Genomic DNA, 57,470 nt, shown 5'->3' on the forward strand with positions numbered 1-57,470 from the left:
TCACCCCCCGGTTGGCCCCCCCGCGGCCACCAGCCAGCGGCTGGCCCGCCCACTCCATTGGGATTGACATTGGCGGGACATCCATCAAAGGCGGAAGGGTCAACACGGAAAATGGCCAGCTGACCACCGCGCTGACTGCCGTTCCCACACCGCAGCCTGCCACGCCGTTGGCAGTCACCAACGCCATCCACCAATTGCTGCAGGACTTGGATCCTTCCCAGACAGCTTTGGGGAGCCGACTCCCATTGGGTGTGGCCGCGCCTGCCATCATGCAGCAGGGCATCGCACGGTCCGCCGCCAATATCAGTGATTCCTGGATTGGGATGGATGTAAACCAGTTCATGACTGAACAGCTCGGTCGCCCTGTCAGCGCCATAAACGACGCCGATGCCGCAGGCCTTGCTGAAGTCCAGTTTGGAGCCGGAAAACTCAGCAAAGGGCTCGTCGTCGTCATCACACTGGGAACTGGCATAGGGTCCGCACTGGTGATGGACGGAACCCTTGTACCCAATACCGAGTTCGGCCACTTGGAAATCGACGGACAGGACGCCGAGGTCACCACCTCGGCAGTAGCCAGGGAACGCAACGCAATGGGATGGCCAGACTACGCCCGCCACCTCAACCGCTACCTCTCCCACCTGGAGTTCCTGCTCAGCCCCGAGCTGATCATTATTGGCGGTGGCATCTCGGCCAGATCGGCAGATTTTCTTCCCCTGCTTAAACTGAAAACAAAAGTGATTCCCGCAAAGTTGCAAAATGCTGCAGGCACCATAGGGGCAGCAACCCATATGTTGACCCCTGACCGTCCGGATGTCGGCGTGCGCCGTTGACTTGACCGACGGCGGCCGGCAAAGCCGATCTCATGTTGGTTGCCTGCCCTTCGCTGCCGCCGGCGGTTTCATGGTTTTCCCCAAAAAACGGGTTCAGTTCAGGTCCGGCGGGAAAACGGAATGAACTGCTTCCCCATTCAAGTAACATCCGGCGCCGCAGCAGGCTCGCTCCGGTACTGTTGCTGACGTTGGTGAACCGGGATGGCAATGGGGGTGGATGTGGTCAACGCGTTCCAGGTGGCGGACTATTTTTCGCAGGTCCTTAGGCGCGGGCAGCTGGAGAAGGTGACCTTCCAGGACGATTCACCCTTTGTGTCCACACCCAGCACGCAGCTTGCCACCGGCGTTTTGACGGCCGCGGACGCGGCCAAATTGTTTGCCCACCATGACAAAAACACCGGCAACAGGAGCGCTGCACCGAAGGACCCGCCCAACGCTGCCCGCCCCTCGACGCCGGCGCGGGATGAGGACAAACCAATTTCGGTGGTGGTGTCCCTGGTATCACTGAATCAACACACCGTCAGGAACGGAGTTGCCCAGCACGGTCTGCTGCTCCTGGCCGCAAAGCTGTTCCGGGACGGTCATTTGGAACCGGAACTGGCTGCTGCATCTTCGCCCTGGATACCCTCTGAGCGGCTGCACTCCCCCTCCGTCAGCGGCAGCAGCGTCATGGCCGGTACCTTGAGCGGCTTTTGGCAGTACTCACGTTCCGAGCTCAGTGCCGAGGTGTCCCAATCGGAGTCCTTTGCCGACGCCATGGAAGTGGCCACCGGACTATTCGAGAGGGTGGCAGGAGACACCCTGGACGGGTACGCGGCGCAGCAAAGCCAGCGCGGCCACCACATTGAACACCAGCTGTGCTACATCCAGGAACACGACCGGATCAATGCTGTGGCCGGGCTTTTGGAAGTCTACGATTTCCTGGGCCGGCAAAAGGTCCTGCCCGCAACCGTGACCCGCTTATGCGGTGGATGGCGCGGGGAAAGGTCCCCCGAGGCTGAAATCCATGAAGGCCGCGGGCTGTACCAGGCGGCAAAGAAGTCGTGCGGCTCCATGAGCGATAGATTTTGTCTGACGGATTCGCAGCGCCGCGCGGTCCACGCCTTCCTGGACGGTTCCGGCAGTGAGATCACGGCAGTCAGCGGCCCTCCCGGCACGGGCAAGACGACCATGCTGCAGGCGGTCGTGGCCAATTTGTTGACCCGGCACGCGCTGGAGGAAAAGGGCCCGCCCGTCATTGTGGGCACCTCCACCAACAATCAGGCGGTCACCAACATCATTTCCTCGTTCTCCTCCGTGACCAAGGACGAGCCCGGAACGCTGGACCTGCGCTGGCTGCCGCAGGAGCGCGACGGCAAGGCATCCACCGGCGAAGCCCTGCGCTCACTGGCCGTTTATTGCCCCGCCAAGGCAAAGCTTGAGGGCTCAAAGCTGAAGTACCTGGTGGAGCAAACAGACAAGGGGCAGACATACGCCGCATACAGCGCCGAAGCGTACCTTGCGGGGGCAAAGGACCACTTTGTTCTCAGCGCCCAGGCTTACTTTGGCCTGGTCACTGACATTCCGGACCTTCTCGAATACATTCACGCCGCCCTGACCGAGGTGGACCAGTACCGGACCGCCTTGATTGAGGTCATGATGCGGCAAGGCCCATCTGAAGCCTTTGTTGCGTTATGCCACAAGGTGGCGGCCTCCGCCTACTTGGCATCCTTCAGCGCGGTTGCGGCATTGAAGGACTGCCGGACGCTGGCAGAGCTTGATGAGAAGCTGGACGTGACGCTGCGCTATGTGGAGTTTTGGCTTGCAGTGCATTATTTTGAGGCGCAATGGCTGCTCACCGACGACTTCATTGAACCGGAAAATCGTTGGAAGACCACCCAGGACGTCATGGAACGTTACTGGTGGCAGGCGGCGGCCCTGACACCTTGTTTTGTGATGACCGTTTATCAAGTGCCCAGGTATTTCAAGCTCTATGCCAAAGCTGGCGAACCGGGCAAGTTCGACGCCGGCCGCATCGACCTGCTGATTGTGGACGAGGCTGGACAGGTGGATACGCCCTTGGCTCTGCCCAGCTTTGCACTGGCCGCCCGCGTGCTGGTGGTGGGGGATGAAAAGCAGCTGGCACCGGTGTGGTCCATTGACGAGCAGACAGACTCCGAAGTGGCACACAGCGCCGGCATCCCCTTTAAGCAGTGGTCGGAGGACTTGCAGGAACGCGGTGTGGCGTGCTCCGCGCAGTCAAGCCTGATGCGCGCGGCGGCTCATGCCTCAAGTTGGAGCTATGGCGGCGGGAAACCGGGACTTTTTCTTGCCGAGCATTTCCGGTGCCACCCGGACATCATTGAATTCTGCAACACGCTCCTGTACGAAGGCCTGTTGAAAGCCACCCGTAGCACCGACTCGTTAAGGCTCCACGGCGTCTTCGGCCCTTTTCTGTGGGTGGATGTGCCCGGCTCCAATGATTCCCGGCAGGGTTCCAGCCGCAGGAACCAGCAGGAGGCGGAGGCCATTGCCGCCTGGATTGTGCAGAATTACGCCCACTTTTTTGATGTTTACCATTCCCAGGAACCTGACCTTAATAAGCGGGTTGCCCACGACGCCTTGATCGGCGTCGTCACCCCGTTCAGCGCCCAAGCTGCGTTGATCAGCCGGGAGCTGGAAAAGGCTGTGCGTGCAGCGGATCCCGCAGCAGGCCTCCCGGACCGCCTGTGGGAAAAGGTCACGGTGGGAACGGCGCACCGTTTGCAGGGGGCTGAGCGTCCCATTGTCCTGTTCTCTGCCGCATACGGGCAGAACAGCCCGCAGGCGGGATTCATCGATGCGAACCCCGAGCTGATGAACGTGGCGGTTTCGCGGGCCAAGGACTTGTTCATTGTCTTCGCCGCGGCGAACCGCTGGAACAACGGCCACGTCTTTTCCATCATGTCCGGGTTCGCGCAGCGCTCCGATGCAGTATTCACCTCCCGCGGGGATGCATGTGCCGGCACGGAAGAACTTGAGTCCGTGCTGCTGGCCGCTGCGCCCGCGGCCGGACACACCGCTTCGGCGGAACTGGTTGAAATGCCGGGCCCGGGGTGCGGTGCAGTGTCTTTGAGCGCGGTTTTGAAAAGCTGGCGCGCCTCAGGTGACCTTCGTGCCGAGGACGTCGAGCTCAACGCCCGGGTTTTCAATGAACGGCTGGGTGCGGTTGGGGTATTGGCCGGCGAGCCGGGCAAATGGGTGCCATCAAAGTTAGCCCAGGTTTTGGGCGTTGTGGTGGAACGGCGGCACAACGCCCAGGGCGAGCCGTACGAATCCATCGAGTACCTGCCCGAGATGCAGGCGCTGCTGCTCAGGTTGTACCTCAACGGGAAGCTTTGAACACCTTGCGCCACCGGCTTGGTGCCCATCGTGGAGGCGGCTTGTCACACCGCCCGCGAAACGCAATCCACCTCCACGGAACGCCCACCTGTTGCGCCGGGAACAACGTTCACCAGTCCATGGGAGTGGCGGTGGTCTGCGGGTTCAGTCCGTCGCCGAGTCCGCCTTGTCCACCCGCGGACCAAGCCGTAAGAATAAAACGAACTTTCCCAGACCCCCTGCCACAACGCACAGGGCAAACTGATCGTTCCAATAATCACGGGAACGGCAATTGTGACTGGCGGCTTCGCCAGATGGTGGACGCCGAAGCCGCCGCCCGCCCTCTCGAACTATGAGGGTGGGCGGCGGCCGTTATGGGACGCTACTCGCTTAAGAGGCCGGTGACCTTCTCATTCACTTCAGTGAGTGAGGAAGGTTCGGTGGAAAATGACATGACCTTGTCCATGGCGTTGGTCATGACGGCGTTGATTTCGACGGCGTTCTGGGACAACGGGAAAAGAACGGTTGTTCCGTCATCCACATGTGTGGTGAAGGCGTCAATGTTGAAACCGGTCTCAGCAAAGCGGTCAGATGCTGTGTCCCCCACTGCGGAGAGCGAGGGGAAGACAACTCCCGCGTCAGCGACCGTTGACTGGCATTCCGGCGAGGAAAGGTATTGGACCCATTTCCAGGCCGCGCCCTTTTTCTTTGATGATGAAGAGATCGAATCCGCCAATGAGTTGAAGGTGCTGGCCCGCTTGCCATTTACACCGACGGGGGTGGGGGCGGTGTTCACCTTCACTCCCTGGAGTTTGGCGAAGGTATTGATGTTCCACGCGCCATCCGTGACCATCGCGTATGACCCGGCCTGAATTTTCGATGACAATGCCGTGCCAACGGTCTGCGACAGCGGCGGCATGTAACCCTTGTCGATAAGGCCCCGCCACCACGCAATGGTGCTCTGGAATCGTTCGTCATCGTAGTTGAAGTCGCTGCCCCAGGTGGGTTCGTTCATGTACGTCCAGCCGGTGGTTGCTGCGAGCATCGACCATGTCACCTGGCCGTAGCCTCCGCCTGAGTCATCCAAACCAAGCCCGTAGGTGGCCACGCGGGTTTTGTCGAAGCCCGCTTCGTCCCCGCGCACCCCATTTTTGTCAACGGTAAGGTGTGCGATCACGTCCTCGTAACTGCCGCCGTCGTCAGGGTTCCACGTCATTGTTCCAAGGTCCTGGGCCGAGATGCCGGCCTGATCGGTGAGTTCCTCGTTGTAGTAGATCGCGACAGTGTCCCAGTCCTTGGGCATTCCGTACTGGTGGCCATCGGCTGCGCGCCAAAGGTCGATGGTGCCGTCGACGTATTGGCTCAGGTCAATATTGTTCTCCTTGACAAGTTCGTCGAGGTTCTCAATCAGTCCCCGCGCCGCGTAGTCGCCGTACTTTGAGCTGTGGTCGACAAAGACGTCCGGTGCGGAGTCGGCTACAAACGACGTCATGAGCTTGTTCCAGTAGTCGTCGTAACCGTACTGCTCAATGGTGATGGTGATGTCGGGATTCTTCGCTTCGAACGCGCTTGCGCAGGCTTGATATGCCGGCACCTGGTTCGAGTCCCACATCCAATAGCTGAGGTTGCCGGTGTCCTCCCACGCACCCTTGGACATGGTTCCCTGGGTGCAACCGGAAAGGCTGACAGCGGCAATGATGGCGAGCGCGGACGCAGTGACCCGGTGAAAGGGACGACGTCGGCTGGTCTGTGAAGGTGTGAATGTCATTTGATGCCCGAGAATCCGATTGAATTGACGATCTTACGGCTGAAGATCACGAAGAGTATGAGGATTGGCAGCGCCGCAAGAAGGGCGGCGGCCATGAGGCCTGCCCAGTCCGGCGCACCCTGCGGCGTCTGGGACCGGAACACTCCGAGCGCGACGGTGAGCACCCGCACACTGTTGTCGCTACCGACAAGCAGTGGCCAGAAATACTCATTCCAGGCCTGGATGTACTGCAGGATTGCGAGGGTGGCGAGCGGCCCGGTGCTCATTGGCAGAATGATCCGGAAGAAGATGCGCAGGTTGCTTGCGCCGTCCAAACGGGCCGCTTCTTCGATCTCACTACTGATGCCGAGGAAAAACTGCCGAAGGAAGAATATGGCGAACGGGGTCATAAAGAAGAACGGCAGGATGATTCCGGCATAGGTGTTCACCAAACCCAGGTCACGCATGAGCAGAAAGTTTGGCAGCTGGGTGAAAATCGGTGGAACCATCAGCGCGATCAGGAACAAAAAGAAGACGCCGTTGCGTCCCGGCCACTGCATCCGTGCGAAGGCATACGCCGCGAGCGCGCCGAAAAACACCTGCCCAAGGGTGATGCTTGTTGCCACGATCACAGAGTTGAGCAGGTAGCCCCAAAAGTCCAGGCTTGCCCCTGAGCCTCCCTCGGCTTGTGCCTCACCGGTTGTGGCGATCCCGAGCACACGCTCAAACGCACCCCAAGTGAAGCCCACGGGAAGCAGTGAGCCCGGATCCGAGGCCAGTGCCGCCCCGTTCGAAAAGGCGGTGCGCAGCATCCAGAAGAACGGGAAGAGGGTAACCAGGATGAATCCGATCAGGGCGGTCCAGGCGAGGACTTTGCCTATGGGCGGGCGGGCACGCCGCCGTGTTGCAAGTGTTGTTGTCATGGCGGGGCTCCTAGTTGAGATCCGACTCGTTGGCCCGGGTGAGGCGCAATTGGATGAATGCGATGATGGCCAGGACCAGCAGCAGCATTACGGACACTGCGGATGCGTAACCAAAGTCAAGTCGCTGGAAGGCGAGGTCAAAGATGTAGTACTGCACAACCCGGGTGGCATCCGCGGGCCCGCCATTTGTGGTTACGGCCACCGTGTCGAACACTTGAAAGGATCCGATCATGGTGATGACCAGCACAAGGGCAAGTACCGGGCGCAGCAGGGGAATGGTGATTTTCCAGAACATCTTCCACTCGGATGCCCCGTCGGTGCGCGCCGCCTCGTACACATCCTTGGGAATCATTTGCAGTCCGGCGAAGATCAATAGCGCCGTATAACCCACATGGCGCCATGTGTTGACGAGCGCGATCGTTGGAATGGCCCAGGTCTCATCTCCAAAGAAGGCGATGGCGTTTCCTCCAAGCCACTCGATTCCTTGGTTGACAATTCCGATCTGGTAGTCGAGCATCCAAAACCACACCAGGGCCACAACCACATTGGCCACGAGGTAGGGTGCAACGACAACACTGCGCAGGAAAGTCGACTGGGTAAGTCTGTGGATCAGCACTGCGAGTCCCAATGCGAGGACAGTCTGCAGCGTGATGTTGATGAGAACATACTCCAGGGTGACAAGCGCGGAGTTCCAGAATGTCTCGTCTTTGAAAAGACGGGTGTAGTTCTCGAATCCCACCCACACCGGGTCGGTGAACACGTCGTAGTCCGTGAAGCTGAGGTAGATGCCCCGCAGCGTCGGCCAGAAATAAAACACTGCAAAACCGAGCAGCGAGGGTGCGATGAACGCCATGGCGCACCAGGTTTGACGCCGGGTTGCGCGGCTGCGATTTGGGCGGGCGGATGCCGCCGGTTGGCGTGGCGGGGTGGATTTCACTTCCAGCACTGGCACTGTCGCCATGATCAGTGGACCTTTCGAACGCGGAGCAGGAGAAGCTGCTCGGGGTGAAGTGCGGGCACCTGCACGCCAATTTGGCCAAGGACGCGGCCGGTCAAACGGAGTGGGGCCTCCGCAGTCCAGGGCGCCGGGGTGTGTGAGCGGCGGCGCGGGTTGCCCCCGGGGGCCTGGACCGTGACCTCGTATACGGTGTCACGGTCCAGGCCCGGCAGTGGGATTGTGCCGGGGATGGCGGTCAGCGGGGTCGCCAGCTGCACGTACGCAAAGAGGGCGTCGTCCTGGCCGGCTGAGACCACGCCGTGCAGGAGCGCCGATTCGTCGAGTCCATCAGCTCTGACGACCTTGCCCGTGTGCAAAAGCGGCCGCACTTCCTTATAGAGGGCAACCCATGCGGCGAGTTCGCTTTTGTCGTCCTCCGAGGCCGAGGCAATGTCCCATTCAATGCCAAAGTGCCCGAACAATGCCGTTCCCGCGCGGAACGACAGGCTCTGCGTACGGCTCGTGGTGTGCGCTGTCGGCGAGCCCACGTGGGAACCAACGAGCTCCGGTGGAATGAGTTGCCCGGTCCATCTCTGGATGGTTTGACGCTCGAGCGGGTCGATGACATCGCTGCCCCAGACCCGGTCCGTGCGTTCGAGGATTCCAAGGTCGACACGGCCACCACCGGATGAGCACGACTCAATCTCAACACCGGGGTGACGCTCCCGCAGCTCGTCGAGCAGCCGATAAAGGGCCAGGGTGTGCTCGTGCACGCCAGCTGCTCCGGTTGTGGAGTGCGCGGCCTCAAGCAGGTCACGGTTGTGGTCCCACTTGAGGTAACCGATGCTGTAGCTCTCAAGCAGCTCACTGAGGCGTTCGAGGATGTAGGAGTAGGCATCAGCATGCGCCAAATCGAGCACCTGCTGGTTGCGTGAGGGCACGGGCAGCCGGCCTGATGGAGACAAAATCCACTCGGGGTGTGCGCGGGCGAGATCGGAGTCAAGGTTGATCATTTCAGGCTCAACCCATAGACCAAACTCAAGCCCCAGCCCGGTCACAGCAGTGATGAGGGGCTCGAGCCCTCCTGGCCACACCGTTTCATCGACGTACCAGTCGCCGAGGCCTGCGCTGTCGTCACGACGGTGCAGGAACCATCCGTCATCAAGCACAAAGCGCTCGGCCCCGACCTGGGCCGCGGAGACCGCCAGCTCGGTCAGGCGCTCAAGGTTGTGATCGAAGTAGACGGCTTCCCAAGTGTTAAGTACAACCTTCCGCGGCGAGGACGGGTGGCTCGGGCGTGAGCGGAGGTGATCATGGAACCGGGCGGCAGCCTCGTCGAGTCCACGACCCCAGGAGCCGTAAACCCAGGGGCTCTGGTACTGGTCACCTGTGGAGAGGCGCACTTCACCGGAGAGAAGGAGTTCGCCACCACCGAGCAATGCTGTGCCGTTGGAAAGACGCTCGGCGTACTCACGGTGGTTTCCGCTCCAGGCGACGTGCATGGTCCACACCTCGCCCGTATTGAATCCAAAAGCCGGGGTGCCGGCGGCGAGGATCGTGGATGCGTCGGTGCCGGTGCGTCCGCGACGGCTGTCGCGCTGGTGCGAGCCAACCGAAAATGGCATGCGCTGTGGTGAGCGCTCACGCCCCCAGCGGCCAGCGAGGTCAAGCAGTTCACTTGCACGCCGAGGAACGGGAAGAGTGAGATGGAGTCCATCCAAGTTGAACTCGCCGGAGCCGGTGCGTGTCACCGTCGCACGCTGGCGGACCAGACCGCTTGCAAGCAACTCGACGTCGATCACAACGGCGAGCCCGGCGTCGTCGTCGGAGGCGGACACGGTGATTGCCGAGGCGTCCGCGTTCACCGACTGTGCCACGAAAAGTGGCGTCCAGTCGGTGCCGGAAGTGCTGTGCCCAGAGAGGCCGGGGATGCCCCGCCACCCGCCCGAGGCCAGCGGAAGAACCTCCACCAGCTCGGGAACATCGAGATCATTGGGCACCACCGAGGGGATGGATACGAGGGCGACATTCGCAAGCTCGGTGTCGCTCAGCGGGCCGAGGTCCCCTCCCCAGTACAGAATGACGGGAAGCCGCCCGCCGCTGAGGTCAAGAACCAGACTCACACCTCCGTTACGCAGATGGACCACTGGTGAAACCGACCCTGTGGTGGCTGCCGTCGGCTCTGCGACGGACCCGGATAACTGCGTCATTGCGACTCCTTTGGCGGCCACAGTGGCGCCGGTGTGAGTGGTTGGGATACCAATAAGTTAGTTGTGCCACAAAACTAAGTCAACCCCTGATCGGCGAAAAGATTGGATAATCGGCTTTTTTCCATGTCAACCTCGCCTACTAACTTGTTTGTATCAACTAATTGCGGTACTTTCGCTGATATTATCGGGGCGGTAGTTGGGCTCAGAGAGGAACAGATGCAGCAGGACTTGAGACTTCCGCTTGAGGGTTTGCAGCACGCAGTCACCATCGACGTTCTGTTGCACGGGCCACTGAGCCGAAAGCAGCTCGCGGCCCGCTTGGGCGTATCCCCTGGCACAGTGACGCGGGTGGCAAGTCCTTTGCTTGAGGCCGGGCTTCTCGTTGAACGCGCGCTGGTGCAGCGGCCCGCGTCCGGCCGCCCAGGAATTGGCCGGCCGGAGGAGCCACTCGACCTTGAGCTCGGGCGTGATTTCTATGTCGGAGTCAAAATCACCGACAGCACACTCCACGCAGTTGTCACCACCTTGCGGGCCCAAATGATCGAGGAGACTTCGCGGCACCTTTCGAGCCTTGAGCCAAGTGTGGTCGCAGACCAGATCGCCGAAGTTCTGCGGGATCTAAGTCAGAAGGGGCGCCCCATTCGCGCCCTTGGGGTGAGTTTGGGTGCTCAGGTGGTACGCAACACCCTCGTGGTGGATTCGCCGCTTCTGGGGTGGAGGGATGTCGATTTTGGCGCGCTGCTCCGGGAACGGCTCGAGCTCCCGATCGTCGTCGACAACGACGTGCTGTCCCTTGTCCGTGCTGAGCGCTGGTTCGGAGCGGCGAAGGACTGTGATCACTTCGCACTGATAACCATTGGCGCGGGTATTGGTTATGGCCTCGTTGCTGGTTCCGGCATCCTTGAGGGGCCGGATCCCGGCCTCAGCACAATCACTCACTTTCCGCTCGGCCTCGGCGGTGGAGTATGCGCGCAAGGGCACACGGGATGTGCCGAGAGCCTGCTCACCACGAAGGCCATGCTGGCTCGAGCCCGGCTGGCCCTCGACGCGGACGTGAGCCACGAAGAGCTTTTGACGCTCTCCAAAACAGATCCGGCCGCCGCCTCAATCGCTGAGACCGCGGCATACGGCCTGGGCAAACTCATTGCGTCGGTTGCCAATCTGGCGCTGCCGAAAAAGATCATTTTGACCGGCGACGGCGTTGGCCTTGCACTGGCTCATCGGGAGGCGCTGGACCGCGGGATCACCGAGCACCGAAACAGCCGCGCAACGCCCGTGGACCTCGAAGTCCAGACCGTGAGCTTCGCCGAGTGGGCCAGGGGTGCCGCAGCCACAGCGATCGAGACCTTCGTCGTCGGACGTTGACCGCGCCTTCACTTCTTCGGCTGCGGCCAGCCTTCGCCTTCAAAGCACTACAGTAAAAGGTGGCCGCCAGCATCGTCCCGGGCGTTGCAACCCTCCCACTAAACGCCGCCTTCGGCGCCGCTTCACAATGGTGTGCAGCCACGCCCCCGTCCCTCGCCGTTGCGGCGGCGATCCGCCTCAATCCGCCAGCGGAGCCGCGCCCACCGGCCATCAGGGGTCGCTGGGGTAGCGCACCTTCATTTGCCGGCGTGCCTCATCCAGCAGCTCCATCATGTCAACGGATTCCTTGACGGTCATGAAAGGGCTCTCAGTGAGTCCGGCCTGCAGGCAACGCGTCACTTCGCGCAGTTCGTAGCTGAAGCCGTTGCCAACCACCTCAAAGGTCTCCTTCCGCAAGGTGCCCTGACGCGGTTGAATAATGAGTTCTGCGGGATTGAACAGCGGCGCAGCAGATTGCAGCCAGCCTTCCGTGCCGGCCACGGAAACAATGCTGGGGCATTCGGCGCCGATGGAGGTGGTGAGCTGGGCGTGCGCACCGCCGTCGTAGGCCAGGGACAGGGAATTTTGCAGGTCGATCCCGTCCGGGGTGAGGGTGCCGCTGGCTGCCATGCCGCTGGGCTCGCCCAGCATGGCCAACGCCCACGTCAACGGATATATTGCCAAATCCAGCAGCGCTCCCCCGCCGGCGGCCGGATCCCAGATCCGGGCCCCGGGGTCAAAGGCGGGCGCGAACCCCAGATCGGCCTGGATCCAGCGCGGCTGGCCAATTTCACCCCCGCGCACAATTTCCACGGCGCGGCGGAAGCTGGGGAGAAAGCGAGTCCACACGGCTTCCATGAGGAACAGCCCCCGGGCCTGCGCCAGCTCGGCAAGTTCACGGGCCTGTGCTGCATCCATGGTGAGGGGCTTCTCGCACAGGACGTGCTTGCCCGCCGTCAGGGCCGCAAGCGCTGCCGCGTGGTGCTGGACATGCGGAGTGGCAATGTAAACGATCTCCACCTCCGGATCCGCCAGCAACCGCTCAATGCCTGTACCCTCCGCCGAGTCCCAGTAGGAACTGGTGAAGCCAAAGTTTTGGGCAAAGTCACGGGCGGATGCCTCGGACCGGGAGCTGACGGCATGCAAAACCGCGTCCTGAAGGAGGGCAAGATCATGCACCACCCGCTGGGCAATCGAGCCGGTGGCAATCACTCCCCAACGGATGGGACGGCCCGTGGCGGTGACAGGGGAAATGTTCGTGGCAGGGTTCAGGTGCATCAGAGGATCTTTCCAGTGCAGAAAAGGGCAATGGGCCGGCCCCGGGCATGCAGGAACCAGCAGGCTTGCCGGGCGGAAAAAGTCAGACGGACTCGCGGATCACCAGCGAGGTGGATATTTGGGTCACGCGTTCGGTGGCTTTGCCTTCAATGAGTTTGACCAGGGTCCGCGCCATTTTCTCGCCGAGTTCCTCGATGGGGTGGTGCACGGTGGTCAGGGGCGGGGTGACGGCTGTGGCAAAGGAATCGTCGTCAAAGCCGGCCACCGCAATGTCCTGGGGTATCCGCAGGCCCCTGTTTTTGATGGCGGTGTAGGCGCCTGCCGCCATTTGGTCGTTTGCCGCAAAGACCGCGTCAATGGGCACGCCGCGGTCCAGCAGCCGGTTCATGGCAGCTGTCCCGGACAGCAGGGAAAAGTCACCGTATTCCTGCAGTTCTTCGCCGAGCCCCGCCTCCCGCATGGCCGTGAGCCAACCCGCGCGCCTGTCCACTCCCGGAGGCATGTCCTGGGGCCCGGCAATGGTGGCCACATGTTTGCGGCCACTTTCGGTCAGCAGCCGGCTGATCCCGTAGGCCGCCTGCTCGTTGTCGGTTTCCACATAGTAGCTTTCCTCCCCGCCGGTCAGGGGACGGCCGGCAAACACCATGGGCAGCGAACCCAGCAGCTGCGTCCAGGTGCGGTCGCCACTGTGGTGGGACACCACCAGTACGCCGTCCACATTGCCGCCCAAAAGGAAACTGCGGGTCTTCTCCGGCGTCGACTCCGAGGAAATGACCATGTTCAGGGTGTAGTCGGTGGTGGTCAAATACCTGGCGATGCCCTGCACCACCGAGGCGAAGAAGGGATCCGCGAAGACCTTCGACGTCGACTCCGGCACAATCAGCGTCACGGCGTTGGCCCGCCGCTTAACCAGGGACCTGGCGGCCCGGTTGGGCGTGTAGTCAAGGGCATGAACAGCTTTTTTCACCGCCTGCACATGTTCGGGCTTCACGCGGGGGCTTTCATTGACCACACGGGACACGGTGGCCCGCGAGACCCCTGCCAATTCAGCAACCATCTCAAGGGTGGGGATGGGTCGGGGCCCGCGGGCGTCATGCATCATGGTGATCTCCGGAACGTCGAAAAGTATGCCTCGGAACTTACTTTAGGCGTTTGCGGGGGCGAGCGAGGCGGCTTTCGCCGCGGCAATGAGCTGGGCGTAGGCCAGTCCGCTGTCCTTCACCGTCCTTTCAAAGCTGTCGTAGTCCACCCGCACCACGCCAAAGCGTTTGCCGTAGCCCCAGGACCATTCAAAATTGTCCAGCAGGGACCACACGAAGTAGCCGCGCACGTCCGCGCCCTGGTCGATGGCCTCCCCCACCGAGGCAATGTGGTCCAGGATGAATTTGGTGCGTTCGACGTCGTGGACCGCGCCGTCGGAACTGACGACGTCCTCGTAGGCGGCCCCGTTTTCGGTGATGTACAGCGGTGGAAGGGCGGGGTATTCCGCACCGAGGCGCACCAGGAGTTTGCGCAGCCCGTCCGGGTTGACTTCCCAGTTCATGGCCGTGCGCGGCAGGCCGCGGCTCGGGAAGGAAATGTCCTCCGAACCAATCCAGCACGACGACGTGGGGCGGGTGGCGCCGCCGGAGTGGCCGTCGCCGCCCTCGTTGAGCGGATGGCCGCTGATGAGGTCATCGTGGTAGTGGTTGACGCCAAGGAAGTCGATGGGGGCGCTGATGATCTCCAGGTCCCCGGGCTGGATGACGTCCCGGATGCCGAACTGCTCGAGGTCCGCCAGGGTGTCCTCGGGGTAGGCACCTTGCAGGATGGGATCAAGGAAGATCCGGTTCTGCAACGAGTCGAAGCGGCGTGCGGCGTCAAGGTCAATTGGGTCGTTTGGATCACGCGGGATCGAGTTGCTCAGGTTCAGCGTGATGCCCAGCTGCTGGGCGCCGCGGGCACGGAGTTCGTTGACCACCAGGCCGTGGGCCAGGTGCTGATGGTGGACCGCGGCGACGGCCGCGGCCGGCTCCTGCCGGCCGGGCGCGTGCACGCCGGCCGCGTAGCCCAAAAGCGAGGAGCAGAACGGCTCGTTGAAGGTGGTCCAGTGCTGCACACGGTCACCGAGGACGGAGTAGACGTCGTTCGCGTAGTCCACAAAGCGGTGGGCGGTGTCGCGGTTGGCCCAGCCGCCCTTTTCCTCAAGTGCCTGGGGCAGGTCCCAGTGGTACAGGGTCAGCCAGGGCAGGATCCCGGCATTGAGGAGTTCGTCCACGAGCCGTGAGTAGAAGTCCAGGCCTTCGGTGTTCGGTCCCCTGTCCCCGGGCCGGACCCGGGACCAGCTGGTGGAGAAGCGGTAGGAGTCCAGGCCGAGGTCCTTCATGATGGCGACGTCCGCGGGCATCCGGTGGTAGTGCTGCACGGCGTCCTTGAGCGTGTCGCCGTGGGCGATGGCGCCGGGCACGCGGGCAAAGGCGTCCCACACGGAGTCTTCCTTGCCGCCCTCGTGGCTGGCTCCTTCCACCTGTGCCGCGGCCGTGGCCGAGCCCCAGAGGAAGCCTTCGGGCCACGTCCTGCCTGACGGGGTGGGGGTGGGTTTTGGATCGAGTGGCATTAGCCCTTCACTGCTCCTTGCATGATTCCGGAAATAAGTTGACGTCCCGCGACGGCGAAGATCACCAGCAGCGGGAGGGTGGCCAGGACGGCGCCGGCCAGGACAATCGAGTAGTCCACGTAGCGGGCCGACTGCAGTTGGCTCAGCGCCGTCTGCAGGGTGGGGTTGCCGGCCTCGAGCACCAGCAGGGGCCAGAGGAAGTCGGTCCACGCGGTCATGAAGGTGAACAGTCCCAGGATCGCCATGGCCGGCCGCGCGGCGGGAAGCGCCACGTGCCAGAAGGTGGAGATCATGGAGGCACCGTCCATGCGTGCGGATTCAATCAGCTCGTCCGGGATCACATCCACCAGGTACTGGCGCATGAAGAACACCCCGAAGGCTGTCACCAGGGTGGGGATGATAACGGCGCCAATTTCCCCGGTCCAGCCGAACTTTTGCATCACCATGAACAAAGGGATGATGCCCAGCTGGGTGGGGATGGCCATGGTGGCGACGACGGCGACCATCAGCCCGTTGCGGCCACGGAAACGCAGCTTGGCGAAGGCGTAGCCGGCAAGGGTGGAGAACATGACCACCGAGATGGTGATGGTGCCTGAAATCAGCACGCTGTTGCCCAGGGCCAGCCAGAACGGGACGGTGTCAAATACCTCGCCCACATTGGTCCAGAAGTTCCCGCCCGGAAACAGCGGTGGCCAGGTCTGCCCGAGCGCCTCGTTGGAGCGGCTGCCAATGATCACCGACCACCAAAGCGGGTAGGCGGACGCCGCAAAAAACGCGATCAGCAGCCCGTAGGTGAGGAAACCGGGACGCCGGCCATTGCCGAACATCCTCTTCCGCATGGTCTGGGACCTGGGGCCCGGCAGTGGTGCCCGCCGGGTCTTCATCTCGATGGCGGTCATTGTCCACTCCTGGAGGTTGTGTCTGCTGCTGTTTCGGCCCCGCCCAGCTCGGGAGCCGGATCGGCCGCCGGTGCAGGCGGCTGGGAACCGACGCCGGGGAGCACCATGGCCGGAGCCGTGGAGCGCTTGCGGCGGAAGCCGCCACGGGCCTTGCCCGCTCCCCGCGCATCGCCGGTGGTGGCGATTTTGCGTGAGATCAGGTAGTTCACAATGCCGAACAGGATGATGATGATGAACAGCAGCCAGGCGACGGTGGCCGCCTTGCCAAAGTTGCTGCGCTGAAACGCCATGTCCCACAGGTACAGCACGGTGGTCTGGAACTGCTTGCCGGTTCCCCCCGCTGTGCGCGGATCGTAGAGCTTGGGTTCGGTGAAGATCTGCAGCCCGCCGATCGTGGCGGTGATGACCACAAAGATCATGGTGGGCCGGATGCTCGGCAGCGTGATGCTGAAGAAACGGCGGAACGGTCCCGCCCCGTCAAGGGCGGAGGATTCGTAAATGTCGCGGGGCACGGCCTGCATGGCTGCCAGCAGGATCAAGGCGTTGTAGCCGGTCCAGCGCCAGTTCACCATGGTGGCGATGGCAATGTGGCTTGGCAGTGTCTCCTCCATCCACAGAATGCGCTCAATTCCGAAGCTCTCCAGGATGTTGTTGATCAGTCCGTACTGCTCGCCGAACATGTTCGCAAAGATCAGGGCGACGGCGACGGGTGTGACCACGTACGGGAGCAGGATGCTCATGCGCCAAAACGTCTTGGCCCGCAGGTTCTGGTCCAGCACGGCAGCGATGGCCAGGGCCACGGTGATCTGCGGAATGGTTGAGAGCACGAAGATGCTCATGGTGTTGAAGAGCGAGTTCCAGAAGAAGCGGTCCTGGAGCACCTCCACGAAGTTCTGCAGTCCGACGAACTCGCCCTGGCCCTTCAGCAGGTGCCAGTCAAAGAGCGAGACGAAGAAGGTGTAGCCGAGGGGAAACAGGCCCACCAGCGCGAAGAGGATGAAGAACGGAGCAATGTAGAGGTAGGGGGATGCCTTCACGTCAAGGACGTTGAGGCGCTGACGGAAGGTGGGTGTGGCTTTGCTGACAACGGATCCGCTGGCAGCAGGGCGGTTCAAGGTGGCGGTCATGACGGTTCCAGACTCAATGAGGGGGCCTCCGCTTGCCGCGGAGGCCCCACGGCCAGTGTGGCTAGTTGTTCACAACGAGTTCGTTGAGGAGGGTGACGGCCTCATTCCAGGCTTCGTCGGCCGTTCCGGACTTTGAATCCAGGATCTTCAGGGCAGGTGCAAACACGTTCTCCTGGATCACGGAATCCTGAGGGCCCTTGAACTGGGCCACGACGCCTTCGGCGCGGGAGGAGAAGATGGCACCGTAGGGGGCGTCATTGAAGAGCTCGTTGGGTACGGCTGCTTCCACAATCTTTTCCTGGGCTTCCAGCGTGCTCGGGAAGTTGTTTGCGGCGGCGGACTGCTTGACCATTTGTTCCGGGGCGGTCAACCATGCTGCCAGCTTTGCGGCCTCTGCAGGGTGCTCGGAGCTTTCGGGGACGGAGAGGAAGGCTCCTCCCCAGTTGGAGGCGCCGCCGGGGAAGACGTCGGCAACATCCCAACCGGTTTGGACACCGCCACCGGCGGACTCCAGCTGTTCCTTGATGGTGCCGAGCATCCAGGCGGGGCAGACGTGGACGGCGAAGGAGCCGTCAACGAAGCCCTTGCCCTTGCCCCAGTCGAACTGCTTCTGGTTCGCGGACAAGCCATTGGCGGTGCCCTCGGCAAGGAGGTTGAACTGTGCGCGCATTGCCTCGTTGCCTTCGATGTTCAGCTCACCGTCAGCGGTGTAGTAGCCCTCATCCATCTGGTTCACCATGGAGTTCCAGACGAAGGCCGACTGGTCGTACCAGGCCTTGCCGGTGGCCTCGTTGTACTTGCGGCCCAAGTCGAAGTAGGTCTCCCATGTGGCGTCGTCGCCGCCAAAGAGCTTGGCCACTTCCTCGCGGTCGGTGGGCATGCCAGCTGCCTTGAAGAGTTCGCTGTTGAAGCACAGGGCCTGGGGGCCAATGTCGGTGCCGTAGCCCACCACGCGCCCGTCGGGGTCCGTTCCCTGCTCGAACTTCCAGTCAACCCAGTTGTCCTTGATGTCTGCGGCGCCGTACTCGTTCAGGTCCACAAACTTATCCGAGACCTCCATGATCTGGCCGAGCCAGCCTTCCTCAACGGCCACCACGTCGCTGAGACCCGAGCCTGCTGCGAGCTTGGTGAAGGCATCCACCCGGGCATTGGCGCTGCCGTCAATGTTGTTGGCCTCAATGGTCACGCCGGGGTTTTGCTTCTCGTATTCGGCATACAGATCGTCGTAGCCGAACTGTCCGAAGGTGGTCACGGACAACTTGACGGGATTGTCCACACTGGCGGCCTGCTCGGTGTCGGTCTTGCCTCCCCCACAGCCGGCGACGGCGAAAGTAAGGGATGCCACCCCCACAATCGCAGAGATTTTTTTAAATCGTGAGAAGTTCACGAGTACTCCTTTGTATGCGTTTACTACTCTCCCGGTCCATCCGTGAGAGCGCTCTCTTGAATAGTTATGAAGCTTAGGTGATACCAATCACAGGTGTCAAGAGAGCGCTCTCACAAACTTTTTATGGCCGCGGTCAAGCACACATTGCTTTGGTCCGGGGCCAGGACAAACCAGGCATCGGTGGCGGCCACGGATGTGGCCATGCCCGGGCGATCAGGCATCATCCAACAAATCACCTGGGGCTGCCGCACTACAAAGAACTGCGCATCGGTTATTCTCATGGGAAGTGCCGCCCGAACGGCGGCAGAAGACCCTCTCGGGGAATCCAGATCCCACCCACCACAAGAGCCGCTACAGCGAGCAGAACCGGAAGATGCCGTGGATGTTTATCTATGTTTGACGGAACGCCGCAGGAATGCTTGACGAAGAGGACCTGCCGCCCCAGACCGCCCTGGACCAAGTGGATCGCGAAATTTTGGCCGAGCTCACCCGGGACGGCCGGATGTCCATTACACAGGTGGCCGAAAATGTGCATATTTCCCGCGCCCACGCCTATACCCGAATCGCCCGGCTGACGGCCGAGGGGGTTCTGACTAAATTCACCGCCTTGGTGGATCCACTTAAAAGCGGCCGGAAATCGTCGGCGTACATCACCCTGAAGGTTAAGCAGCACGCTTGGCGGGAACTGAAAAAGGAGCTCCGCTCTGTTCCCGAGGTTGAGCACATCGCTCTGGTGGGAGGTGATTTCGATGTGATATTGCTCGTGCGGGGCATTGATAACAACGACTTGCGACGGATAGTTTTTGATCAGCTGCAGTCAATGTCCGGGGTGCTCGATACCCAGACGTTCCTCATCTTCGAAGATGAGGACACGCGCTAAGCATGGACCGCTCATGGGCCCCATGCCTACACCACCGCCACGTGATGGCCGGATCATCATCACGGCGGCACCCCCACCACCGTCGCGGCACCCATCTGCTGACTGAGATGGAACATAAAAAGTGGAACCGCCAGCGGGTCTTGGCAGATGCCGCAAACCGTAGTTTCCTTGACAGCAGCCTGCATCTGAGATTACCTAATGAACATTCGGTAAATAATGCTAAAGGCGATGACGCATGGTTGAAGCAGCTCTTTCAGGAGCAAGCCATCCCCTCTTGGAAAATGACCACGCCTCCAAATGGATGGGCATTGAAGTCCTCGCCTTGGGCGACGGGCATGCCACCATCCGCATGACGCTCCGGCAGGAAATGCTCAACGGATTTGGCATGGCCCACGGTGGCATGATTTTCGCCTTGGCCGACAGCGCGTTCGCCCTGGCCTGCAACCCGGTGAACCCCGGGCCCGGCGACGCCGGCAACATCACCGTTGCAGCCGGCGTCGACATCAACTTCCTCAAACCGGCGCACCTCGGCCAAATGCTCACCGCCGTTGCAGACCGCAGATCCCGCGTGGGCCGCAGCGGGCTGTACGACATACAAATATTCGCCGCCAATGCGCAGCCACGTACCAACAACCCGGGGGAACTCATTGCCGAGTTCCGTGGCCGCAGCCGGACCATTGCCAAGACGTAGGACACCATGGCCCTTCCTGCGCCGCATGCACCCTCCGTGGCCGAGACCTTGAGCTGCACCGCAACGGATCCGCCCGTCCACGCCCAGCAAGCACCCGTGAGAAAATAGCCACCATGTCCCCTTCAGCAACCACTGCCAAGCGTGGCCGGCCCGGCTATGACCAGGAATCGGTGCTGCGCATCGCCGTCGACGTCTTCAACCGGCACGGCTATGACGCCACGTCGATGGGCATTCTGGCCGAAAATCTGGGAATCTCGAAGTCGGCGATCTACCACCACGTGCAGTCCAAAGGCGAGCTGCTCAAGCGTGCGCTGGACGTGGCATTGGATGGTCTTGAGGCGATTTTGGAGCAGGCCGAAGCCACCTCCGGCGCCGCTGACGCGCGGCTTGAATTTGTGCTGCGGCAGACGGTGGCAGTGCTGGTGGAGCGCCTGCCGTTTGTCACCCTGCTCCTGCGCCTGCGCGGAAACACGGAGATTGAACGGGACGCCCTGGCACGCCGCCGGGCATTCGACCACGCGGTGGCGGAGCTCATCTCGGCGGCCCGGGACGAAGGCTCGCTGCGCGGGGACATTGACCCCCGCACCGTGGCCCGGCTCCTGTTCGGCACCATCAACTCGATCGTCGAATGGTACAAACCAGGTGGGTCGCTCCCCCCTGAAAAGCTGGCCGACGACGTCATCACCATCATGTTTGAAGGGCTCCACACCGCCCACTAGCTGTACCCGGCCATGAGGTTGGTGACACTGGAGCAGCCATCCGTCTTTCAAACAGCACAAAAGGCACCTCAAATCCGGCAGTTGTCTTCCAAACGCCGATTATTGGCGGGAAAAATCTTCAATTCTCGGCCGCTCTGGTGACGAATGACTTCTCTGGCCATACTGGGAGGAAATACTGACCAGCCCAGGACGGACCGACGATGATCTCCGCACAGCACCAGGCATCCCAGGAAAATCCGGATCCCCCCGCCGCCGGCACCGCGGCCGGATCCACGTACAAGTTCGGTGTTTCCGTGGAGGACTACATGCTCCCGGCACGGCATCCCATTCACATGGTGGATCAGCACGGTTCACTGCTTCCCCCGGATGCGCAGGGCACCGAACCGGGCCATGAATATCAGCTTCCCAGCGATGCACAGATGATGACGGCGTACGAACATCTGGTGGTGGGCCGGCGCATCAATGATCAGAATTCGGCGCTGGTCCGGCAGGGACGCATGGCCGTCTACCCCTCCAGCCACGGGCAGGAGGCCTGCCAAGTGGCCGCGGCACTGTGCCTGGCCCGCGGCGACTGGATGTTCCCCACCTACCGGGATTCGGTGGCCGCCATGGTCCGCGGGGTTGACCCCGTGCAAGTCATGACCCTGTTCCGCGGCGACTGGCATGGCGGCTATGACCCCCACGAACACCAGGTGGGGATCTTGTCCACGCCCCTGACCACGCAGCTGCTCCACGGCGTGGGCGTGGCCCATGCCGCCAAGCTGCGCGGGGAGCAGACGGTGGTGCTGGCCATGTGCGGGGACGGCGCCACCAGTGAAGGTGACTTCCACGAGGCGCTGAACTTCGCCGCCGTGTTCAAACTCCCCGTGATCTTCTTTGTGCAGAACAACAAGTACGCCATCTCGGTGCCGCTGGCACATCAGTCGGTGGCGCCGTCGCTGGCGCACAAGGCCGTGGGCTACGGCATGGCCGGCGAGCGCGTGGACGGCAATGACCTGGTGGCGCTTTTGGCAGTGCTGGGCCGGGCAGTGGCCCTCGCCCGTGAAGGAAGCGGTCCGTTGCTGGTGGAGGCGCACACCTACCGGATGCAGGCACACACCAATGCCGACGACGCCACCCGCTACCGCCAGGACAGCGAAGTTGCGCAGTGGCTGGCAAAGGACCCGCTGACCCGCATGAAGAGCTACCTCGCCGGCAGGGGCCTGCTGGATGCGGACACGGAATCCCGGATAGCCGGCCGCGCCGAAGCGGTTGCCGCGCAGCTGCGTGATGGCCTCAACACGGACGTCGCCGTTGATCCCCAGGACCTCTTCAAGTACGTCTTCTCCTCCCCCACCCGGCAGTTGAGGGAGCAGTCGGCCATGCTCGCCGAGGAACTTTCCCGGGAAGAGGCCCCATCATGAGCCCCACCGTCACCACGTCCTCCGAAGCCAATGGCAATGTCAGTGCCGCCACGGCAAGGGCCGCCGCCAAAGCAGGTGCATCCGGGGACGGTCCCCAGCCGACCACCTTCGCCAAAGCCCTCAATACGGCCTTGGCTGATGCCATGCATGCTGACAGCTCGGTCATCGTCTTTGGCGAGGACGTGGGCGTGCTGGGCGGGGTCTTCCGCATCACCGACGGGTTGAGCAAAACATTTGGTGAGCAGCGCTGCTTCGACACCCCGCTCGCCGAGTCGGGCATTGTGGGCATGGCCGTGGGAATGGCCATGAACGGCATGCGGCCGGTGGTGGAAATGCAGTTCGACGCCTTCGCCTACCCCGCATTTGAGCAGATTGTCAGCCACGTGGCGAAGATGCACAACCGCACCCGGGGCGCCGTCACGCTGCCCCTGGTGATCCGCATCCCCTACGCCGGCGGGATCGGCGGAGTGGAACACCACTGCGATTCCTCCGAGGCTTACTACGCCCACACCGCCGGGCTGAAGGTGTATGCGCCGGCCACTGTGGCCGACGGCTACCGCATGCTCCGGGAAGCGATCGACTCCGATGACCCCATCATTTTCGTGGAGCCGAAGAAGCTGTACTGGTCCAAGGAGCTGATCAATGTGGAGCAGCTCCGCGGGCAGCACACCGTGAACATGCAGGCGGGCACCTCCAGCGAGGGCCGCGCCGCCGTCGCCCGTTCCGGAACCGACGCGACCTTGATCGCCTACGGCCCCTCCGTGCCCACGGCGCTGGCTGCAGCTGCTGCGGCCGCCGAGGAAGGGCGGTCGTTGGAGGTCATTGATGTGCGCTCCATTGTGCCGTTCGACGACGAAACCGTCGCCACCTCCGTCCGCAAAACCGGCAGGGCGGTGGTCATTGCGGAGGCACATGGCTTCGCGTCGGTGGCTTCCGAGATCGTGGCCCGGATCCAGGAACAGTGCTTCCACCAGCTGCTGGCCCCCGTCCGGCGAGTGACCGGATTCGACATCCCCTACCCGGCGCCCAAGCTGGAACACTTCTATTTGTCCGGCGTGGACCGCATCCTCGATGCCGTGGACGATCTCCAGTGGGAAGGCTGACCATGGGTGACACACAGGTATTTCTGCTGCCGGATCTGGGCGAAGGCCTCACCGAGGCAGAACTGGTCCAGTGGCTGGTGGCGGTGGGCGATGAGGTCAGCGTGGACCAGCCCATTGCCGAAGTTGAGACGGCCAAGGCCGTGGTCGAGGTGCCTTCGCCTTTCGCCGGCACCGTGGCCACACTGCATGGCGAACCGGGCCAGACCCTCGATGTGGGAAAGCCGCTGATCTCCGTCACAGCTGCAGCTGCGCCCGGGGACTCTGCCGCCGACGCTGCCGGCACTGCCTACCGGGAGGAAGAGAAGGCAGGTTCCGGGAACGTCCTGATTGGCTACGGCACCCCCGCCGGGAGCGGTGAGGCACGCCGCAGCCGGCGGCGGAAGTCCCTTGCGCCGATTGCCGCCGCGCCGATGGAGCCGGAATTGGGAAGGCCGGTGGCTGTCAGTTCCCCGCTCGTGCGCAGAATGGCCCGTGAGAACGGGATCGATCTGGGCACCTTGCAGGGCTCCGGAGCCGGTGGCCTCATCACCCGCGGCGATGTGGAAGCCGCCACACCGGCGCCGGCAGCCCCGGTGCCGGTATCACCGGAATCCGCTGACCTGAAGGTGGATGCGCGGACGGGGCTTGGCATTGCGGCACGCACACCCGTCAGGGGCGTGCGCCGGGCCGCCGCGGCCGCCCTGTCCCGCAGCCGCACGGAAATTCCCGAGGCCACGGTCTGGGTGGATGTGGATGCCACCGCCCTGATCGAGCTCCGTGCGAGCATGAAAAAACGCGACCCCGCCACCACACCTGGACTGCTGGCGTTCATTGCCCGCTTCGTGACTTCCGGGCTGAAGAAATACCCGGAACTCAACACCCGCTTCCACGCAAGCCCCGACGCCGTGGGCCACGACGTTCAGGAAATCATTGGATTCGACGGCGTCAACCTGGGGTTTGCGGCCCAAACCGACCGCGGACTGGTGGTGCCCTCCATCCGTAACGCCCACAGGCTCAGCACCCGGGAACTGGATGCTGAAATCCGTCGACTCAGCACGGCCGCACGCGAAGGCCGGGCCACACCGGCAGAGCTGGGCAGCGGCACCTTCACGCTGAACAACTACGGGGTGTTTGGGGTGGACGGGTCAGCTGCCATCATCAACCACCCGGAAGCGGCCATGCTGGGGGTGGGGCGCATCATCGACAAACCCTGGGTGGTGGACGGCCAACTGGCCGTGCGCAAGATGACCGAGCTGACCCTGGTGTTTGACCACCGCGTCTGCGACGGCGCCACGGCCGGCGACTTCCTGCGCCACGTGGCGGACGCCATGGAGTATCCTGCCTCGGCACTGGCCGACTTATAAGCCTGGTCGGGATGAAACCGGCCCTAAAGGGTGCCCGTGAAAACCGGCTTCCGCTTGTCTTGGAACGCCTGAAAACCTTCGGCATAGTCGGCCGTGGCGCAGAGCCGGGCCTGTTCGTCAGTTTCTTCCGTCATGGCCTGCCACAGGCCCAGGCGCTGATCGCGGATGTGCGCCACCAGTTCCTTGCTGGCCGCAAAGGCAGCCGTGGCACCGGTGGCCACCTGGCCCACAATGTCCCGCGTCCGGGCCAGGAGTTCCGCCGCCGGCATGGCCCGGCTGAACAGTCCCTGCGCCACCGCCTCCGTGCCGCTGATCAACTCGGCGGTGTAGATCAAATCCAGGGTCCGGTGCATGCCCAGCCGCTCGGTGAAGTACCAGTGGCCGCCGGAATCCAAGGTGGCCCCGAGCCTGGCGAAGGGCGAGCCGAACTTGGCGTTCTCGGCTACATAGACCACATCCGTGGCCAGCAGCAGTCCCAGCCCCACACCCAGGCAGGCGCCCTGCGCCGCAGCAAAGGTGGGAGCCGGGAATGACGCCATTTTCTGCAGCAGCGGCTGCACCAGCTTGCCCAGGTAGGCGGCGGCGTCGTCATTGTCCGGGGTGACGTTGTGAATGTCCCGGCCGGCGCAGAAGGCGCGGCCCTGCCCCCGCAGCAGCAGCGCCCGCACCTCCCCGCGTGCGGCGGCGGCAGCGGCGTCGTCGTAGGCCCGGGACAAAGCGGCGAGCGCCACTTCGTCCAGGGAGTTCAGTTTGTGCGGGGCGTCAAGGACCACCTCGGCAACGCCATCGGTGATGGTCAGGGAAATCATGGCTCTCCTAGCTTTAGACGTCGAAGTCCACTGTGACGGCCGCGGTGGTGGGGTGCGACTGGCAGGTCAGTACGTACCCCTTGTCCAGTTCGTCCTGTTCCAGCGCGTAGTTTTCATCCATGGCCACGCTGCCGGCGACCACCTTGGCGCGGCAGGTGCCGCACACTCCCCCGGCGCAGGCGAACGGCACGTCCGGGCGGACGCGGAGGGCGGCATTGAGGATGGATTCGCGCGCGTGGGTGGGGCTGGCCACCTCGCCCTGCAGGCCGTCGAGCTTGAACGTGATCTTGTACGTCTCCTGGGATTCATCCACCAGCACGGGCCGGCCGGCCTGGCCTTCCGGGCGGTCGGGCCTGCCGGAGGTGAACAGTTCAAAGCGGATGTTCTCAGGCTTGACGCCGCGTTCTGCAAGGGTGTCCCGGCACAGCTGCACCAGATCGAAGGGCCCGCACAGGAACCATTCGTCGACGTCGACCGCGTGGATGGCGGTGCCCAGCAGCTGCCGCAGCTTGTCGGCGTCGATCCTCCCGCTGAGCAGCGGCGCGATCCGCTGTTCGCGGGACAGGACGTGGTGGATGGCCAGGCGCTGCGGGTATTTGTCCTTCAAATCCGCCAGTTCCTCCAGGAACATGACGTCCATGGCGGCCTTGTTGGCGTAGATGAGGTCAAAGCGGCTCCGGGGGTTGGCTGCCAGCAGGGTCCGGGCAATGGCGATCACCGGGGTGATGCCCGAGCCGGCGGCGACCGCCACAAAGCTTGCCTCGCCGTTCGCGGCAATTTCCCCGGCCAGCTCCTGGGGCCGGTTCATGGAACTCATGACGTTCTTCTCCGCCGTGGTGCCGTCCCGGCCATGTTTGGACACAAACGCGCCCATGGGGCTCATGACGTCCAGGGTGTCCCCCGCCGCCAGCATGGTGTTGGCCCAGGTGGAGAACCGCCCGCCCAGATCCTGCTTGACCGCCACCTTGATCTCGCTGCTGCCGTCCGCGAAGCTGCGTGGCTCGGCGCAGATGGAGTAGCTGCGGCGCACTTCGCGGGGCACGCCGTTGTCATCCGGCAAGGTGGTGCGCAGGGCCACGTATTGCCCGGGCAGGTAGTCGAACCGGCCGGCGAGCGCCGCAGGCACGTGGAAGGTGACTTCAACGGCGTCGGCGGTCAGCCGGCGCACCGCCTTGACCGTCAGTGCGTGGAAGGACGGCCGACGGCGGCCCGTGGCCTGGGCCGGTTTGGCGGCGGTCTGGGGGGCAACGGTCATGGGGGTTCCTTACAGGACTTTGAAGTAGTCGAACGGTTCCCGGCAGTCCAGGCACACGTGGAGGGCCTTGCAGGAGGTGGAACCGAAGCGGGTGAGTTCCTTGGTGTTGAGCGAGGAGCACTGGGGGCATTTGACGGCCAGCGTCAGCCGGATGGGGCCGGCGTGCCGCAGGGCCGTTGACTGGCCCGACGGCGGCGCGATTCCGTACTCCTCCAGCTTTGTTTTGCCCACCTCACTCATCCAGTCGGTGGTCCAGGCCGGGGCCAGGACCAGTTCCACGTCCACTGCGGCGTAGCCCTGCTGCGCAAAGGCGGTTTGCAGGTCCGCGCGGATGGCGTCCATGGCCGGGCATCCCGAATAGGTGGGGGTGATGGTGACCTTGACGCCGCCCTGGGCCACCTCCACGGTGCGCAGGATGCCGAGGTCGGCAATGGTGAGTACCGGAATTTCGGGGTCGCACACCGTGGCGGCAATGTCCCAGGCCCTCTGCTCTTCTTGGGTGCCGGTCATGGCGCTCACCAGTTGGCCCCGGGATGTTCCCTGGCCAGCACCTGCATTTCCGCCAGGATGTAGCCCAGGTGTTCGGAGTGGAGGCCGCGTCGGCCGCCGCCGGGGGCCTGCGGAACGTCCGGCACCTCCAGTTCCGCTGCGGTGAGGATTTCCCCCATCAACCGGTCAAAGTCTTCCCGGAGGGAGGACGGCTGCACGGCCACGCCGGCCTCCGCGAGGGTTGTGGTGAGCGCGTCATCGGCAAAGAGTTCGCCAACATAAGGCCACATCAGCTTCAAAGCATGGATGATCCTGTGGCGGGATTCGTCGGTGCCGCCGGCCAGGCGCAGCACCCATTGGGCGCTGTGGTCGCGGTGGTAGTCCACTTCCTTGACGGCTTTGGCGGCAATGGCCGCCAGCGTGGCGTCGGTGGAGGCGGCCAGCCGGCGGTACAGCTCGAACTGGTAGTAGCTGACCACCAGCTGGCGGGCAATGGTCACGGCGAAGTCGCCGTTGGGCTGCTCAAACAGGTGCGCGGAGCGGAACTCGTGCTCCCGGCGGAAGTAGGCGAGCTCGTCCTCGCTTTTGGGCCCATTGTCGCCGCCCAGGCCACCGCCGGCGTAGCTCAGGAAGGACCGGGCGTGGCCCAGTTGGTCCAGGGCAATGTTGCCCAGGGCCACATCCTCCTCCAGCTCCGGGGCGCGGGATATCCAGTGGCTCAGGCGCTGTGCCAGAATCAAGGCGTCGTCGCCTAGGCGCAGCGCGTACTCGGCCACGTCCGCGCCGGGCCGGGCGCTGCCGGTGCGTGCTTCTTGGGCATTGTCCTCCGGGCGGAGCGCGTTGCCGGGGGTGATGCGGGTGGCGGAGGCGTTGGAATCGCCGCCGGCCACAGCGGTGGAGATGTCCCCGTGGCCTGTGGTTTCAGTGGCTTTGACCGGGTTCACAGGTGCTTCACCTCCGCACTCTTGGTGTAATACGTGGCGTGCCGGTAGTCCTTGCCCTGGGGCGATTCAAAGAACGAGCCCTTGGCATCCGGATCGCTGGTGGCAATGGTGTCCGCCGGGACCACCCAAATGGAGACGCCCTCGTTCCGGCGGGTGTACAGGTCCCGGGCGTTGCGCAGCGCCATGGCCGCATCGGGGGCGTGCAGGGAACCGGCGTGGACGTGGGACAGGCCGCGGCTGGACCGCACGAAGACCTCCCAAAGCCCCCAGGCGTGGCGGTCGGTGGACCCGGCGGCGGTCATGCTGCGTGCTCCTCGCCGTCGGCGTCGTGCTTTGCCCGCTGTTTCTCCGTATAGGCGGCGGCCGCCTCGCGGACCCAGGCGCCGTCGTCGTGCGCCTGCCGGCGGCGCTCCAGGCGCTGCGCGTTGCAGGGGCCCCGGCCGGCCAGCACCTCCTGGAATTCACTCCAGTCCAGCGGGCCGTGCTCCCATCTGTTGCTGTCCTCGTTGAAGCGGACCTCGTTGTCCGGCAGGGTCAGGCCCAGCACGCGGACCTGTTCCACCATCATCCCCACGAAGCGGCTGCGCAGCTCGTCGTTGCTGAAGCGCTTGATGTTCCAGGCCATGGACTGCTGGGAGTTGGGTGAATCGTCATCCGGCGGGCCGAACATCATCAGCGACGGCGCGTACCAGCGGTTCACTGCGTCCTGCGCCATTTGTTTTTGTTCGGGGGTGCCGTGGGCGAGCTCCAGCAGGATCTCAAAACCCTGGCGCTGGTGGAAGGATTCCTCCTTGCAGACCCGCACCATGGCCCGGGCGTAGGGGCCGTAGGAGGCGCGGCACAGCGGCACTTGGTTGCAGATGGCGGCTCCATCGACCAGCCAGCCAATGGCCCCCATGTCCGCCCAAGCGCGTGCCGGATAGTTGAAGATGCTGGAGTAGCGGGCCTTGCCGGCAATGAGGGCGTCCATCATGTCGTCGCGGGACTGGCCCAGCGTTTCGGCGGCGGAGTACAGGTACAGTCCGTGGCCCGCCTCGTCCTGGACCTTGGCCATGAGGATGGCCTTGCGTTTCAGGCTGGGCGCGCGGGTGATCCAGTTGGCTTCGGGCTGCATGCCAATGATTTCCGAGTGCGCGTGCTGGGAGATCTGGCGCAGGAGGGTCTTGCGGTAGGCCGCGGGCATCCAGTCCCGCGGCTCAATCCGTGAATCCGCCGCGATGACCGCATCAAAGTTGGCTTGGCCGTCGGCGTCAAGGCGTGCCTGGGCTTCCTCCGGCGTCAACTCACCGGAGGCTGGCTGGAGGGTCTGGGAGGTCATGTTCCTGCTCCTTTGCTGCAAATCTTGGTGTTGGCGATCCGAGTCATGGTGGCCGCCCCTACTTTTCGACCAGGGTGAGGACGTCATAGGTGGCCACGACCTCGTCGTTTTGATTGCTGAGCACTGCGTCCCAGGCCACCTCGCCATAGTCATCTGTTTCGCGGGGCGTGATTTTCTTCGCCGTCAGGGTCACGCGGATGGAGTCGCCACCGGCGACGGGCGTGATGAAGCGCAGGTTCTCCAGCCCGTAGTTGGCCAGCACCGGGCCCGGGGCCGGTTCCACAAACAATCCGGCGCCCCAGGCCAGCAGCAGGTAGCCGTGGGCCACAATGCCCGGGAAAAACGGGTTGGCCGCAGCGGCTTCCTGGTTCGTGTGGGCGTAGAAGGTGTCCCCCGTGGAGTTCGCGAAGGCCGTGATGTCCTCAAGGGTGACCTGCCGCAGTTCGGAGCGGACGGCGTCGCCCATCCGCAGCGTTTCCAGGGATTTCCGGAACGGGTGCGTGCCCTCGGTCTCCGCCGTGAAGTTCCGCGCCGCGCCGGCATGCCAGATGCCTGTGACGGCCGTGAGCATGTTGGGTGAGCCCTGGATGGCGGTGCGCTGCATGTGGTGCAGCACGGAGCGGATGCCGCCCAGTTCCTCCCCGCCTCCGGCGCGGCCGGGGCCACCGTGGACCAGGTGCGGAACGGGGCTGCCGTGGCCGGTGGAACTGCGGGCATCCTCGCGGTTGAGCATCAGCACGCGGCCGTGGTGGGCGGCAATGCCCATGACCAGTTCCTTGGCAATGGCGGGATCATTGGTGCAGACGGTGGCCACGAGGGATCCCCCGCCGCGGGCGGCGAGGCGGACGGCGTCGGCCAGGTCCGTGTAGCCAAGCACCGAGGCCACTGGGCCAAAGGCCTCCAGCGTGTGGAGGGCATCCGCTTCGGGGTCGTCCCAGCTGAGCAGCACCGGGGACATGAAGGCGCCGTCCGCCACCACGCCCGTGGTTCCGTCGGCGGAGATGGCCGACGGCGAATCAAGGGTTCCGTACGCAAGCTCGCCGCCGGCGTCGAGCATGGACTGTACGGCCGCGCGGACGTCATGGAGCTGCTCGAGCGAGGCCAGCGCACCCATGGTGACGCCCTCGGCGCGGGGATCCCCCACCACCACGCGTTCGTCCACGCGTTTGCCAATGGCGGCAATGACGGCCGGCACCAGCGCCTGCGGGACGATGGCGCGACGGATGGCCGTGCACTTTTGGCCTGCCTTGACTGTCATTTCCGTGACCACGGACTTGATGAAGGCGTCGAATTCGGGGGTGCCCTCCACCGCGTCCGGGCCCAGGATCGCGGCGTTCAGCGAATCCGTTTCGGAGGTGAAGCGGACCCCGCCTTCCACCACATTGGGGTGTGACTTCAGGTGCTGGGCAGTGGATGCGGAGCCGGTGAAGGCCACCAGATCGCGGTGGTCGAGGACGTCCAGCAGGCCGCGGGCGGAGCCGGATACCAGCTGCAGAGAGCCCTCGGGCAGGATCTTGGATTCAATGATGGCCTTGACCACGGCCGCGGCAACGTACCCGGTGGGGGTGGCGGGTTTGACGATGGTGGGCACCCCGGCAAGGAAGGCCGGTGCCAGCTTCTCCAGCATGCCCCAGACCGGGAAGTTGAAGGCGTTGATCTGCACCGCCACCCCGGGGATGCGGGTGTAGATGTGTTCGCCGGCAAAGGAGCCGTCCTTGGACAAGACCTCCAGGGGCCCGTCCACCACCACCTGTGCGTTGGGCAGCTCACGCCGGCCCTTGGAAGCAAAGGTGAACAGGACACCGACGCCGCCGTCAATGTCCACCATGGAGTCGATCTTGGTGGCGCCGGTCTGCGCGGACACGGCGTAAAACTCCTCGCACCGGGCATTGAGGTATTGGGCCAGTTCCTTGAGCTGGAGCGCGCGCTGATGGAAGGTCAGCCGGCCCAGCCCGGCCTGGCCCACGGTGCGCCCGTAGTCCACCACCGGCTTCAGGTCCAGCCCCTTGGCGCTCACCTGTGCCAAAAGTTCGCCGGTGCTGGCATCCCGGACGGGAACCGCGGAGTCCAGGGCCCCGGCGTCGGGTGTCCACCAGCCGTTATTGACGAAGCTGGGCACCGTTTCCACTGTGTGGGCTGGCTGGGCTGCTGCCGTGGTGGCTGTGGAAGTCATGGTGGTGGCAGACCTTTCACTTCAAGCTCAAACGCTGTATTACTGACCGATCGTTCAGTCATTCAGCCTAAGGCTACCTGAAGAAGTGCCTGGCGTCACCCAACGGCTGCGTCCGTGCGCAGCTGGCAGAGCCCTTTCGCCGCCGGGAGGCAAAGGGTGTCACGCGGTCCAGTCGAAGAAGCCCTGCCCGGACTTGCGCCCCAGCTCGCCGCGGGCCACCTTGTCCTTCAGGATCTGCGGCGGAGCAAAGCGCTCGCCCAGCGTGGAGTGCAGGTAATCGGCAATGCCAAGGCGCACGTCCAGGCCCACAAGGTCGGTGGTCCGCAACGGCCCCGTGGGATGTTTGTAGCCCAGCACCATGGCGGCATCGATGTCCTCCGGAGACGCCACACCCTCCTCCACCATGCGCATGGCCTCCAGTGCAATGGCCACGCCCAGCCGCGATGACGCAAACCCCGGTGCGTCGTTGACCACGACTGCCGTCTTTCCCAGTGCCGCCACCCATCCCTTTGCGACGGCAGCCAGCTCCACGGACGTCTGCTCGCCGACCACCACTTCAATCAACGTGGACGCAGGCACGGGGTTGAAGAAGTGCAGGCCCACAAAGTTCTGCGGCCGCCGCAGTTCCCGGGCCAATCCGTTGATGGACAGGGAGGAGGTGTTGGAGGCCAGGAACGCGTCCTCACCGAGCCATTCCTCAATGCCTCGGAGGGAGCGAACCTTGAGTTCCCAGTCTTCAGGAACGGCCTCCACCACGAGCCCGCACTCCGTGAAACCGTCAGGGTCCGCGGTGACGCTGAGCCTGGCAGAGAGTTCCGCAAAGCCGGCACCGGTGGCGCCGCGTTCAATGCTCTTGGTGATGGCGGATTCCACCCGCTCCCTAGCCGCCTGGGCCGAGACCGCATCCCGTTCCACCACGAGGATGTGGGCACCGGCCAAGAGAAAGGCGTGGGCGATTCCGGCGCCCATCCGGCCGCCGCCCAGGATGCCAACCCTGGACGGAAAATTTACTTCGGTCATTCCCGCTCCCCTGCCTGCTTGCCGCTGGCCTTCCTATCCAGAAAGGCTTGCATGCGCTCGAATTTGGCCGGGGATTCAAAGAGGATGCCTTGGGCCAGCTGGTCAATTAACGGGTGGGCTTCGGCGGGGGCGGCGAACACCGATTTGGTGATCCGGACGGCCAAGGGATCCTGCTGGGCAACCCTGTCGGCCAGCGCATGTGCGGCATTCATCAGCTCCGGCACTTCGTGGATTTCAGTGATGAGGTGCACCGCCAAGGCCTCCTCCGCGCGCAGGATCAGGCCGGCCAAGAGGATTTGCTTGGCCACGGGCTCCCCCACCAGCTCCTTCAGCCGCCAGCTGGCACCGGCTGCCGCCAGAATGCCCATGCCGGTCTCAGGGTTGCCGATCCGCACACTGGGCGTGCCGATCCGAAAGTCCGCGGCGTAGGCCAGTTCCGCGCCGCCACCCAAACAGTACCCATCCAGCGCGGCAATCACGGGCATGGGCAGCTTGGCGATCCGGGAAAATAGCGCGGAGTTGATCCCCTGCAGGGCATCGTCCCGGCGCCGCTCCCGCAACTGGGCAATATCCGCACCCGAGGCAAATACCCCGTCAACGCCTGCCAGGATCAGGATTTTGGGATTGCGCTCCAGTGCCGCGCAGACCAAGTGGAGTTCGTCCACCATCTGCTGGTTGATGGCGTTTTTGACGTCCGGCCGGTTTAAGAGCACCACCACCCGGTCCGCCCGCTCGTCGACCAGGAGGGTGCCGAAAGTTGCGGCCATGGACTGCTCCCCGTGGTCTTGGGCGGGCATTAGACACGCTCCAGCAACATGGCCGTGCCCTGGCCCACGCCAACGCACATGGTGGCCAGGCCGATCTTGGCGTCCTCGCGTTCCATCCGGCCCAGCAGGGTGACGGCAATTCTGGAGCCGCTGGAACCCAGCGGGTGCCCCAGGCTGATGGCGCCGCCGTCGTTATTGACAGTGTCCGGGTCCAGACCCAGCCGGCGGATGGTGGCCAGTGACTGCGTGGCAAACGCTTCATTGAGTTCCACGGCATCCAGATCACCAACGTCCAAACCGCTACGCTGGAGGACTTTTTGCGTGGCGGGGACAGGGCCAATGCCCATAAGCTCGGGTTCGCAGCCGGCCGAGGCCCCGTCAATGATGCGGGCACGCGGGGTGAGTCCGAGCCGCGCAATGGCTGCCCCGGAGGCGACGATGATGGCCGAGGCGCCGTCGTTGAGGGTGGAGGAATTTCCGGCGGTGACCACTGAGCCGCCCTTGACCACGGGGCGCAGCCCGGCCAGGACGTCCATGGTGGTGCCCGCGCGGGGCCCCTCGTCAGTGTCCACGAGGGTTTCGGTTTTGCGGGCCTTGACCGTCACAGGCACAATCTCTTCCTTGAAGCGGCCGGCAGCAATGGCGGCCAGCGAGCGCTCGTGGGACCTGACAGCGAAGGCATCGGCGTCCTCGCGGGTGATGCCATCCACCCGGGCAACTTCCTCGGCAGTCTCCGGCATGGAGAAGGTCATCTTGCCGCCGCGGGCCAGCCCACCGGATTCGAAGAGCGGATTGACGAAGCGCCACCCAATGGAGCTGTCAAAAATTTGGCCGGGCTTGGCAAACGCAGTGACCGGTTTTTCCTGGACCCACGGCGCGCGGCTCATGGATTCCACTCCCCCGGCAATGACCACGTCCGCGGCGCCGGACTTGATCATGTGGCTGGCTTGGATGATGGCGCTCAGCCCGGCGGCGCACAGGCGGTTGACGGTGATGCCGGGGATGTGGAGGGGCAGACCCGCCAGCAGGGTGGCCATCCGCGCCACGTTGCGATTTTCCTCGCCGGCACCGTTGGCATTGCCCAAAATGACTTCCTCGATGCTTCCCGGATCCAATCCGGCGCGAACCACGGCCTCCCGGATCACCAGCGCGGCGAGGTCATCCGGCCGGACGGAGGAGAGCGCCCCTCCGTAACGGCCCACCGGCGTTCGGACACCCCCAACAAGGAAAGCCTGCGGCCCTGCAGTACCCGGCCCCATGCGACATCCCTCCCGTAACCAGCCTTAGTCGGTGAAGCCTGGTGTTTACCGACCGTTCGTTCTGAAAATACTACACTGCGGTGTGTTGGGGGCGTTGGATTTCCGGGTTTCCGGGCTGGCGGGGGAACAAAAGAACGGGCGCTCTGAGGGTGCGTCCTGGTGCGCCGCATCGTTGACTCATCTGTCGCGAACGCGTTGACACCCTTGAATCAGACTTTTCGCCATGCCCAATATTGCGCCTAACGATCGCTCCTCAGTCTTGAAGCTCAAGAACGGCCCCTCGACGCAGCTTCGGGCACGGTGGCAATCCCGAACACCGTCCAATAAGGTCTCTACGCGAGCCGCGGTACCTTTAAACCAACAAAATCTCTACGCACTCCGCACTACCTTCAAATACGTCTCGACACGTCACCATGAGCCGCTTATTGGCTTTGAACTGACGATTCCCGCTGCTGATCAGCGGTCAATACAAACCTGCCAATAGGCCGTCCTGGTCCGTTCCTGCATGGCGTTATCGCAACGATGCAAGATACTAATAGTGGTCGATGGGCCTTCAAAAGACGAACTACCGCTGAAGTTGAGGCTTTTGCCTTGCGGCCATCAACTATTAGGTGGCCGAGTCCAAAGATGGGTACCACAGTCGAATCGACCGGGAGGCTCGGACCCGTTCGTAAGTCGGGGGTGAGGGGTGTAACTTTCTCCAGGGAAGTTCCTTTACTTCATGGAGTTCTTGGCTGGATGCTTAAAGTGCACTGCCGTCCACCCCAGATTCTGGGTGGACGGCAGTGCACGTTTTTCATTACTGGGTCTCAGATCAGCCAGGCCGTGGCGTCGGCAGGCAGCATGCCTGCTTCCAGGGGGACGCTGCTGAGGGCAATCGTTCCTTCAGGCAGCGCGACTGCGGTCTTGCCGAAGTTGGTGACGACGTTCCAGCCGTTGGGGCGTGCGAAGTGCAGCACATCAGGGTTGGAATTGGTGACCCAGACCAGTTCTTCTGAGGTTTGCAGGGATCGTCGCAAGGACAGAGCGTTACGGTACATGTTCAGGGTGGAAGATTCCTGGCCGTCCTGGACCGATACTGCGTGCCCGGCAAACCAGCCTGGTTGGGGCAGGTGCGCCTGGGTGCCACCAAAACCGAAGGAGGCATCCTCATTGGTCCAGGGTAATGGCACGCGGCAACCGTCACGGCCCTTTTCAACCCCCGCATTACGGAAGAACGTGGGATCCTGCCGGTCTGCGTCAGGGATGTCAGCCACTTCATGAAGGCCCAGTTCCTCACCCTGGTATAAATAGGCGGAACCGGGAAGCGCCAGCATGAACAAGGTGGCTGCGCGGGCCCGGCGCTCACCAAGCTCACGGTTCAGATCTGCCTCGCTGCCACCAGCGAGGATCCAGTCTTTGCCGTCTTGGGTCTTTTCGGCATCTGCCAGCGTGGGCAGACCGTAACGGGTGGCATGACGGACCACATCGTGGTTGGAAAACACCCAGGTGGAGGAAGCACCTGTGGCTGCGGACTCAGCCAGATTCTTCGTGACCACGGAGGCGAAGGATGTGGCATCGAAGTCGGCCATGAGCAAGTCAAAGTTGAACGCTTGGCCCAAACCTTCCGTGGAGGCATAGCGGGCACGGCGGGACTGATCCACCCACGCTTCGGCGACAGCTGTGCGCGGAGGGTTGTACTCGTTGAACAAAGCCCGCCACTCGGTATAAATATCGTGGACCTCGTCACGGTCCCACAAGGGGTTTGTGCCGTTGTTCAGTTTCTCCAGCTCGTCAATTTGGGCCTGCGACGGCAGCGGCTCGGCGAGGTCCTTCATCAAGGCATGCGCCACGTCGATGCGGAACCCGTCAACACCCCGGTCCGACCAGAAACGCAGTGTCTTCAAAAAATCGTCGCGGATCTCCCTGTTGTCCCAGTTGAAGTCGGGTTGCTCCGAGGCGAACAAATGAAGGTACCACTGGCCGTCGGGAACCTGGGTCCAGGCAGGACCGCCAAAGACGGAGGTCCAATCCGACGGTGGGAGTTCACCGTTGACGCCTTGACCGTCTCGGAATATGTAGCGGGCACGGGCCGCGGACCCCCTCTCAGCTGCTAGCGCTTCTTGAAACCATGCGTGCTGGTTCGATGAGTGATTGGGGACAATGTCCACAATGAGCTTTATGCCTGCTGCGTACAGTGCTGTCTTCATCTGGTCAAAATCCGCCAGGGTACCCAAACGAGGGTCAACATTGCGGTAATCGGCAACATCGTAACCGCCGTCGGCCAACTCGGAGGGGTAAAAAGGACTGAGCCACACGGCATCCACGCCTAGTTCCTGCAAATAGGGAACCTTGGCGGTAATGCCGGCAATGTCACCGAGTCCGTCGGCATTCGAATCATAAAAACTGCGCGGGTAAATCTGGTAAACAACGGCTTGACGCCACCAGGTGGCTTCATCCGTGTGTTGTGAGGTGGCGGGAAGGGCGTGGAGTGTCTCGGTCATGGTGTCCTATGGTGGTTGAGTTGGTTGAGGTGGTTGAGTGAAGTGCCCGCGCGCGCGAAGTTACTTGATGGCGCCTTGGGTAACGCCGGACATGACCCAGCGTTGCGTTAGCAGGTAGACCAGAATTGCAGGCGCCATTGCCATGAGGTACGACGCGAAGGCCACATTGTAGTTATTGCTGAACTGGGTCTGGAAGATCTTTTGCAGCACCGGCAGTGTCTGCATAGCGGCGTCGGAGGTGATCAGAGACGGCATCATGAAGTCGTTCCATGAAACGAGAAACGCGAAAATACCGACCGTTGCACTCATAGGCGCCAGCAGGGGAAAGACCAGTCGCCAAAACACCTGCCAGGTCGTTGCCCCGTCGATGCGGGCGCTTTCCTCGAGTTCTTCGGGTAGCGAGCGAAGGAACGCAGTGAACAACATGACGCTGAACGACAACTGGAACATCACGTGCAAAACGGCGACGCCCAGGGGATTGTCCAGCCCTACCATTCCTGTGAGTTTGACCTGCGACAGGGCGAGCACTGGAAAGGGCAGGAACATGGCGGCGAGGAGATAAAAGAAGGACCAACGAAAAAATTTACGGTCCCAGTTGCGGGCGATCGCGAACGCGGCAAGAGCGCTCAATACAATCGTTCCCCCAACAGTGATTGCGGTCACAATCAACGATATGACGAATCCGCGAGGGAAGTCGGTGAGGTTCCATGCTGCGACAAAACCTTCAACACTGAATGGCGCCGGAAGGGAGAATGCGTTGCCGTCAACTGATTGCGCACCCGTTTTGAAGGCCATGGTGACAGTTACATAGAGCGGTGCGATGACAGTGAGCGAGCAAATGATCAACACGATCGTGAGAAGAACACCTGGCCGCCTTTTGCCGAGGCTTCTGCGTCCATTGTTGGCGGATCCGCCACCGGTGTCGTGATTTCCGGCGGTGCGCAGGACGTCGGTATCTGAAGTGCCGGGAGTGCCTGGCAGGACAGGTGAGAGGGGTACTTGGTTAGTCATCAGAATGCCGCCTTTCCGCGCGTGATGCGCAATTGAATGAGTGCAATCACGAGTGCGATCAGGAAAAAGACTGTGGCGTTGGCCATTTGGTATGCGTAGTCCCCGCTCGAGAAGCCGGTAAAAATCGTCATGGCGACACTGCGGGTCGAAGTGCCGGGACCGCCGTCGGTCAGGCCCACGATGATGTCGTAGGTGTTGAGGAAGTTCTTAAAGCCAATGACGAGGTTGATCAAAACGTAACCGGCCACAAGCGGCAACGTGATCATCCGCAGCTGACCCCAAGAGGAGGCGCCGTCAAGTGCGGCAGCCTCGTAAACATCTCCGGGGACCGAAAGGACTCCGGCAATGTAGATCAGCAGCGCTGATGGTATGGCTTGCCAAGCAGTAACAATCACAATGGCAAGCCAAGCGAGATCGGGGTTCGAGAGCACGCTGCTCGCCAAGGGTGTAAAGCCGATTGCTTCGGCAAATCCCGGCAGCGAGTTGGAAAACAAAAAGTTAAACACGAAGGCAATGATGATGCCCGAGACGACCATGGGAAGTACGAACACGGCCCGCAGCGCCACTTTGCCCCGGATCCGTGAGGTCAGCGCGATCGCGAGGAGGAAAGCGATGGCGTTGACGGCGAGCACTGTGACCAGGGCGAACCCAATCGTAAAACCGTACGAGGTGAGAATCGCCGGATCGGTCAGCATCGCGGCATAGTTTGTAAGGCCGACAAAAGACCATTCTCCGAAGCCGATGGAGTCGGTGAAGCTGTAAAAAATGCCCATGATCGCCGGTAGCGTGATGGCCAGCGTAAAAAGGATAAGAGTGGGCAGCAGGAACAGGTAGAACATTGGATCGACGCGGTGTTTGCGCTTCGTCGAGCCCGACACGTGCGCCGTCGGTAACGCAGCGCCGCGTTCCTCCGGGCTGATGGGGGTCGTGATGGCCATGAGTGACCTTTCGTGAGCGGTTGGTTGATCAAATAGCGGGGAACGACTTCATGGGGAGCTCAGTCACGACCGGAATGCCAGACGCGCCCAGTCGGCATCGAGGGTGCGCAGCGTGCTGTCCGGGTCGGAACCCAACACCATGCCCTGCACGTAATTCTGAACCGGGATGTTCTGCGGAAGTAACTGCGAGGCACCGAGCGTAAACGCAGCCTTGTCGTAGAATTTCTGCAACTCCACAAGTGTCGGTTGAGTGACCGCAGGTGCGTCCGTCGTCACACCGAAGGCGTTGTTGTCGGAGTTATAGGCATCGATAATTTCGGGTTGCATGAGGAATGACACGAACTCCCGGGCCGCTTCCTTCTTGCGTGAGGCTTCCGGAATCCAGAGAGCAAGGTCGACATTGACCCGCACCCGGCGCTCCTCCGGGTCCTCGGTCATGGGCAGCGGGAAAGCTCCTACATCCAGGTCCGGTGCAGTCTTTGCGATCTCGCTCAAGGCCCACGGACCCTGGAAATACATTGCCGCATTGCCTTGTGAGAATTCCAGATTCCCGTCCCCATAACCCCGGCTTGCCGCGTTTGGCTGCGAATATTTCGCCAGCTGCAGCATTTGTTGCATAGGTTGGGAAAAGTTTTTTTCAAACGAGACGGGGGAACCTGGTCCTACATCCGTGCCCTGCTGCTCCAACTGGGCAAAGAACGATTCAAGGTCAATTGAGCCCCCGGCGGAGTAATCAAACAAGCCCTGGGCAATGGTCCAGGGATCTTTGAAGGTGCCGTAGATCGGAGTTATGCCGGCGGCAGTGAGAGTATCGCAGACCGCAACGAACTCCTTCCAGGTGGTGGGCACGCTGAGACCGAGGTCGGCGAAGATCTTCCGGTTGTACAGTACGGCGGCAACCATGAGGGAGTACGGCAGCACACTCGTACGATCGGGGTAGCTCGCGGTCTGATCGATGATGGGTTGCAGGGCCGGATTGATCCGCTTCGCTGCTGGCAGATCCGAGAGGTCGCTCAGCGCCCCGCGGTCAACAAAACGGGCGATCTCAAAGTTGTAGTTGAGACAGCCAACGTCGGGTGGATTGTTGCGCACGAAGCCGGCCGATAAATTTGATGAGAAGTCATGCACCACGCGGACGCGATCTTGTGAGGCGTGGAACTTCTCAATCAAGTCATCGAAGTAGCCGATGACTTCCGGTTTCGATTGAAAGAAGGTGATCTCGGTGACGCCGCCGGAGCCGGAATTCGAGCATGCGCCGAGGCCGAGGCCGAGGCCGGCCGCCCCCGCAGCAAGGAACAGGGATCTGCGCGTCAGCTCGCGCGGCATAGGGGTATTCGAGAACACGTCATTGTCTCCTGAAGGATCTGGCGCGCGCGGATGCCTGTGCGAGCGACTTCGAAGGGGGCGATTTTTGCCGAACCACTAAATATAGGTACTAGATTTAGTGATCTCGACAATATCTTGCTCGGCTCGGTATGGTCAAGAGCATGCAGCAAATTTCCTCGGCAGCCACGCCCCACCTCGTACGTACACTCAATGCCAACCGACTTCTTCAATACGCATGGGACACCGAGGCGTTCACCGCAACCGACGCTATCCAAGAAACCGGACTCACCCGATCAACTGTGCTTAGCGTCTGCGCCGACCTTGTCGAGCGTGGTTGGCTGCACGAGCTCGACGATGCCCGCGCGGCCGGCCAGTACAGCCTTGGCCGACCGGCCCGCCGCTATGCCTTCCGTGCCGACGCCGGTGCTTTCGTTGGGGTTGACTCAGGCCAACACAGAGTGACGGCCCGGATCACCGACCTGCGCGGCACCGAACTCGCCCGGATGAGCCGCGAAATTCGGGGAGCGCTGGATACCGCACCCGATCGGCTGCTGATGACCGAATCGACCGTGGACGCGGCGCTTGCGGCCGCGGCCGTGACGGCGGATGCCGTACTTGCCATCGTGCTTGGGGTTCCAGCGCCGACCGACGCCGATGGGGCTTCGCCCGAGGGTGCCGACGGCTTCTGGCCTCGGATGAACCCAGGATTCGCGGAGAAGTTTGCGCACCGCGGTTGGCGGGTCATTGTTGAGAACGATGCGAACCTCGCTGCGATCGCCGAGGGCGCCGTGGGCGCAGGTGTTGGATTCTCATCCTTTGTTAGCCTGCTGGCCGGCGAGCGTTTTGGTATGGGCATCATCGCCGATGGAATGTTGGTTCGGGGCGCGCACGGTGCGGCGGGGGAATTGCATCTGCTGGATTACGTTCAGGGCGTCGGCTCCGCTGACGGGCTCGCGCGGCTCGCCCGAACCTGGGCTGGAGAGGCCCGCGCAGCCGGACTGCTGGCCGGCACAGCCCTCGAGACAGCGAGTGAGGCCGAAGACGTCTTCGCCGCTGCGCAGGCCGGTGACACGGAAGCACTCGTGATTACTGCGCGCTTGGCTTTGCTACTGGCTCGGGTCTGCGTGGTAATCGGCGGAATGTTGGACGCAGAGAGCATCATCATCGGAGGCGCCGTTGCCCCGGCTGCCGCTGCGTTACTTGACGCCACCGCACTGCACCTTGCGGAGTTTAGCCACGGTCCCGCACCGGCACTCATCGCATCCCCGCTCGGCGGTGACGCCGTGGGGCTCGGAGCGATATACCGGGGCCTCGCGCTTGTGCGTTCGGATCCACTCGCCTTCGCCCTCGCGACAAGCTGACCGGAGGCGGTCAACTGGTCCTCCCATCATTGGTTCCTTTGATGGGACGACTAGCACCCGCCGGAACGGCTGCAACCAGCAGCCGACTTCACCCCGAATGCGGTGTGCCGCCATGGGGGGGGTTCGCTTATCGAAATTCGATTCCTGGCTTCTTACGTCACCCGCGGCGGGAGGACACGTGCTCGGAAGCGTTCTCGCCAGCCAAGTCTCAAACGGGGCTGTAGATGCAGAACAAGGCCCCGTCTCCACTGAGGCGGGGCTTCGCCTTGCTACAAAATTTATTACCAAAAGCCGAAAAACGCGACACGATAGTAATTTCAATGTGCCTACGTCCTCCACAGGTTGTGGACCGAACCATCTGTAAGTGTTGGTGGTGGCTGGCCCGGGGCTAGCTGGCAGACTGGTACTGGTTCCTCCGACCAGATGAGACTCATGAACCGGATGACCCCTGTGGGGCTTCATTCCCGGGATCTGTCCATCTGGCCGGAAGGGTCGGTACCTGTCCGGCCCACCTCGGTAGTTTCACCCTTTTATGGATTAAATCAAGCCTCAAGCTGTTCGAGTTGCCTGAATAATGAGCGGGCGAGGACCGAAGCCGAAAAACTCATGCGGCCCCTCGTTTGCAGTGACGTGTTGGTTCTTCAACAAAAACCTGGATCCCGGCACACCACAATAATTCCTAGCAATGTTTGGACCGGCCTGAGTGTGTCCCGGATGGCGCCTACAAGAGGCCGCCGTCATGGAGGCGTTCGGATCGTGGGCGCCAAGGACAAGCACTTCAACGTCATGACTTCGGCGTGCGGTCTCCTATGAACCCACTACCGCGCTTCTGCATAGTCCATGTGGGACCGCAGCTCTTCTTTGCTTGGAGGGTTTGCTCCGGGGCGCCGGACGGTAATCGCTGCAGCCATGGTGGCGGTGCTGCCCAGCTGCTCCAGCGCAGCTGGTGACAGGCCGTCGGTGGCGAGGGTGAGCAGTCCCATGATCAGGGCTGCCATGTAGGAATCGCCGGCACCAATGGTGTCTGCAACGGTGGATTTTACTGAAGGGATGGTCAAACGGGTCCCGGGAGTGGCTAGTAGCGATCCCTGTGAGCCTCGGGTGATGACGGTTAGTGAGGCACCCAGGTCCAGCAGATGTTTTGTTGTTTCCTCTAGGTTCTTCCGGGGGTAGAGCCAGGTGGCGTCCTCGTCGCTCAACTTCACCACGTCGGTGAGCTCGATGAGCTCCTCAAACGTTGACAATGCTTCGACGTGGCTGCCCAGCAGGGCTGGCCGAATATTTGGGTCGTAGGTGATGGTGCAGTCATGCTGACAATGTTGCAGGAACGACTTGACCGCGCCGGCACCAGGTTCAAGGAATGTGGCAATCGAGCCGGTGTGGAGCACTTTGGGAATGTGGGCCGGGAAAACCGGATCCATTTCCCACACCAGGTCGAAGTCGTAGCTCGCAGATCCGTCCTCCGCCAGTGTTGCGGTGGCGGAGGACGTTCTGTCCAAGGAGTAGGCCCCCGGCCGCAGGACCACGCCGGCACTGCGTAGGTGCTTGTCGATTGCAGCACCACGTTCGTCGTTGCCTAAGGCGGTCATCAGGCCGGTGGCGACGCCCAGGCGGCCCAGTCCGTAGGCGACGTTTGCTGGGGATCCGCCGGGGTGTTCGCTCGTTCCTTGGGGTGAGATGACGACGTCGGTGAGGGCTTCCCCAATAACCACCACGTCCAAGAAGTCTCGAGCCGCGGAGTGCGGGTTGGGATGATTCATGTGCTCTCTCTTTCAGGTTCCGCTGTCAAGCCCAGCGCGTAAGGTTCAGGTCCCCCACTGAGGCAGTACCACCAACTGCGTAGAGGGCCACGTCGGTGCTGGTGATCGAGGGGAAGATCAGCTCTGTCATGGTGACCAGGCCTCCTTGGGCGAAGACTTCAACGGAGCAGTGGTCCACGTAGACGCTGAGTTCATAGGCATTGTCGATTGGCAGGATCGGGGCCGAGTCGATGGAGGCGAACGATTCGTGGAATTCGCTCAACCCGGAGTCACGGCGGTCAATGAAAATGCGTCCTTCGGCCGGGTGGATGCCGATGCGGGTCCCCAGTGTTCCGTCGCTGCGGACCACCAGCCCGAATTCCTCGGCCGTTCCCGGCGTGAATGTCAGGGTGATGTGTTGCACGCTGCCTGCGGCACCTTCGAGGACAAGTGTTTGGTCGGAAATGTTCGTTTCTGCGAGCTCGAACTCCGGGCTGAGTCCGGAGAGTGCCGCCAGGTCTTCGGCTACGTGCTGTGCCAGGCGCAGCTTGCCGTCAACTGTTTGCAGGGATATTTCACGGGCCAGCGACATCGGGCTCCGCCAGGGGGCGGTGGGGATGTCGTTGGCGTACTGCCAGTTGTTCATCCAGCCAATCATGAGGCGGCGGTTGTCGGGTGCGTCGCTGAAGGAAACGGCTGCGTAGTAGTCCCGCCCCCAGTCCAACCACTGGTATTCACCCAGGTGGGCAGGATCCTGTACGCCTTCGGTGACCATGGTGGCGGGGGTGAACGTGGCGCCATCGAAGTCCCCGACGAAGTACTGTCCCGCTGAACCACCGTTGGGTCCGCCGGGGTTCAAGTTTACGATGAGAACCCATTTCAGATTCTCCGGGTCCCCGTCCAAAGGAAGCGGGAAAAGGTCGGGGCACTCCCAAATGCCGCCGGTTGCGTTGGCCGGGCCGAAGGTGCTTAGCAGTTCCCAGTCCCTGAGGTTTTCGGACTTGTAGAGGACGACCTGGAAATCTGTGGCTTCCACGGCGACCATGACCCAATAACTGCCAGCCGCTCCCTCGTATCGAAACACTTTCGGGTCACGAAACTCGGATGATCCGCGGTTCAGCACGGGATTGTTGGCATACTTGGTCCAGGTGTAGCCGCCGTCCAAACTGGAGGCCAGCGACTGGGCTTGGACGCCATGATGGGCAGATCCTTCTTTGAAGGCGCTGGTGTAGATGGCGACCAGGGGGGCCGTCTCGTTGGTTCCTAACCCGCTGGTGTTGTTGCGGTCAAAGACAATACTGCCGGAGAAGATTTCTTCGTCTTCATCGCACGCAATGGCAACGGGGTGCTCGGTCCAGTTCAGCAGGTCCGGGGAGGATGCGTGTCCCCAGGACATGTTGCCCCAAACATTGCCCAACGGGTTGTTTTGGTAGTAGAGGTGGTACAGCCCACCATGGTGGATGAGGCCATTGGGGTCATTAAGCCACGTGTCCCGTGCAGCGTAGTGCAGGGCGGGGCGGAAGGAGTCGGTCGTCATGGCGGTCGAGGCAGTCATGAGGGGCTGTACTCGTTTCTGTGCTGATAAGAAAAGTGGATGTCGGTGGTGGGTGGTTGCAGGCAGCGACGCTGGACGGTACTTGTTGCACCCACCAGCCGCGCCGGGTAGAAACTAGGAATTCCGTTGGTGCCTGTCGCAGGCCCGTTGGCAGGTCTCGATCATTCGGCACAACCCGATGGAATCGAGCGGGGCAAAAGTGCCAAAGCCTTCATTGTTGAGGATTTTGGGGCAGCCTGACCGGATGGACTTTTGGGTCACCCGGAGGCTTTTTTGTCTGTAGTTTCGGTGGCTGGTGCTGGTTCAGCCGCCAGTGCATGGCCGGTGGCACCGGCGAGGGGCCGGTAGAGGTGGCAGCGAACCCAATGGCGGTTGTGGGGATCTCCAAGCTGGTGGCGTACAGGTTCCTCGACGGAACATGGCTGCTCCGAGTCGCCCGCAAAGGCGCAGCTCGTCGAGGCCATGACCGCTTGCCGCAGTTCGGCACGGCGGACGGGATCGTAGGAACCGGCCCGGGCCGGGTCCGGCACGGCTGAGACCAGCAATTGCGTGTAAGGGTGGGCCGGGCGCGCCAGCAAGTCCAGGGACTCGCCCTCCTCAACGATTTCACCGGCGAACATCACCGCCGTCCGATCCGCGAGGTAACGCGCTGAGGCGAGGTCGTGCGTGATGTACAGCATGGAGATCCCTTGCTCATCGCGGAGCTTCCGCATCAGGTTCAGCACGCCGATCCGGACCGAAACGTCCAGCATCGACGTGGGCTCATCTGCGAGAATGACCTGAGGTTTTACAGCCAGGGCTCGAGCGATCGCAACTCGTTGACGTTGCCCGCCGGAGAGCTCATGCGGGTAGGAATTCAGCATGTCCGCCTGCAGCCCGACAGTGGTCATGAGCTCTTCGAGGAGGCTTTCGGTCTCGTGTTCAGAGCCGCGGCGGCCGGTGCCACCTTTTCCGTGGATCGTTAGTGAACGGCGCAGGAAGTGCTCGACCCTGTGCGCGGGGTTCAGTGAGCCAAAGGGATCCTGGAAGACCATTTGCAGTTGGGAGCGAAACGCCCGCGATGCCTGAAAGCGGTCACGCTTGAGCACATCGACTCCGTCAAGCAGGATCTCACCGGAGCTCGGCTTCTCGAGTCGGGCAACACATCGGGCGAGGGTGCTCTTGCCTGATCCGGACTCTCCCACCAGTGCGACGATTTCGCCGCGGCCAATGGTCAAATCAACGTTGTGCAGAGCCCGGACCACCTGACGGGAGAACATGCCGCCAATCGGGAACGACTTGCTTAGTCCACGGACCTCGAGGGCGGGTTCCTGCGGCAAGGCATCTGGCCGTGATGAAGGCTGTACAGAAAGACTCATCGTGCGGCTCCTGTCAAGAGGTTTGCTTCGGTGTCGGCATCAAAAGGGGACACGAGGTGCCCGGGTGCCACTTCGGCCAGGTCTGCGATGTTCTGGAACTTCACGCCGTCGGGCAGTCCAGTCAATGGAACCCGTGGACCGGTGAGCGGAGGGAAAGCTCCCATAAGCGCCTGGGTGTAGGGGTGGCGTGGGGTGGTGTAGATGTCTTGGGCCTTGGCGGTTTCCACGATTCGCCCGCCGTACATGACAGCCATGCGGTGAGAGAGTTCCACCATCAGGGACATGTCGTGTGTGATGAAAAGGACGGAGAAGCCCAATTCGCGCTGAAGATCCTTGATCTGAGCCATGATTTCCTGCTGCACGACGACGTCCAGCGCCGTGGTGGGTTCGTCGAGTATCAGCAATGACGGCTTCAACGCTACGGCCATGGCGATGACTGCACGCTGGCGCATGCCGCCGGAAAGCTGGTGCGGGTAGGATTTCAGGCGCGCGGGGTCGATCCGCACAAGTTCCAGCAACTGCCCCGCGCGCTGAAGGGATTCTTTGCGGGAGTAGCCGGCGTGCGTTGTGAAGATGTCCGCTATTTGCTCGCCAATGGTCAGCACCGGGTTGAGCGAATTCATCGCGGACTGGAACACCATGGCCACGTCTTGCCAGCGGAAGCGCCGGAGCTCTTCGGTGTTCATGGCCAGGACGTCTTTGCCGCCGAAGCGGATGCTGCCGCCAGCGATCTTCGCGGGGTCCTTGAGTAGCCGCATGACCGAGTTGGCAATGGTCGACTTACCACAACCGGATTCGCCGGCCAGGCCAAAGACTTCGCCGGTGCCGATGCTGAAGGAGACGCGGTCCACGGCGGTGGTGGAGCGGGTGTCGCCAATGTACTTCACGGTGAGATCTTTGACTTCAAGAACTGGCTCATGCGAGCCGAGGGATGTCTGGGAGACGGTCATTTTGTGACGCTCCTTTCGGGGGTGGTTGCCGCGGTTGCAGGTACGACGACGGCAGCGGGCTTGGGTGCCTTGATCTTGCGAAGGCGCGGGTTGGTGACCTCGTCGACCGCGTAGTTGATCAGGGACAAGGCGAAGGCCACAAGTGCGATGCACAAACCTGAGGGAACAAATACCCACCAGCTGCCGGTCAAGAGTGCGCCTTCATTGCCTGCCCAGAAGAGGTTGTTCCCCCATGAGACGGTACTGGTGTCACCCAGGCCCAGGAACTCCAGGCCGGCTTGTGCTCCGATGCCGTAGATGACACAGCCCAGCAGGGTGCCCATGACAATCGAGGCCATGTTGGGCAGGATTTCGCGGAACATAATCCGCCCGGCGCGTTCACCGGAGACCACTGCTGCTGCAACGAAATCTTTGGAACGGATCGAAAGTGCTTGGGAGCGGAGCACACGTGCAGATCCGGCCCAACCGGTGATGATCAGGACAATAATGACTGTGCCCAGTCCCGGCGGCAAGAATGCTGCGAGGATCACCAGCAGGGGCAGTCCGGGCAGGAGCAGGAATACGTTGGTGATCAGCGAGAGGGATTCGTCAATGAACTTGCCGAAGTATGCCGACGCCAGTCCCACGAGGATGCCCACGAAAGTTGAGGCGAAGCCTACCGTCAGACCCACCAGCAGCGAGCTGCGGGAGCCGTGCACGGTCAGGGCCAAAACGTCCTGGCCTTTGGCGGTGGTGCCAAGCCAGTGTTCGGGCGAGGGTTCAAGACCTGCCAGGTCCGTAATCCGGGAAGGGTCGCCTGGAAACAGCAGCGGTGCCAACAATGCCAGGGCAATGAAGATCAGCAGGATGGTGGCGCCGACCATGGCTTTGGTGTTGGTAAACAAGCCGTGAACCAGGCCCTGTTTTGGTTTTGTTTTGCGGAGCTCCGGGGTGGGCTCAATAAGTGTGGTCATGATGATCCCTAGTTGCTGCGTACGCGCGGGTCGAGTCGGACATAGAGGATGTCCACCAGGAAGTTGGCCATCAGTACAGCGGCAGTGATGGTCAGGAAGAGTCCTTGCATCAGCGGGTAGTCCAGGCCTTGTACTGCGTTGAGGAGTTGGTAGCCGACGCCGGGGTAGGCGAAGACCACCTCGGTGAGCATGGCGCCACCGACTACGAAGCCAAGGCTCATGCCGAAGCTTGTGACGGAGGGGAGCATGGCGTTCCGTGCCGCGTAGCGGAGCATGATGCGTCCCGGGCGGAGACCCTTGGCCTCGGCCATGGTGATGTAGTCCTCGGAGTTGGTGGCAATCATGGTGTTTCGCATGCCAAGCATCCACCCACCGACGGAGACCAAAACTATCGTCAATGCTGGGAGCACAAGGTGTGCTCCGACGTCGGAAAGGAATTCCCACGAGAAGCCAGGTTCCAGGCCGTCGCTGAATGCGTGCCGCAGCGGGGCCCAGCCCAAAACCACACCGAAAAGGTACAGGGCGCCCATGGCGAGCCAGAAGTAGGGAAAGGACCCTATGAAGATCAAGACAGGCGGCAATGCGGAGTCAATAGTCCCGCCGCGTCGCCAGGCGGCCAAGACGCCGAGCAGGTTACCGAGAACGGCGGCAATCAGCAGTGCGGTTCCACCCAGGAGGAGCGTCCAGCCAATTTGTCCTGCGATGACTTCTGTGACCGGGGTGGGAAAGCGGGAAATGGAAATGCCCATGTTGCCGGTGACGATGTTGTGCAGGTAGTCGATGTACTGTTCCCAAATGGGGCGGTCGTCCACACCGAGCAACTTGCGGAGTGCGTCGAGCTGTTCCGGCTGCATCTTGCCCTGCGTGCGGGCAAACATACGTGAGACGGGGTCGCCCGGCATGAAGCGGGGAAGTAAAAAGTTTAGGGTGATTGAGGCCCAGAAGGCGATCAGGTAGAAACCCAGACGGCGCAGGATAAAGCGCACGGATTCCCTCCGTTCGGTAGGTGCGGGGTGGCCGGAACCGCGGGAGTTCACGGCCAGAAAAAATGGGAAACCATTACGCCGTGGCTCAAGAAGTCTGGTGTTCGAGACGGTAATGGTGCCCGCACGGTGGCCGCGTGGCTCACTTGCAGTGAGCGGCGCGCCACCGTGCGGCGGGAGTGCTACTTGCTGGGTTCCAAGGTAGTGAGAACCAGCACCGTGGTGGGTGAACGGTCACTCAGAGTCGCGTATGGGTTCTCTTCTGTGGGCCATCCGCTGAAGTGGATGTCCGTGTAGTTGCCCCATTCAGGACCGGAGAACAACGGCACCAGCGGGGCGGTGGCGTTGTATTCTTCCTGGAGTTTGTTAGCAATGTCCTTCTGCTTGGCTTCGTCACCGGCGGCAACGAATTCGTTCAAAAGCACATCTGCCTGCTTGTCACCGAAACGGTGGTAGTTGTCGAAGGTTTTGGTGCCAACAGCCTTGACGGTGGCGCTGCCCATGGCGTTGTTGAAGTACTTGAACGGGCTGGGATCGTTGGCACTCCAGACAATACCGGTGTCGAAGGTGCCCTGTTCGTAGCTGGCAACTACTGAGGCCCAGTCAGGGGAGTCAACCTTGGCTGTGACGCCAACGGTCTGGAGGTTCTGGGCGATCACGTTGGCTACTGAGAGCCAGTCCGAGGAGGAAGAACCAACGGAGATCTTGAACTCGAACGGCTTTCCGTCCTTCAAGGTGCGCTTGCCGTCAGACCCCTTTGGGTAGCCGGCGGCGTCCAGGGCCTTGTTGGCCTCGTCCACGTTCAGTTTGGTCCACGTGCAGTTGTCCTTGACTGCCGGGTTCTTCCACTTTTCATAGTTGCCGGAAAGGCCGGTGCAGTCAGCCGGCTGGGCGTAACCACTCATACCAATCTTGGTCACCTGCTCGCGGTCAACGGCCATGCTCAATGCCTTGCGGACCTCGGGGTCGTTGAACGGGGCCTTGGTGGTGTTCAGCTGCCAGTTGATCATGGAACCTGTGGGAGGGAACCAGTAATGGCGGTGATCTTTATCCTTGGAGATAAAGGTCTTTTCGATGTTCGGGATGTACTGGTTGGACCAGTCCACGTCTCCGCTTACGCTTGCCAAGTTGGCTGCATCGTTGCCTGACATGGCGAGCATCTTGATGCCTGCAATCTTCTGCTTCTCCGGCTGCCAGTAGTTAGGGTTCTTCTTCAGTACGTATGACTGGGCCTGGAAAGAGTCAACCTCGGTGTACGGGCCGGTGCCAACGGGCTTGGCGTTGGGGTCCTTTGCTGGGTCGGCAACTGCAGACCAAATGTGCTTGGGCAGGATGGGCAACTGGCCTACTTCGTAGAGAGCTGGAGACCATGCCTTGTTGAAGGTGAACACAACCTTGTTCGTGCCTTCCGCCTTGGCGCCGACGAGATATTCGAAGCCACCCTTGAGCATCTTCTGGAGCTCGAAGGTGTAGGCAATGTCGTCAGCGACGAGCGGCTTGCCGTCAGACCACTTCACATCTTCACGCAGGGTGAAGGTAATCGATTTGCCATCAGCGGCGGGCTTCCATTCGGTGGCGAGCCACGGAATGGTGTCTCCGTTGGCCGGGTTGAATACCATCATGGGTTCGTAGATTGCCTGGTTGACCATGGGGTTCACGGCCGGTGCAAAGGGGTTGAAGTTCTTGTCAAAGGTGCTCATGTCTTCGCGCGGAATGGTGAGGAACGCACTTGCGTTCGCTGCGGCATCCGCGCCGGTGGGTTTGTCGACGGTGGCCACGCAGCCTGTCAGCAACATTGCGCAGACTGCCACTCCGGCCGCGGCGACGCGGGTAGACCTTAAAAATCCGAGTTGTGCCATGATGGGGTTATCTCTTTTCTATTCTTCATCAGCAAGGTGAAGGGGTGGGTAGGGTTAAGCTCTTCGAAATTGATTTCGCGGTCAGACCGAAGAGCGTTCTAGCAGCGGACAGTCGACCAATTGCTGGTCGGCAATGATCGGCTGTCCTGCTGTAAGAGCGGCGAGCGTTTGAAGGCCTAGGGCCCCCATTTTTTCGAACGGTAAGGCAACCGTTGTCAGCTTGGGCCTGAGATAGGCCGCAATCAGTTCCTGATTGTCGAAGCCGATCACGGCGATGTCCTCGGGGATGGTCAGTCCCCGTTCCTTAATGGCGTCGTAAGCGCCCATCGCCATGCGGTCGTTGAGGCAGAACAAGGCAGTTGGCCTGTCCTTTTTGGGATAACGGTCCAAGATTTCGCACGCTGCTTCGTAGCCGCCATCCGCCGTCGCGTACCCGGACACCACCAGTTCCGGATCCAGTTCGAGTCCAGCGCCGGCGAGCGCTTCGCGTGCACCCTCCAACCGTCCGACGGCTGCCGGAATTTGCGGGTCCAGGTTAATGACCCCAATCCTCCGGTGGCCGCTTTTGAGCAGACGCTCAATGGCGACCCGGCCGCCCCCGCGCTCATCCGGAACAATTGAGGGCAGCTTCCCGTCTATATCAAAGCAGTTGATGAGCACCGTGGGCACCTCGTTGGCACTTTCCGGAACTTGCACAGCGCGGTGGAATGTGGCCGCGTATAGAAGGCCTTCCACACGCTGTTCGAGCAGTTTCTCCACTGCCGCATCTTCCATGCCCTGGTTGGGTCCTACGGCATCGGCTTGGTCCGACGGCGCGATGAGCAGGAACCGGCGCTCAAGCCAAGCCTGATCTTGGGCGCCTTTGATGATGTTCACGGCGAATGGCGCCGTCACGATCTCAGTGACGAGGCCATACCAGTCACTGCGCTGGGCGGCCAGCGCGCGTGCTCCAGCGTTGGGGCGGTACCCCAAAGCCTGCACGGCACTTTTTATGCGGACGCGGGTTTCCTCGGAAATACTTGCCTTTTCGCGATTGTTCAACACGAATGAAACGGCCGTCCGGGAGACACCAGCATGTTTGGCAACATCACTCATGGTGACCCCCTGTGGCCGCACGGATGCGGCCTTCTTCGGGGTAGTGGAATTCGCCATTGAATGCTCCGGTGATCATCGATGCTGGGGCAGTTCCAGCAATTTGGAATTAATGCGGTGTCGCACTGGTTACCGCGTAGTAACGCGCGTAACCAAGTGAACGTGTTTTAGATTACTCGCGTTACTTCTTTGCTGTCAAGAGGAAACTTAATCCATAAGAAGCTACTTCAAATGGGACCACCGATTGAAGGCCTCGCCGCAGCGAAGCCATACGTAGGAGTCATTCGTGCAGCGCAGAGCGTTGCATCGTGCCCGATAAGGCAGCAGACAGCGTCATTCGAGCCGGCGCCGCCGTCAACCGCGACATCTCGGCCGGCGTCATGCGGTGGGCAATGCCGCCCGCGCCCTCCGGTCGATCGACGAATGAGTCTCCTTTCGGAGGGAACCACCATTCGGACCGCGACGGCTCGACCCGCACCGACGAGGCCGGATTATCGACGCATGTTTGCAGGTGATCGGTGAAGTCGGTGTGACAGGCACCTCACACCGCAAGGTGGGAGCCGTCGCGGACGTCTTGCTTGGGTCGATGACTCATCATTTTGAGAAAAAGGACGACCTTCTCATCCTGACCTCCCCCCGCTTCACGGTCGCCTACACTTCCCATAAGCGTCTCAGCGCGGGGGCCAACGTTGCGGCCGTACAGCCGGTGGTGAAGCTGAACATGACCAAAGTACTCGGAACCGGGCGGAAGTTAGTCCCCACCCCCAAGTTATATACCCTCGCAGCGCGACATCCGGAGTATCGCAGTATCACCGGGAGTTGGACGTCCCGCGGCCGGACAGCACTCAAGCAGCACTTCGACCAGGATATTGCGCACATTCTCAACGCACTGATCGAAAAGGCCTCAGCATTCACCGGACACTCGATTACAAGCCAATGAGCGAGGAATTTTAGTCCAACGGATCACCCCATGGCTGGAGGCCGCGCTGCGAACGTGGCCACCAGCCCAAAGGAGCGGTTGCTCCACGGGAACACCAAAGGCTGCAACGGCATCGCAGTTCTCCCACTTGCGGGACTAATGGCGATCATCCTCACCCACGCCGAAGACCCCGCATCCGACCCAAATCCTTCGAAAGACAGGCATAATCCACTCCATTCCCTAGACTCAAGGAACGTGGACGAATAAACCCGCCAGCGTGACCAGCGACGACGACGGCCTCCATGTCACCGCGCGCAAAAGTAGCGATGCCTGGCACATCACGTCCTACGGCTTCGTCCGCTCCTCAGAACTCACACTGTTGGACAGCCTGAAGCCGGAGTCTGCGCTTGAGGTGCAGTTCCATCTCGACCTCACCGAGCAATTCGGCCAGGCAGGCACTCAGCGACGGCGAAGAGAGCCTCGGAGCTGTCATGACGCAGGGTACCTCTGATTGGTCCTTGTCTCCATTGCCCGGCTAGGCCGGGCACTGGGTGACAATCCGCGGCAACCGGCCGGGCAACGCGCTGACCGTGCGTGCCCCGCGGCTTCGAATGCTCGCTTGGCGGGCTTACAATCCCAGCGAAGCGCACATAATTGCTGGTCAGACCGAAGCGCTCGAGCTGATATGCGACTTCAATGTCACCCGCACGGTGCAGCAGCGCGAACAGGCACGCTTAGCGCACCAGATGTTCGGATCCCCCGGCGACGGGTGTTACATCGAGCCTCCGTGGCCGGAGAATGGGGTGGTCACAACGTCCACACCGGCAACTCCAACCTCACCCTGGTCGATGACGGGGACATCCACATCGGCGACAACGCCATGCCGCCTCGGGTTCATAAAATTGGTGGTGGGATGAACCTCACCAGCATGCAGCAGTTTAGGCAGCTTCTCAAGTAGGTAGTCCAGATCAGCCGCTGTCAGATCCACAACGCCGAACGGCCGCATGGCCTCAAATCTAGTAAGTGCGCCACCAAGCCCTTGACGAGCTCAAGGGCGCCGGGTCTGGGTACGAGCAGTCCCACCAGATCAATCAGCAGGCTCGCCCCCCGCGCGCGCCGCTGGATTAAAGCGGAGATTTATGGCGGAGGTCGGAGGGGTCTGGAACAGTTCACAAAGTTCGCCAAACACCCGACGTTCTTCATCAAGCGACACCGTCGGATGGAGCCGCATAGCGTCAATGACTCGGGCACGGTAGAGGTCGATGGCCACTTCCAAATCGACCCCTTGCGCAATCGCCGATTCCACAGCCGATTGGTAAGACAGCCGTGCAAGCAAGAGAGTACCAATCATCACTGCCAACCAAAGGGGATGCTCGAGCAGTGCCGCCGGATCGCGGATCAGCCACAGAAAGCTGACGATGCCCGCCAAAGTCCACGTGACGGCAAGCCTAACGGAGACGTCGAGTTGAGTAACTTCATCATCCATCCCTGCACGGACTCGCTCAGGCAACAGGTGGAATAGCCTGGGCCAAATGATGACGCTCTCGAGACCATAACGCTGTCCGACGCTGTCCTCCGATGCACGGAGCGCGTTTCCTAATGCGGTTGGAAGGAGCCGATCTTCCGCCGGAAACCTCTGCCGTATTTGCGACTCGGCGTTTTGTGACCGTTCATTGGCGGCGATCCGCGCAGCATCCGAATTGCGGCTGGGCACAGACGCGATGCGACCCCGGATGCGATCTCGCCTTCGCAACTCAAACCAGACGCCGAGACGAAAGAGGAACTCAGGAAACCAGGCTGGCCAGTACCCTTCCATGAGTTGCACTAGCCGGAATTGTAATGGCTGAAGGGAGACTGCGATGGCGACCGAAACGGCCGAGATGACGAGTGCGCCGGCTCCGCCGATGGAGACAACGGTTGCCTGGATACTCAACCACGACAAATTCTTCTCGGGCGCGTCGGCCGCGATTAGGAATGCCACCACGCTGACCGCAAGAATGGTAGGCAACAAGCCGATGACTTGAAGCCTACTTCCGAAGTCTTTCAATGCTTCAACGATGAACGCAAGACTAGCAAGGGGTGCGGCCAGCGGCGGTTAACTGACAGCCGGAATGGTGCGTGTCTCTTTTTTGCATTTCTTATTCGGACAGCGCCCTATATCGAGTGCGGAGACAGCGATCTCGTATTCAAGCCCGCAAGTGCAAGTGACGGAGATCTTCTGCCCAACGCCGGGCGCACCTCTAAGGCGCCTGCCTGGGGATCCACCAACTGGACTCATTAGCGCCTCCGCTCTAAGGATAAGCCCATTGACTCACTCCTGGCCAGATATTAAATGGGCTATGAGTTAACGAAGATGATTGCGGTGTGTCCTCCTGAGTTGTAAATGAGCAGGGGGTTGCCGCTTTCCGACGCTCTTGTGGTCCCGGTCGTCGAAGAGGCCAAGGACCTGGCCGGTGTCCAGAGCCACGATTGTCGTCATCCGCGGCTCGAACCGTGGCCGCGCCCTTCGTCGCCGGGACCTGGAAGTAGCGCACTGACCGGAACCGGTGCTCCTTGATGCCCAGCATCCGGGGGACTGAGTGCATCCATGTCCAGCCGTCACAACAGACATGTCTCGGTCAACCGTAAAGGATCTCTGTCGTTGGTTTCGGCGATCCTGTGGTGGGCAGCTCCAGTCCGAGGAATCAATGCCGTCAAACCAGGATCGGATTCAGGTTTTCGCATCTTGTCACGACAGAATGGGGTAGTGAGTTACGACACTTCTGAGTTGCCGGAACAGGACCCGTTGCCGGGCCTCAACGCCGAGCAGGCGCCCAACCGAGACCCGGCACTGGCCCGTGAGCTGAGCGAGTTGCGGCTGGACAACGCCCGACTCCGCAAACTACTCGAACTTAGTGAGGAGAAAGCCGCGGCGGCCAATGCCGACCAGCCGGTGTTCGCCGCGACCATGCCGGCCGGCCCGGTGACCATGCACTCCGCACCGGAAACCAAGGTCCTGTTTTTTGAAAACCTGTTCCACTGCCGCGACAACGTGTACGCAATGCGTTAGGAAAATACTCAGGACGGGCGGTCGGGCTGGGTACCCGCGGTCGTCGGTGGCTGGCACAAGGGAAAGCCACGCGACAGCGTCTCCTTTCTCAAGCTCACACCTTCAGTCGTGGCAGACCCTCTAACTGGCGCAAAACACATCGGCCTGTACCGGCTCACTGAAAAAGACACCTGCTGGTGGATCGCAGCGGATTTTGACGGCAGTGCAGCCATCATGGACGCATTGGCCTACGTCAAGGCCGCCCGGTTCCGCGGCATTCCCGCCGCACTCGAAATTTCCCAGTCGGGCCGTGGCGCGCACGTGTGGATCTTCTTCACGGAGGCCGTTGCCGCAGCATCGGCCCGGCAGCTGGGCACGGGCCTCATCCACGAGGCCATAGGACTGCGGGGCAGCATGAGCTTGTCCAGCTATGACAGACTGTTCCCTTCGCAAGACGCGCACACAGTGCGCCCGTCAAGTTTTTGAGACAGTTTGATTGATTTTTCTTCTTACGCTGCTGCTTGGTTGGTTTGATTCTGGTACTCGGTCAGGGCCCTTGCCGGCGGTAGTCCTTGGTTGTTGCTGTGGGGCCGGCGCCTGTTGTACCAAGATTCGATGTATTCCATGACCGCGGTCCGTGCGGACAGGTGGTTGGGAAAAGCGTGGTGGTGGTACATCTCTGTCTTGAGGTGCGAAAAAAAATTTTCGGCCACGGAATTGTCCCAGCACACACCTGTCTCACCCATGGACTGGGTGATGTTGTTCCCAGCACACCACCGCTGGAAAGCGCCGGAAGTGTATTGCGAGCCCCGGTCGGAATTAAGCCGAATTCGGCTTAATTCCGATTATGCCGAGGAATCCGTTAAGCCGAGGTTAGTGAGTTCACCCTTGTGATCCGGGGTTCTGGGGCTTGTTCCTCGGCTTAATATTTCCCTCTAGCCTGTCTTGTATCCATGCTCCTAGTGGAAGGACAAGGCAATGGATATGACAGTTACGGCTATCGGCAATGCTGTTGTGGCAGCGTTGGAAGACGCCGGCTACATGCACTCAACGATTGGTCAGGTTCGCAAGTCCATCAAATGGCTTGGTGTGCTTGCTCAGAAGCAGGATGGCATCTACACGATC

At 61.9% G+C, this 57,470-nt stretch carries 47 protein-coding genes and 4 pseudogenes (1 of these 51 running past the window's edge); 16 read left to right on the plus strand and 35 right to left on the minus strand.

Annotation, left to right across the window (positions count from 1 at the left end; translation table 11 throughout):
• Positions 1-11: 11 nt before the first annotated feature.
• Positions 12-830 (plus strand): polyphosphate--glucose phosphotransferase, encoded by an 819-nt coding sequence (ppgK, locus tag ACFUCV_RS11710; protein WP_380815938.1) that lies wholly within the window; start codon positions 12-14, stop codon positions 828-830.
• A gap of 201 nt (positions 831-1,031) precedes the next feature.
• Entirely contained in the window at positions 1,032-4,190 is a 3,159-nt protein-coding gene (locus ACFUCV_RS11715; protein ID WP_380815824.1) for an AAA domain-containing protein, read from the plus strand.
• Positions 4,191-4,551: 361 nt separating this feature from the next.
• On the opposite strand, the gene ACFUCV_RS11720 is transcribed toward ACFUCV_RS11715, so the two are convergent.
• From ACFUCV_RS11720 to ACFUCV_RS11735, 4 genes are read right to left on the minus strand one after another with little or no spacing between them, the layout of a single operon-like run.
• The gene (locus ACFUCV_RS11720) at positions 4,552-5,937 is read right to left on the minus strand and encodes an ABC transporter substrate-binding protein (RefSeq protein ID WP_380815826.1); all 1,386 of its coding nucleotides are present in this window, start codon (positions 5,935-5,937) and stop codon (positions 4,552-4,554) included.
• Positions 5,934-6,839 (minus strand): carbohydrate ABC transporter permease, encoded by a 906-nt coding sequence (locus tag ACFUCV_RS11725; protein ID WP_380815828.1) that lies wholly within the window; start codon positions 6,837-6,839, stop codon positions 5,934-5,936. Before ACFUCV_RS11725 ends, ACFUCV_RS11720 begins: the two co-directional genes overlap by 4 nt.
• A gap of 10 nt (positions 6,840-6,849) precedes the next feature.
• The gene (locus tag ACFUCV_RS11730) at positions 6,850-7,800 is read right to left on the minus strand and encodes a carbohydrate ABC transporter permease (protein ID WP_380815830.1); all 951 of its coding nucleotides are present in this window, start codon (positions 7,798-7,800) and stop codon (positions 6,850-6,852) included.
• 2 nt (positions 7,801-7,802) lie between these two features.
• Positions 7,803-9,986, minus strand: a complete 2,184-nt coding sequence (locus ACFUCV_RS11735; RefSeq protein WP_380815832.1) for an alpha-galactosidase — start codon at positions 9,984-9,986, stop codon at positions 7,803-7,805.
• Between the two features lie 216 nt (positions 9,987-10,202).
• Here ACFUCV_RS11735 and ACFUCV_RS11740 point away from each other — a divergent pair, with 216 nt between their 5' ends.
• A complete protein-coding gene (locus ACFUCV_RS11740) occupies positions 10,203-11,351 on the plus strand; it encodes an ROK family protein (protein WP_380815835.1) in 1,149 nt (382 codons plus the stop codon).
• Between the two features lie 210 nt (positions 11,352-11,561).
• Here the strand turns inward: ACFUCV_RS11740 and ACFUCV_RS11745 are convergent, their stop codons facing one another.
• The 6 genes from ACFUCV_RS11745 to ACFUCV_RS11770 form a co-directional block, all read right to left on the minus strand.
• Entirely contained in the window at positions 11,562-12,608 is a 1,047-nt protein-coding gene (locus tag ACFUCV_RS11745; protein ID WP_380815838.1) for a Gfo/Idh/MocA family protein, read from the minus strand.
• A gap of 82 nt (positions 12,609-12,690) precedes the next feature.
• The gene (locus tag ACFUCV_RS11750) at positions 12,691-13,710 is read right to left on the minus strand and encodes a LacI family DNA-binding transcriptional regulator (protein WP_380815840.1); all 1,020 of its coding nucleotides are present in this window, start codon (positions 13,708-13,710) and stop codon (positions 12,691-12,693) included.
• 42 nt (positions 13,711-13,752) lie between these two features.
• Entirely contained in the window at positions 13,753-15,204 is a 1,452-nt protein-coding gene (locus ACFUCV_RS11755) for a GH1 family beta-glucosidase (RefSeq protein WP_380815843.1), read from the minus strand.
• Entirely contained in the window at positions 15,204-16,103 is a 900-nt protein-coding gene (locus tag ACFUCV_RS11760) for a carbohydrate ABC transporter permease (protein ID WP_380815845.1), read from the minus strand. Before ACFUCV_RS11760 ends, ACFUCV_RS11755 begins: the two co-directional genes overlap by 1 nt.
• The gene (locus tag ACFUCV_RS11765) at positions 16,100-17,230 is read right to left on the minus strand and encodes a carbohydrate ABC transporter permease (RefSeq protein WP_380815847.1); all 1,131 of its coding nucleotides are present in this window, start codon (positions 17,228-17,230) and stop codon (positions 16,100-16,102) included. Before ACFUCV_RS11765 ends, ACFUCV_RS11760 begins: the two co-directional genes overlap by 4 nt.
• Before the next feature lie 61 nt (positions 17,231-17,291).
• Entirely contained in the window at positions 17,292-18,617 is a 1,326-nt protein-coding gene (locus ACFUCV_RS11770) for an ABC transporter substrate-binding protein (RefSeq protein WP_380815849.1), read from the minus strand.
• Positions 18,618-19,032: 415 nt separating this feature from the next.
• Between ACFUCV_RS11770 and ACFUCV_RS11775 the strand changes: the two genes are divergently transcribed.
• From ACFUCV_RS11775 to ACFUCV_RS11800, 6 genes are all read left to right on the plus strand, one after another.
• Positions 19,033-19,497 carry an Lrp/AsnC family transcriptional regulator gene (locus tag ACFUCV_RS11775; RefSeq protein WP_380815851.1) on the plus strand — a complete coding sequence of 155 codons (465 nt, stop codon included), beginning with the start codon at positions 19,033-19,035 and terminating at the stop codon, positions 19,495-19,497.
• A gap of 235 nt (positions 19,498-19,732) precedes the next feature.
• On the plus strand, positions 19,733-20,188 hold the full coding sequence (locus tag ACFUCV_RS11780; protein WP_380815852.1) for a hotdog fold thioesterase: 456 nt from the start codon (positions 19,733-19,735) through the stop codon (positions 20,186-20,188).
• A gap of 113 nt (positions 20,189-20,301) precedes the next feature.
• Positions 20,302-20,907 carry a TetR/AcrR family transcriptional regulator gene (locus ACFUCV_RS11785; protein ID WP_380815854.1) on the plus strand — a complete coding sequence of 202 codons (606 nt, stop codon included), beginning with the start codon at positions 20,302-20,304 and terminating at the stop codon, positions 20,905-20,907.
• A gap of 200 nt (positions 20,908-21,107) precedes the next feature.
• Positions 21,108-22,310, plus strand: coding sequence for a thiamine pyrophosphate-dependent dehydrogenase E1 component subunit alpha (locus tag ACFUCV_RS11790; protein ID WP_380815856.1), 1,203 nt, complete (start codon positions 21,108-21,110; stop codon positions 22,308-22,310).
• Positions 22,307-23,413 carry an alpha-ketoacid dehydrogenase subunit beta gene (locus ACFUCV_RS11795; RefSeq protein WP_380815858.1) on the plus strand — a complete coding sequence of 369 codons (1,107 nt, stop codon included), beginning with the start codon at positions 22,307-22,309 and terminating at the stop codon, positions 23,411-23,413. Before ACFUCV_RS11790 ends, ACFUCV_RS11795 begins: the two co-directional genes overlap by 4 nt.
• Before the next feature lie 2 nt (positions 23,414-23,415).
• Positions 23,416-24,756, plus strand: coding sequence for a dihydrolipoamide acetyltransferase family protein (locus tag ACFUCV_RS11800; RefSeq protein WP_380815860.1), 1,341 nt, complete (start codon positions 23,416-23,418; stop codon positions 24,754-24,756).
• 23 nt (positions 24,757-24,779) lie between these two features.
• Here the strand turns inward: ACFUCV_RS11800 and ACFUCV_RS11805 are convergent, their stop codons facing one another.
• The 14 genes from ACFUCV_RS11805 to ACFUCV_RS11870 form a co-directional block, all read right to left on the minus strand.
• Entirely contained in the window at positions 24,780-25,565 is a 786-nt protein-coding gene (locus tag ACFUCV_RS11805) for an enoyl-CoA hydratase/isomerase family protein (protein WP_380815862.1), read from the minus strand.
• A 13-nt stretch (positions 25,566-25,578) separates the two neighbouring features.
• A complete protein-coding gene (paaE, locus tag ACFUCV_RS11810) occupies positions 25,579-26,820 on the minus strand; it encodes a 1,2-phenylacetyl-CoA epoxidase subunit PaaE (protein WP_380815865.1) in 1,242 nt (413 codons plus the stop codon).
• Positions 26,821-26,829: 9 nt separating this feature from the next.
• On the minus strand, positions 26,830-27,330 hold the full coding sequence (paaD, locus tag ACFUCV_RS11815; RefSeq protein WP_380815867.1) for a 1,2-phenylacetyl-CoA epoxidase subunit PaaD: 501 nt from the start codon (positions 27,328-27,330) through the stop codon (positions 26,830-26,832).
• Positions 27,331-27,335: 5 nt separating this feature from the next.
• Positions 27,336-28,253: a 1,2-phenylacetyl-CoA epoxidase subunit PaaC gene (paaC, locus tag ACFUCV_RS11820; protein ID WP_380815869.1), complete on the minus strand. Its 918-nt coding sequence runs from the start codon at positions 28,251-28,253 to the stop codon at positions 27,336-27,338.
• On the minus strand, positions 28,250-28,555 hold the full coding sequence (gene paaB, locus ACFUCV_RS11825) for a 1,2-phenylacetyl-CoA epoxidase subunit PaaB (RefSeq protein WP_380815871.1): 306 nt from the start codon (positions 28,553-28,555) through the stop codon (positions 28,250-28,252). Before paaB ends, paaC begins: the two co-directional genes overlap by 4 nt.
• Positions 28,552-29,571 carry a 1,2-phenylacetyl-CoA epoxidase subunit PaaA gene (paaA, locus tag ACFUCV_RS11830; RefSeq protein WP_380815873.1) on the minus strand — a complete coding sequence of 340 codons (1,020 nt, stop codon included), beginning with the start codon at positions 29,569-29,571 and terminating at the stop codon, positions 28,552-28,554. The genes paaB and paaA overlap by 4 nt, the downstream gene beginning before the upstream one ends.
• A gap of 58 nt (positions 29,572-29,629) precedes the next feature.
• Positions 29,630-31,744 (minus strand): phenylacetic acid degradation bifunctional protein PaaZ, encoded by a 2,115-nt coding sequence (gene paaZ / locus ACFUCV_RS11835; RefSeq protein WP_380815875.1) that lies wholly within the window; start codon positions 31,742-31,744, stop codon positions 29,630-29,632.
• A 159-nt stretch (positions 31,745-31,903) separates the two neighbouring features.
• Complete coding sequence (locus ACFUCV_RS11840) at positions 31,904-32,764, minus strand: 3-hydroxyacyl-CoA dehydrogenase family protein (protein ID WP_380815877.1); 861 nt, start codon at positions 32,762-32,764, stop codon at positions 31,904-31,906.
• Positions 32,761-33,561, minus strand: coding sequence for an enoyl-CoA hydratase/isomerase family protein (locus ACFUCV_RS11845; RefSeq protein ID WP_380815879.1), 801 nt, complete (start codon positions 33,559-33,561; stop codon positions 32,761-32,763). Before ACFUCV_RS11845 ends, ACFUCV_RS11840 begins: the two co-directional genes overlap by 4 nt.
• Positions 33,561-34,790 (minus strand): thiolase family protein, encoded by a 1,230-nt coding sequence (locus ACFUCV_RS11850; protein ID WP_380815881.1) that lies wholly within the window; start codon positions 34,788-34,790, stop codon positions 33,561-33,563. The genes ACFUCV_RS11845 and ACFUCV_RS11850 overlap by 1 nt, the downstream gene beginning before the upstream one ends.
• A gap of 809 nt (positions 34,791-35,599) precedes the next feature.
• Positions 35,600-37,273, minus strand: coding sequence for a glycoside hydrolase family 13 protein (locus tag ACFUCV_RS11855; protein WP_380815884.1), 1,674 nt, complete (start codon positions 37,271-37,273; stop codon positions 35,600-35,602).
• Between the two features lie 60 nt (positions 37,274-37,333).
• Entirely contained in the window at positions 37,334-38,284 is a 951-nt protein-coding gene (locus ACFUCV_RS11860) for a carbohydrate ABC transporter permease (RefSeq protein ID WP_380815886.1), read from the minus strand.
• The gene (locus ACFUCV_RS11865) at positions 38,284-39,222 is read right to left on the minus strand and encodes a carbohydrate ABC transporter permease (RefSeq protein ID WP_380815888.1); all 939 of its coding nucleotides are present in this window, start codon (positions 39,220-39,222) and stop codon (positions 38,284-38,286) included. Before ACFUCV_RS11865 ends, ACFUCV_RS11860 begins: the two co-directional genes overlap by 1 nt.
• A gap of 63 nt (positions 39,223-39,285) precedes the next feature.
• Positions 39,286-40,566, minus strand: coding sequence for an extracellular solute-binding protein (locus ACFUCV_RS11870; protein ID WP_380815891.1), 1,281 nt, complete (start codon positions 40,564-40,566; stop codon positions 39,286-39,288).
• A gap of 143 nt (positions 40,567-40,709) precedes the next feature.
• Between ACFUCV_RS11870 and ACFUCV_RS11875 the strand changes: the two genes are divergently transcribed.
• On the plus strand, positions 40,710-41,909 hold the full coding sequence (locus ACFUCV_RS11875) for an ROK family protein (protein WP_380815893.1): 1,200 nt from the start codon (positions 40,710-40,712) through the stop codon (positions 41,907-41,909).
• Between the two features lie 818 nt (positions 41,910-42,727).
• Here ACFUCV_RS11875 and ACFUCV_RS11880 read toward each other — a convergent pair.
• From ACFUCV_RS11880 to ACFUCV_RS11915, 8 genes are all read right to left on the minus strand, one after another.
• Entirely contained in the window at positions 42,728-43,669 is a 942-nt protein-coding gene (locus ACFUCV_RS11880) for a carbohydrate kinase (RefSeq protein WP_380815895.1), read from the minus strand.
• A 25-nt stretch (positions 43,670-43,694) separates the two neighbouring features.
• Positions 43,695-45,203 carry a glycoside hydrolase family 32 protein gene (locus ACFUCV_RS11885; RefSeq protein ID WP_380815897.1) on the minus strand — a complete coding sequence of 503 codons (1,509 nt, stop codon included), beginning with the start codon at positions 45,201-45,203 and terminating at the stop codon, positions 43,695-43,697.
• A gap of 257 nt (positions 45,204-45,460) precedes the next feature.
• Entirely contained in the window at positions 45,461-46,561 is a 1,101-nt protein-coding gene (locus ACFUCV_RS11890) for an ATP-binding cassette domain-containing protein (protein WP_380815899.1), read from the minus strand.
• The gene (locus tag ACFUCV_RS11895) at positions 46,558-47,511 is read right to left on the minus strand and encodes an ABC transporter ATP-binding protein (RefSeq protein WP_380815901.1); all 954 of its coding nucleotides are present in this window, start codon (positions 47,509-47,511) and stop codon (positions 46,558-46,560) included. Before ACFUCV_RS11895 ends, ACFUCV_RS11890 begins: the two co-directional genes overlap by 4 nt.
• Positions 47,508-48,464 carry an ABC transporter permease gene (locus tag ACFUCV_RS11900; RefSeq protein ID WP_380815904.1) on the minus strand — a complete coding sequence of 319 codons (957 nt, stop codon included), beginning with the start codon at positions 48,462-48,464 and terminating at the stop codon, positions 47,508-47,510. The genes ACFUCV_RS11895 and ACFUCV_RS11900 overlap by 4 nt, the downstream gene beginning before the upstream one ends.
• Positions 48,465-48,472: 8 nt before the next feature.
• Positions 48,473-49,450, minus strand: a complete 978-nt coding sequence (locus tag ACFUCV_RS11905; protein ID WP_380815908.1) for an ABC transporter permease — start codon at positions 49,448-49,450, stop codon at positions 48,473-48,475.
• 179 nt (positions 49,451-49,629) lie between these two features.
• Positions 49,630-51,306 (minus strand): ABC transporter substrate-binding protein, encoded by a 1,677-nt coding sequence (locus tag ACFUCV_RS11910; protein ID WP_380815910.1) that lies wholly within the window; start codon positions 51,304-51,306, stop codon positions 49,630-49,632.
• A gap of 81 nt (positions 51,307-51,387) precedes the next feature.
• Positions 51,388-52,401 carry a LacI family DNA-binding transcriptional regulator gene (locus ACFUCV_RS11915; RefSeq protein WP_380815912.1) on the minus strand — a complete coding sequence of 338 codons (1,014 nt, stop codon included), beginning with the start codon at positions 52,399-52,401 and terminating at the stop codon, positions 51,388-51,390.
• 490 nt (positions 52,402-52,891) lie between these two features.
• On the opposite strand from ACFUCV_RS11915, the gene ACFUCV_RS11920 reads away from it, so the two are divergent.
• The 3 genes and pseudogenes from ACFUCV_RS11920 to ACFUCV_RS11930 form a co-directional block, all read left to right on the plus strand.
• Complete coding sequence (locus tag ACFUCV_RS11920) at positions 52,892-53,338, plus strand: TetR/AcrR family transcriptional regulator (RefSeq protein WP_380815940.1); 447 nt, start codon at positions 52,892-52,894, stop codon at positions 53,336-53,338.
• 247 nt (positions 53,339-53,585) lie between these two features.
• Positions 53,586-53,828 (plus strand): annotated as a pseudogene (locus ACFUCV_RS11925) (DUF1349 domain-containing protein); the annotation flags it as partial.
• A 100-nt stretch (positions 53,829-53,928) separates the two neighbouring features.
• Positions 53,929-54,069, plus strand: a pseudogene (locus ACFUCV_RS11930) (maltose acetyltransferase domain-containing protein); the annotation flags it as partial.
• 20 nt (positions 54,070-54,089) lie between these two features.
• On the opposite strand, the gene ACFUCV_RS11935 reads toward ACFUCV_RS11930, so the two are convergent.
• The gene (locus ACFUCV_RS11935) at positions 54,090-54,323 is read right to left on the minus strand and encodes a hypothetical protein (protein ID WP_380815943.1); all 234 of its coding nucleotides are present in this window, start codon (positions 54,321-54,323) and stop codon (positions 54,090-54,092) included.
• Between the two features lie 81 nt (positions 54,324-54,404).
• Positions 54,405-55,364: a hypothetical protein gene (locus tag ACFUCV_RS11940; protein WP_380815914.1), complete on the minus strand. Its 960-nt coding sequence runs from the start codon at positions 55,362-55,364 to the stop codon at positions 54,405-54,407.
• A gap of 699 nt (positions 55,365-56,063) precedes the next feature.
• Here ACFUCV_RS11940 and ACFUCV_RS11945 point away from each other — a divergent pair.
• Both ACFUCV_RS11945 and ACFUCV_RS11950 read left to right on the plus strand, forming a co-directional pair.
• The gene (locus tag ACFUCV_RS11945; protein ID WP_380815916.1) at positions 56,064-56,366 is read left to right on the plus strand and encodes a hypothetical protein; all 303 of its coding nucleotides are present in this window, start codon (positions 56,064-56,066) and stop codon (positions 56,364-56,366) included.
• Between the two features lie 21 nt (positions 56,367-56,387).
• Positions 56,388-56,831: pseudogene (locus ACFUCV_RS11950) on the plus strand (helicase); the annotation flags it as partial.
• Positions 56,832-56,854: 23 nt separating this feature from the next.
• Here ACFUCV_RS11950 and ACFUCV_RS11955 read toward each other — a convergent pair.
• Positions 56,855-57,166: pseudogene (locus tag ACFUCV_RS11955) on the minus strand (integrase core domain-containing protein); the annotation flags it as partial.
• Between the two features lie 157 nt (positions 57,167-57,323).
• Between ACFUCV_RS11955 and ACFUCV_RS11960 the strand changes: the two are divergent.
• Positions 57,324-57,470: the 5' end (the start) of a tyrosine-type recombinase/integrase gene (locus ACFUCV_RS11960; RefSeq protein ID WP_380815919.1), read on the plus strand. The gene runs 1,059 nt beyond the window's last position; only the first 147 of its 1,206 coding nucleotides appear in the window; its start codon is at positions 57,324-57,326; the stop codon falls past the right edge of the window.

The sequence above is a fragment of the Specibacter sp. NPDC057265 genome, assembly GCF_042668835.1.
Lineage (GTDB): Bacteria > Actinomycetota > Actinomycetes > Actinomycetales > Micrococcaceae > Specibacter.

Excerpts from the sequence above, each read along its gene's own strand:
- ACFUCV_RS11935 (WP_380815943.1), bottom strand. The coding sequence starts at position 54,323 with ATGCGGCCGTTCGGCGTTGTGGATCTGACAGCGGCTGATCTGGACTAC.
- ACFUCV_RS11805 (WP_380815862.1), bottom strand. The coding sequence starts at position 25,565 with ATGATTTCCCTGACCATCACCGATGGCGTTGCCGAGGTGGTCCTTGAC.
- ACFUCV_RS11780 (WP_380815852.1), top strand. The coding sequence starts at position 19,733 with ATGGTTGAAGCAGCTCTTTCAGGAGCAAGCCATCCCCTCTTGGAAAAT.
- ACFUCV_RS11745 (WP_380815838.1), bottom strand. The coding sequence starts at position 12,608 with ATGCACCTGAACCCTGCCACGAACATTTCCCCTGTCACCGCCACGGGC.
- ACFUCV_RS11885 (WP_380815897.1), bottom strand. The coding sequence starts at position 45,203 with ATGACTGCCTCGACCGCCATGACGACCGACTCCTTCCGCCCCGCCCTG.
- ACFUCV_RS11860 (WP_380815886.1), bottom strand. The coding sequence starts at position 38,284 with ATGACTAACCAAGTACCCCTCTCACCTGTCCTGCCAGGCACTCCCGGC.
- ACFUCV_RS11790 (WP_380815856.1), top strand. The coding sequence starts at position 21,108 with ATGATCTCCGCACAGCACCAGGCATCCCAGGAAAATCCGGATCCCCCC.
- ACFUCV_RS11845 (WP_380815879.1), bottom strand. The coding sequence starts at position 33,561 with ATGCCCGCCCAAGACCACGGGGAGCAGTCCATGGCCGCAACTTTCGGC.
- paaD (WP_380815867.1), bottom strand. The coding sequence starts at position 27,330 with ATGACCGGCACCCAAGAAGAGCAGAGGGCCTGGGACATTGCCGCCACG.
- ACFUCV_RS11720 (WP_380815826.1), bottom strand. The coding sequence starts at position 5,937 with ATGACATTCACACCTTCACAGACCAGCCGACGTCGTCCCTTTCACCGG.
- ACFUCV_RS11840 (WP_380815877.1), bottom strand. The coding sequence starts at position 32,764 with ATGACCGAAGTAAATTTTCCGTCCAGGGTTGGCATCCTGGGCGGCGGC.
- ACFUCV_RS11775 (WP_380815851.1), top strand. The coding sequence starts at position 19,033 with ATGCTTGACGAAGAGGACCTGCCGCCCCAGACCGCCCTGGACCAAGTG.
- ACFUCV_RS11890 (WP_380815899.1), bottom strand. The coding sequence starts at position 46,561 with ATGAGTCTTTCTGTACAGCCTTCATCACGGCCAGATGCCTTGCCGCAG.
- ACFUCV_RS11750 (WP_380815840.1), bottom strand. The coding sequence starts at position 13,710 with ATGATGCATGACGCCCGCGGGCCCCGACCCATCCCCACCCTTGAGATG.
- paaA (WP_380815873.1), bottom strand. The coding sequence starts at position 29,571 with ATGACCTCCCAGACCCTCCAGCCAGCCTCCGGTGAGTTGACGCCGGAG.
- paaB (WP_380815871.1), bottom strand. The coding sequence starts at position 28,555 with ATGACCGCCGCCGGGTCCACCGACCGCCACGCCTGGGGGCTTTGGGAG.
- ACFUCV_RS11875 (WP_380815893.1), top strand. The coding sequence starts at position 40,710 with ATGCAGCAAATTTCCTCGGCAGCCACGCCCCACCTCGTACGTACACTC.
- ACFUCV_RS11755 (WP_380815843.1), bottom strand. The coding sequence starts at position 15,204 with ATGCCACTCGATCCAAAACCCACCCCCACCCCGTCAGGCAGGACGTGG.
- ACFUCV_RS11785 (WP_380815854.1), top strand. The coding sequence starts at position 20,302 with ATGTCCCCTTCAGCAACCACTGCCAAGCGTGGCCGGCCCGGCTATGAC.
- ACFUCV_RS11900 (WP_380815904.1), bottom strand. The coding sequence starts at position 48,464 with ATGACCACACTTATTGAGCCCACCCCGGAGCTCCGCAAAACAAAACCA.
- ACFUCV_RS11795 (WP_380815858.1), top strand. The coding sequence starts at position 22,307 with ATGAGCCCCACCGTCACCACGTCCTCCGAAGCCAATGGCAATGTCAGT.
- ACFUCV_RS11915 (WP_380815912.1), bottom strand. The coding sequence starts at position 52,401 with ATGAGTGATGTTGCCAAACATGCTGGTGTCTCCCGGACGGCCGTTTCA.
- ACFUCV_RS11880 (WP_380815895.1), bottom strand. The coding sequence starts at position 43,669 with ATGAATCATCCCAACCCGCACTCCGCGGCTCGAGACTTCTTGGACGTG.
- ACFUCV_RS11760 (WP_380815845.1), bottom strand. The coding sequence starts at position 16,103 with ATGACCGCCATCGAGATGAAGACCCGGCGGGCACCACTGCCGGGCCCC.
- paaZ (WP_380815875.1), bottom strand. The coding sequence starts at position 31,744 with ATGACTTCCACAGCCACCACGGCAGCAGCCCAGCCAGCCCACACAGTG.
- ACFUCV_RS11730 (WP_380815830.1), bottom strand. The coding sequence starts at position 7,800 with ATGGCGACAGTGCCAGTGCTGGAAGTGAAATCCACCCCGCCACGCCAA.
- ACFUCV_RS11765 (WP_380815847.1), bottom strand. The coding sequence starts at position 17,230 with ATGACCGCCACCTTGAACCGCCCTGCTGCCAGCGGATCCGTTGTCAGC.
- ACFUCV_RS11800 (WP_380815860.1), top strand. The coding sequence starts at position 23,416 with ATGGGTGACACACAGGTATTTCTGCTGCCGGATCTGGGCGAAGGCCTC.
- ACFUCV_RS11715 (WP_380815824.1), top strand. The coding sequence starts at position 1,032 with ATGGCAATGGGGGTGGATGTGGTCAACGCGTTCCAGGTGGCGGACTAT.
- ACFUCV_RS11725 (WP_380815828.1), bottom strand. The coding sequence starts at position 6,839 with ATGACAACAACACTTGCAACACGGCGGCGTGCCCGCCCGCCCATAGGC.
- ACFUCV_RS11850 (WP_380815881.1), bottom strand. The coding sequence starts at position 34,790 with ATGGGGCCGGGTACTGCAGGGCCGCAGGCTTTCCTTGTTGGGGGTGTC.
- ACFUCV_RS11740 (WP_380815835.1), top strand. The coding sequence starts at position 10,203 with ATGCAGCAGGACTTGAGACTTCCGCTTGAGGGTTTGCAGCACGCAGTC.
- ACFUCV_RS11735 (WP_380815832.1), bottom strand. The coding sequence starts at position 9,986 with ATGACGCAGTTATCCGGGTCCGTCGCAGAGCCGACGGCAGCCACCACA.
- ACFUCV_RS11895 (WP_380815901.1), bottom strand. The coding sequence starts at position 47,511 with ATGACCGTCTCCCAGACATCCCTCGGCTCGCATGAGCCAGTTCTTGAA.
- ACFUCV_RS11855 (WP_380815884.1), bottom strand. The coding sequence starts at position 37,273 with ATGACCGAGACACTCCACGCCCTTCCCGCCACCTCACAACACACGGAT.
- paaE (WP_380815865.1), bottom strand. The coding sequence starts at position 26,820 with ATGACCGTTGCCCCCCAGACCGCCGCCAAACCGGCCCAGGCCACGGGC.
- ACFUCV_RS11865 (WP_380815888.1), bottom strand. The coding sequence starts at position 39,222 with ATGGCCATCACGACCCCCATCAGCCCGGAGGAACGCGGCGCTGCGTTA.
- ACFUCV_RS11910 (WP_380815910.1), bottom strand. The coding sequence starts at position 51,306 with ATGGCACAACTCGGATTTTTAAGGTCTACCCGCGTCGCCGCGGCCGGA.